At 71.0% G+C, this 53,439-nt stretch carries 60 protein-coding genes (2 of these 60 cut by a window edge); 36 read left to right on the top strand and 24 right to left on the bottom strand.

The genetic code is table 11. The annotated features are described in order from the left end of the window. The 3 genes in view from ACLIME_RS16905 to ACLIME_RS16915 are tightly spaced (at most 4 nt apart) and all read left to right on the top strand, a layout consistent with a single transcriptional unit that may run on beyond the window. A protein-coding gene (locus ACLIME_RS16905; RefSeq protein WP_137242513.1) for an ABC transporter permease crosses the window boundary here: on the top strand, nt 1-911 show its 3' portion. It extends 142 nt beyond the left edge of the window; only the last 911 of its 1,053 coding nucleotides appear in the window; the start codon falls outside the window, past its left edge; it ends in the stop codon at nt 909-911. A gap of 4 nt (nt 912-915) precedes the next feature. After that, on the top strand, nt 916-2,745 hold the full coding sequence (locus tag ACLIME_RS16910; RefSeq protein ID WP_274499228.1) for a dipeptide/oligopeptide/nickel ABC transporter permease/ATP-binding protein: 1,830 nt from the start codon (nt 916-918) through the stop codon (nt 2,743-2,745). Then, the gene (locus ACLIME_RS16915) at nt 2,742-3,530 is read left to right on the top strand and encodes an ABC transporter ATP-binding protein (RefSeq protein WP_079704789.1); all 789 of its coding nucleotides are present in this window, start codon (nt 2,742-2,744) and stop codon (nt 3,528-3,530) included. The genes ACLIME_RS16910 and ACLIME_RS16915 overlap by 4 nt, the downstream gene beginning before the upstream one ends. A 382-nt stretch (nt 3,531-3,912) precedes the next feature. Here ACLIME_RS16915 and ACLIME_RS16920 read toward each other — a convergent pair whose 3' ends face one another. From ACLIME_RS16920 to ACLIME_RS16940, 5 genes are all read right to left on the bottom strand, one after another. Continuing rightward, a complete protein-coding gene (locus ACLIME_RS16920; protein ID WP_411557660.1) occupies nt 3,913-5,277 on the bottom strand; it encodes an MFS transporter in 1,365 nt (454 codons plus the stop codon). Nucleotides 5,278-5,453: 176 nt separating this feature from the next. Beyond that, nucleotides 5,454-6,452, bottom strand: a complete 999-nt coding sequence (locus ACLIME_RS16925; protein WP_411557661.1) for an ABC transporter substrate-binding protein — start codon at nt 6,450-6,452, stop codon at nt 5,454-5,456. A 60-nt stretch (nt 6,453-6,512) separates the two neighbouring features. Next, the gene (locus ACLIME_RS16930) at nt 6,513-7,364 is read right to left on the bottom strand and encodes an ABC transporter ATP-binding protein (protein WP_411557662.1); all 852 of its coding nucleotides are present in this window, start codon (nt 7,362-7,364) and stop codon (nt 6,513-6,515) included. Next, nucleotides 7,361-8,416: a FecCD family ABC transporter permease gene (locus tag ACLIME_RS16935; RefSeq protein ID WP_206428299.1), complete on the bottom strand. Its 1,056-nt coding sequence runs from the start codon at nt 8,414-8,416 to the stop codon at nt 7,361-7,363. Before ACLIME_RS16935 ends, ACLIME_RS16930 begins: the two co-directional genes overlap by 4 nt. Then, nucleotides 8,413-9,423 carry a FecCD family ABC transporter permease gene (locus ACLIME_RS16940; protein ID WP_159877299.1) on the bottom strand — a complete coding sequence of 337 codons (1,011 nt, stop codon included), beginning with the start codon at nt 9,421-9,423 and terminating at the stop codon, nt 8,413-8,415. The genes ACLIME_RS16935 and ACLIME_RS16940 overlap by 4 nt, the downstream gene beginning before the upstream one ends. A gap of 169 nt (nt 9,424-9,592) precedes the next feature. Between ACLIME_RS16940 and ACLIME_RS16945 the strand changes: the two genes are divergently transcribed. Both ACLIME_RS16945 and ACLIME_RS16950 read left to right on the top strand, forming a co-directional pair. Next, nucleotides 9,593-10,867 carry a CaiB/BaiF CoA transferase family protein gene (locus ACLIME_RS16945; protein ID WP_411557663.1) on the top strand — a complete coding sequence of 425 codons (1,275 nt, stop codon included), beginning with the start codon at nt 9,593-9,595 and terminating at the stop codon, nt 10,865-10,867. Between the two features lie 153 nt (nt 10,868-11,020). After that, nucleotides 11,021-11,854 carry a MaoC family dehydratase N-terminal domain-containing protein gene (locus tag ACLIME_RS16950; RefSeq protein WP_411557664.1) on the top strand — a complete coding sequence of 278 codons (834 nt, stop codon included), beginning with the start codon at nt 11,021-11,023 and terminating at the stop codon, nt 11,852-11,854. A gap of 184 nt (nt 11,855-12,038) precedes the next feature. On the opposite strand, the gene ACLIME_RS16955 is transcribed toward ACLIME_RS16950, so the two are convergent. The 3 genes from ACLIME_RS16955 to ACLIME_RS16965 form a co-directional block, all read right to left on the bottom strand. After that, complete coding sequence (locus tag ACLIME_RS16955; protein WP_411557665.1) at nt 12,039-12,983, bottom strand: PDR/VanB family oxidoreductase; 945 nt, start codon at nt 12,981-12,983, stop codon at nt 12,039-12,041. A gap of 123 nt (nt 12,984-13,106) precedes the next feature. After that, entirely contained in the window at nt 13,107-13,733 is a 627-nt protein-coding gene (locus tag ACLIME_RS16960; protein ID WP_411557666.1) for an MSMEG_1061 family FMN-dependent PPOX-type flavoprotein, read from the bottom strand. 125 nt (nt 13,734-13,858) lie between these two features. Beyond that, on the bottom strand, nt 13,859-14,416 hold the full coding sequence (locus ACLIME_RS16965) for a TetR family transcriptional regulator (protein ID WP_411557667.1): 558 nt from the start codon (nt 14,414-14,416) through the stop codon (nt 13,859-13,861). A 171-nt stretch (nt 14,417-14,587) separates the two neighbouring features. On the opposite strand from ACLIME_RS16965, the gene ACLIME_RS16970 reads away from it, so the two are divergent. Then, nucleotides 14,588-15,592 carry an SDR family NAD(P)-dependent oxidoreductase gene (locus ACLIME_RS16970; RefSeq protein WP_411557668.1) on the top strand — a complete coding sequence of 335 codons (1,005 nt, stop codon included), beginning with the start codon at nt 14,588-14,590 and terminating at the stop codon, nt 15,590-15,592. Nucleotides 15,593-15,849: 257 nt separating this feature from the next. Here the strand turns inward: ACLIME_RS16970 and ACLIME_RS16975 are convergent, their stop codons facing one another. Continuing rightward, nucleotides 15,850-17,046 carry an ROK family protein gene (locus ACLIME_RS16975; protein ID WP_411557669.1) on the bottom strand — a complete coding sequence of 399 codons (1,197 nt, stop codon included), beginning with the start codon at nt 17,044-17,046 and terminating at the stop codon, nt 15,850-15,852. Nucleotides 17,047-17,163: 117 nt separating this feature from the next. On the opposite strand from ACLIME_RS16975, the gene ACLIME_RS16980 reads away from it, so the two are divergent. Together ACLIME_RS16980 and ACLIME_RS16985 are read left to right on the top strand one after the other, a co-directional pair. Then, nucleotides 17,164-18,300 carry a Gfo/Idh/MocA family protein gene (locus ACLIME_RS16980; RefSeq protein ID WP_411557670.1) on the top strand — a complete coding sequence of 379 codons (1,137 nt, stop codon included), beginning with the start codon at nt 17,164-17,166 and terminating at the stop codon, nt 18,298-18,300. Further along, nucleotides 18,297-19,043 carry a ThuA domain-containing protein gene (locus ACLIME_RS16985; RefSeq protein ID WP_208612311.1) on the top strand — a complete coding sequence of 249 codons (747 nt, stop codon included), beginning with the start codon at nt 18,297-18,299 and terminating at the stop codon, nt 19,041-19,043. Before ACLIME_RS16980 ends, ACLIME_RS16985 begins: the two co-directional genes overlap by 4 nt. A 57-nt stretch (nt 19,044-19,100) precedes the next feature. Here ACLIME_RS16985 and ACLIME_RS16990 read toward each other — a convergent pair whose 3' ends face one another. Further along, nucleotides 19,101-19,478 (bottom strand): MepB family protein, encoded by a 378-nt coding sequence (locus ACLIME_RS16990; RefSeq protein ID WP_411557671.1) that lies wholly within the window; start codon nt 19,476-19,478, stop codon nt 19,101-19,103. 191 nt (nt 19,479-19,669) lie between these two features. On the opposite strand from ACLIME_RS16990, the gene ACLIME_RS16995 reads away from it, so the two are divergent. After that, entirely contained in the window at nt 19,670-19,936 is a 267-nt protein-coding gene (locus tag ACLIME_RS16995) for a Rho termination factor N-terminal domain-containing protein (RefSeq protein WP_079704801.1), read from the top strand. 33 nt (nt 19,937-19,969) lie between these two features. On the opposite strand, the gene ACLIME_RS17000 is transcribed toward ACLIME_RS16995, so the two are convergent. Then, nucleotides 19,970-20,284, bottom strand: coding sequence for a hypothetical protein (locus tag ACLIME_RS17000; protein ID WP_411557672.1), 315 nt, complete (start codon nt 20,282-20,284; stop codon nt 19,970-19,972). A 255-nt stretch (nt 20,285-20,539) separates the two neighbouring features. Between ACLIME_RS17000 and ACLIME_RS17005 the strand changes: the two genes are divergently transcribed. Together ACLIME_RS17005 and ACLIME_RS17010 are read left to right on the top strand one after the other, a co-directional pair. Next, nucleotides 20,540-20,821 carry a hypothetical protein gene (locus tag ACLIME_RS17005; RefSeq protein ID WP_079704803.1) on the top strand — a complete coding sequence of 94 codons (282 nt, stop codon included), beginning with the start codon at nt 20,540-20,542 and terminating at the stop codon, nt 20,819-20,821. Between the two features lie 58 nt (nt 20,822-20,879). After that, nucleotides 20,880-21,047, top strand: a complete 168-nt coding sequence (locus tag ACLIME_RS17010; protein WP_411557673.1) for a hypothetical protein — start codon at nt 20,880-20,882, stop codon at nt 21,045-21,047. A 91-nt stretch (nt 21,048-21,138) separates the two neighbouring features. Here ACLIME_RS17010 and ACLIME_RS17015 read toward each other — a convergent pair whose 3' ends face one another. Then, nucleotides 21,139-21,339, bottom strand: a complete 201-nt coding sequence (locus ACLIME_RS17015) for a hypothetical protein (RefSeq protein ID WP_079704804.1) — start codon at nt 21,337-21,339, stop codon at nt 21,139-21,141. Nucleotides 21,340-21,442: 103 nt separating this feature from the next. Here ACLIME_RS17015 and ACLIME_RS17020 point away from each other — a divergent pair, with 103 nt between their 5' ends. Further along, nucleotides 21,443-21,784 (top strand): hypothetical protein, encoded by a 342-nt coding sequence (locus ACLIME_RS17020; protein ID WP_139382381.1) that lies wholly within the window; start codon nt 21,443-21,445, stop codon nt 21,782-21,784. Between the two features lie 79 nt (nt 21,785-21,863). On the opposite strand, the gene ACLIME_RS17025 is transcribed toward ACLIME_RS17020, so the two are convergent. Continuing rightward, on the bottom strand, nt 21,864-22,169 hold the full coding sequence (locus tag ACLIME_RS17025) for an ATP-dependent DNA ligase (RefSeq protein WP_079704806.1): 306 nt from the start codon (nt 22,167-22,169) through the stop codon (nt 21,864-21,866). Between the two features lie 319 nt (nt 22,170-22,488). Between ACLIME_RS17025 and ACLIME_RS17030 the strand changes: the two genes are divergently transcribed. Then, nucleotides 22,489-23,493 (top strand): carbohydrate ABC transporter permease, encoded by a 1,005-nt coding sequence (locus tag ACLIME_RS17030; protein ID WP_411557674.1) that lies wholly within the window; start codon nt 22,489-22,491, stop codon nt 23,491-23,493. Further along, a complete protein-coding gene (locus tag ACLIME_RS17035; RefSeq protein ID WP_079704808.1) occupies nt 23,493-24,362 on the top strand; it encodes a carbohydrate ABC transporter permease in 870 nt (289 codons plus the stop codon). The genes ACLIME_RS17030 and ACLIME_RS17035 overlap by 1 nt, the downstream gene beginning before the upstream one ends. 39 nt (nt 24,363-24,401) lie before the next feature. Here ACLIME_RS17035 and ACLIME_RS17040 read toward each other — a convergent pair whose 3' ends face one another. Further along, nucleotides 24,402-25,754, bottom strand: coding sequence for an ABC transporter substrate-binding protein (locus ACLIME_RS17040; protein ID WP_411557675.1), 1,353 nt, complete (start codon nt 25,752-25,754; stop codon nt 24,402-24,404). Nucleotides 25,755-25,917: 163 nt separating this feature from the next. On the opposite strand from ACLIME_RS17040, the gene ACLIME_RS17045 reads away from it, so the two are divergent. Next, the gene (locus ACLIME_RS17045) at nt 25,918-26,760 is read left to right on the top strand and encodes an SDR family oxidoreductase (RefSeq protein ID WP_411557676.1); all 843 of its coding nucleotides are present in this window, start codon (nt 25,918-25,920) and stop codon (nt 26,758-26,760) included. 87 nt (nt 26,761-26,847) lie between these two features. Here the strand turns inward: ACLIME_RS17045 and ACLIME_RS17050 are convergent, their stop codons facing one another. Beyond that, nucleotides 26,848-27,048 (bottom strand): DUF2795 domain-containing protein, encoded by a 201-nt coding sequence (locus ACLIME_RS17050; RefSeq protein ID WP_079704810.1) that lies wholly within the window; start codon nt 27,046-27,048, stop codon nt 26,848-26,850. A gap of 240 nt (nt 27,049-27,288) precedes the next feature. Here ACLIME_RS17050 and ACLIME_RS17055 point away from each other — a divergent pair, with 240 nt between their 5' ends. After that, nucleotides 27,289-28,593: a cytochrome P450 gene (locus ACLIME_RS17055; protein ID WP_411557677.1), complete on the top strand. Its 1,305-nt coding sequence runs from the start codon at nt 27,289-27,291 to the stop codon at nt 28,591-28,593. A 9-nt stretch (nt 28,594-28,602) separates the two neighbouring features. Here ACLIME_RS17055 and ctaD read toward each other — a convergent pair whose 3' ends face one another. Continuing rightward, a complete protein-coding gene (ctaD, locus tag ACLIME_RS17060) occupies nt 28,603-30,276 on the bottom strand; it encodes a cytochrome c oxidase subunit I (protein WP_411558807.1) in 1,674 nt (557 codons plus the stop codon). Nucleotides 30,277-30,348: 72 nt separating this feature from the next. Beyond that, nucleotides 30,349-30,639, bottom strand: coding sequence for a hypothetical protein (locus ACLIME_RS17065; RefSeq protein WP_411557678.1), 291 nt, complete (start codon nt 30,637-30,639; stop codon nt 30,349-30,351). A gap of 205 nt (nt 30,640-30,844) precedes the next feature. Here ACLIME_RS17065 and ACLIME_RS17070 point away from each other — a divergent pair, with 205 nt between their 5' ends. The 4 genes from ACLIME_RS17070 to ACLIME_RS17085 are packed head-to-tail and all read left to right on the top strand — an operon-like array spanning nt 30,845 to nt 33,462. Continuing rightward, the gene (locus tag ACLIME_RS17070) at nt 30,845-31,231 is read left to right on the top strand and encodes a DUF4383 domain-containing protein (protein ID WP_411557679.1); all 387 of its coding nucleotides are present in this window, start codon (nt 30,845-30,847) and stop codon (nt 31,229-31,231) included. After that, a complete protein-coding gene (locus tag ACLIME_RS17075) occupies nt 31,228-31,770 on the top strand; it encodes a DUF2231 domain-containing protein (RefSeq protein ID WP_411557680.1) in 543 nt (180 codons plus the stop codon). The genes ACLIME_RS17070 and ACLIME_RS17075 overlap by 4 nt, the downstream gene beginning before the upstream one ends. 37 nt (nt 31,771-31,807) lie before the next feature. Continuing rightward, nucleotides 31,808-32,755: an SDR family NAD(P)-dependent oxidoreductase gene (locus ACLIME_RS17080; RefSeq protein WP_411557681.1), complete on the top strand. Its 948-nt coding sequence runs from the start codon at nt 31,808-31,810 to the stop codon at nt 32,753-32,755. A 44-nt stretch (nt 32,756-32,799) separates the two neighbouring features. Further along, nucleotides 32,800-33,462, top strand: coding sequence for a dihydrofolate reductase family protein (locus ACLIME_RS17085; protein WP_411557682.1), 663 nt, complete (start codon nt 32,800-32,802; stop codon nt 33,460-33,462). A gap of 38 nt (nt 33,463-33,500) precedes the next feature. Here the strand turns inward: ACLIME_RS17085 and ACLIME_RS17090 are convergent, their stop codons facing one another. From ACLIME_RS17090 to ACLIME_RS17100, 3 genes are read right to left on the bottom strand one after another with little or no spacing between them, the layout of a single operon-like run. Beyond that, nucleotides 33,501-34,076, bottom strand: a complete 576-nt coding sequence (locus ACLIME_RS17090; RefSeq protein ID WP_411557683.1) for a hypothetical protein — start codon at nt 34,074-34,076, stop codon at nt 33,501-33,503. 20 nt (nt 34,077-34,096) lie between these two features. After that, nucleotides 34,097-35,245, bottom strand: a complete 1,149-nt coding sequence (locus ACLIME_RS17095) for a zinc-dependent alcohol dehydrogenase (RefSeq protein ID WP_411557684.1) — start codon at nt 35,243-35,245, stop codon at nt 34,097-34,099. Nucleotides 35,246-35,255: 10 nt separating this feature from the next. Beyond that, nucleotides 35,256-35,381 (bottom strand): hypothetical protein, encoded by a 126-nt coding sequence (locus ACLIME_RS17100; RefSeq protein WP_411557685.1) that lies wholly within the window; start codon nt 35,379-35,381, stop codon nt 35,256-35,258. A gap of 300 nt (nt 35,382-35,681) precedes the next feature. On the opposite strand from ACLIME_RS17100, the gene ACLIME_RS17105 reads away from it, so the two are divergent. From ACLIME_RS17105 to ACLIME_RS17130, 6 genes are all read left to right on the top strand, one after another. Beyond that, complete coding sequence (locus ACLIME_RS17105) at nt 35,682-36,563, top strand: manganese catalase family protein (RefSeq protein ID WP_411557686.1); 882 nt, start codon at nt 35,682-35,684, stop codon at nt 36,561-36,563. A gap of 88 nt (nt 36,564-36,651) precedes the next feature. Continuing rightward, nucleotides 36,652-37,422, top strand: a complete 771-nt coding sequence (locus ACLIME_RS17110) for an MBL fold metallo-hydrolase (protein WP_411557687.1) — start codon at nt 36,652-36,654, stop codon at nt 37,420-37,422. Nucleotides 37,423-37,496: 74 nt separating this feature from the next. Continuing rightward, the gene (locus tag ACLIME_RS17115; RefSeq protein ID WP_167374514.1) at nt 37,497-37,643 is read left to right on the top strand and encodes a hypothetical protein; all 147 of its coding nucleotides are present in this window, start codon (nt 37,497-37,499) and stop codon (nt 37,641-37,643) included. 76 nt (nt 37,644-37,719) lie between these two features. Then, on the top strand, nt 37,720-37,914 hold the full coding sequence (locus tag ACLIME_RS17120; RefSeq protein ID WP_411557688.1) for a DUF2795 domain-containing protein: 195 nt from the start codon (nt 37,720-37,722) through the stop codon (nt 37,912-37,914). Next, nucleotides 37,915-38,772 (top strand): glycosyltransferase family 2 protein, encoded by an 858-nt coding sequence (locus ACLIME_RS17125; protein WP_411557689.1) that lies wholly within the window; start codon nt 37,915-37,917, stop codon nt 38,770-38,772. 98 nt (nt 38,773-38,870) lie between these two features. Continuing rightward, entirely contained in the window at nt 38,871-39,638 is a 768-nt protein-coding gene (locus ACLIME_RS17130) for a sigma-70 family RNA polymerase sigma factor (RefSeq protein WP_411557690.1), read from the top strand. 38 nt (nt 39,639-39,676) lie between these two features. On the opposite strand, the gene ACLIME_RS17135 is transcribed toward ACLIME_RS17130, so the two are convergent. Next, nucleotides 39,677-40,753 carry a glycosyltransferase family 9 protein gene (locus ACLIME_RS17135; protein WP_411557691.1) on the bottom strand — a complete coding sequence of 359 codons (1,077 nt, stop codon included), beginning with the start codon at nt 40,751-40,753 and terminating at the stop codon, nt 39,677-39,679. A gap of 88 nt (nt 40,754-40,841) precedes the next feature. Between ACLIME_RS17135 and ACLIME_RS17140 the strand changes: the two genes are divergently transcribed. The 7 genes from ACLIME_RS17140 to ACLIME_RS17170 all read left to right on the top strand — a co-directional run bounded on the left by ACLIME_RS17140 (nt 40,842) and on the right by ACLIME_RS17170 (nt 47,637). Continuing rightward, nucleotides 40,842-41,420 (top strand): D-glycero-alpha-D-manno-heptose-1,7-bisphosphate 7-phosphatase, encoded by a 579-nt coding sequence (locus ACLIME_RS17140; RefSeq protein ID WP_411557692.1) that lies wholly within the window; start codon nt 40,842-40,844, stop codon nt 41,418-41,420. Then, nucleotides 41,417-42,493 carry a glycosyltransferase family 9 protein gene (locus tag ACLIME_RS17145; RefSeq protein ID WP_411557693.1) on the top strand — a complete coding sequence of 359 codons (1,077 nt, stop codon included), beginning with the start codon at nt 41,417-41,419 and terminating at the stop codon, nt 42,491-42,493. The genes ACLIME_RS17140 and ACLIME_RS17145 overlap by 4 nt, the downstream gene beginning before the upstream one ends. After that, nucleotides 42,490-43,500: a glycosyltransferase gene (locus ACLIME_RS17150; RefSeq protein ID WP_411557694.1), complete on the top strand. Its 1,011-nt coding sequence runs from the start codon at nt 42,490-42,492 to the stop codon at nt 43,498-43,500. The genes ACLIME_RS17145 and ACLIME_RS17150 overlap by 4 nt, the downstream gene beginning before the upstream one ends. Next, the gene (locus ACLIME_RS17155; RefSeq protein ID WP_411557695.1) at nt 43,500-44,753 is read left to right on the top strand and encodes a glycosyltransferase; all 1,254 of its coding nucleotides are present in this window, start codon (nt 43,500-43,502) and stop codon (nt 44,751-44,753) included. The genes ACLIME_RS17150 and ACLIME_RS17155 overlap by 1 nt, the downstream gene beginning before the upstream one ends. Before the next feature lie 5 nt (nt 44,754-44,758). Then, on the top strand, nt 44,759-45,418 hold the full coding sequence (locus tag ACLIME_RS17160) for an SIS domain-containing protein (protein WP_411557696.1): 660 nt from the start codon (nt 44,759-44,761) through the stop codon (nt 45,416-45,418). Continuing rightward, nucleotides 45,418-46,878 carry a PfkB family carbohydrate kinase gene (locus ACLIME_RS17165; protein WP_411557697.1) on the top strand — a complete coding sequence of 487 codons (1,461 nt, stop codon included), beginning with the start codon at nt 45,418-45,420 and terminating at the stop codon, nt 46,876-46,878. The genes ACLIME_RS17160 and ACLIME_RS17165 overlap by 1 nt, the downstream gene beginning before the upstream one ends. 63 nt (nt 46,879-46,941) lie before the next feature. Further along, on the top strand, nt 46,942-47,637 hold the full coding sequence (locus ACLIME_RS17170) for an SDR family oxidoreductase (protein ID WP_411557698.1): 696 nt from the start codon (nt 46,942-46,944) through the stop codon (nt 47,635-47,637). Nucleotides 47,638-47,649: 12 nt separating this feature from the next. On the opposite strand, the gene ACLIME_RS17175 is transcribed toward ACLIME_RS17170, so the two are convergent. Beyond that, entirely contained in the window at nt 47,650-48,729 is a 1,080-nt protein-coding gene (locus ACLIME_RS17175) for a glycosyltransferase family 9 protein (protein WP_411557699.1), read from the bottom strand. Between the two features lie 187 nt (nt 48,730-48,916). Between ACLIME_RS17175 and ACLIME_RS17180 the strand changes: the two genes are divergently transcribed. From ACLIME_RS17180 to ACLIME_RS17190, 3 genes are read left to right on the top strand one after another with little or no spacing between them, the layout of a single operon-like run. Next, nucleotides 48,917-50,320 (top strand): aldehyde dehydrogenase family protein, encoded by a 1,404-nt coding sequence (locus ACLIME_RS17180; protein ID WP_411557700.1) that lies wholly within the window; start codon nt 48,917-48,919, stop codon nt 50,318-50,320. Next, a complete protein-coding gene (gene rfaE2 / locus ACLIME_RS17185) occupies nt 50,317-51,861 on the top strand; it encodes a D-glycero-beta-D-manno-heptose 1-phosphate adenylyltransferase (RefSeq protein WP_411557701.1) in 1,545 nt (514 codons plus the stop codon). Before ACLIME_RS17180 ends, rfaE2 begins: the two co-directional genes overlap by 4 nt. A 48-nt stretch (nt 51,862-51,909) precedes the next feature. Beyond that, a complete protein-coding gene (locus ACLIME_RS17190) occupies nt 51,910-52,230 on the top strand; it encodes a hypothetical protein (RefSeq protein WP_411557702.1) in 321 nt (106 codons plus the stop codon). Nucleotides 52,231-52,326: 96 nt separating this feature from the next. On the opposite strand, the gene ACLIME_RS17195 is transcribed toward ACLIME_RS17190, so the two are convergent. Both ACLIME_RS17195 and ACLIME_RS17200 read right to left on the bottom strand, forming a co-directional pair. Continuing rightward, nucleotides 52,327-53,106, bottom strand: a complete 780-nt coding sequence (locus ACLIME_RS17195; RefSeq protein WP_411557703.1) for an ANTAR domain-containing protein — start codon at nt 53,104-53,106, stop codon at nt 52,327-52,329. Beyond that, a protein-coding gene (locus ACLIME_RS17200; protein ID WP_411557704.1) for a GAF and ANTAR domain-containing protein crosses the window boundary here: on the bottom strand, nt 53,103-53,439 show its 3' portion. 368 nt of this gene lie beyond the right edge of the window; the window shows 337 of its 705 coding nt (coding positions 369-705); its start codon lies beyond the right edge, outside the window; it ends in the stop codon at nt 53,103-53,105. The genes ACLIME_RS17195 and ACLIME_RS17200 overlap by 4 nt, the downstream gene beginning before the upstream one ends.

Below are 53,439 nucleotides of genomic sequence, written 5' to 3' on the forward strand. Positions count from 1 at the left end.
GCAGGGTGCTCGTCTCCCTCGCCATCGTCATCGTCGCGACGTTCCTGATCGTGCAGCTCGTGCCGGGAGACCCGGTGCGGGCTGCGCTCGGGAACAGCGCGACCCCGGAACTCGTCGAGCGGACGCGCGCCGACCTCGGCCTGAACGTGCCGGTGCCGGAGCAGTTCGTCAACTACGTCAGCGGGCTGTTCCGCGGCGACTTCGGCACGGCGATCGGGTCGCAGCGGCCGGTCGCCGACACGATCGCGCAGCGCTTCCCGGTGACGCTCACCCTCGCGGTCGCGTCCTTCCTCCTCGCGGCGATCGGCGCCTTCCCCATCGGTGTCGCGACCGCGGTGTCCTCACGTACCGGCCGCCGCCGCCTCGCGGACCTCGGCGTCTCGGGTCTACTCGGCGTGCTGATCGCCATCCCGAGCCTCCTGCTCGCCGTCGGTCTCATCGCCGTGTTCAGCATCGGGCTCAAGGTGCTCCCGGCCGCCGGCTGGGGAGGCTTCGACCAGGCGATCCTGCCGGTGGTGGCCCTCGCGGTCGGTCCGATGGCGTACCTGGCCCGCATCGTGCACGTGGAGATGCTGGCCGTCCTCGAGATGCCGTACATGACCACGGCACGGAGCAAGCGCCTGCCGACGCACCTGGTCTACCTCCGGCACGCGCTGCCGAACATGGTGACGTCCACGCTCACGATCGGCGGCATCATCCTCACGGGCATGGTCGCCGGCACCGTGCTCATCGAGACGGTCTTCGCCATCCCGGGCCTGGGGACGAGCATCGTCTCGTCGATCACCTCGAAGGACTACCCGATGATCCAGGGCATCGTCCTCGTGTACGCGATCCTCGTCCTCGGCCTCAACCTCCTCATCGACATCGCGCTCGCGACGATCGATCCGCGCTCCTCGATCACGGAGGGCTGAGCTCATGAGCACCCGTCCGACCACCTCCAGTCCCACCCCCTCACGCCGGTCCCCGGTGCTCGACCGTCTCCGCACCCCGCGCGGCCTGACCGGCGCGATCGGAGCGCTCCTCATCATCGTGGTCGCGGTCGTCGGCCCGACCGTCTGGGGGTCCGCCGCCGACACGACGTCCGTGGCCGACCGCCTCGCCGGTGCGAGCCTCGCCCACCCCTTCGGCACCGACGAGCTCGGACGCGACGTCTTCGCCCGGGTCATGGTCGCCACGCGGGTGTCCGTCCTGCTGACCCTCGGCGCCACCGCGATCTCCGTCGTCGGCGGCGTCCTGCTCGGGGCCGTCGCGACGGTCCTGCCTCGCCCGCTGCGTCGACTCGTCACCGCGCTCATCGACATCCTGTTGTCGTTCCCGTGGCTCCTGATGGCCCTGTTCTTCTCGGTGATCTGGGGCGCGAGCGCCACCGGCGCGATGCTCGCCGTCGGGTTCGCCGGCGTGCCGACCTTCGCGCGCCTCACCTACACGCTCGCCTCGTCGCTCATCGGTCGCGACTACGTGAAGGCCGCGCGGATCGCCGGCGTCGGGCAGGCGGAGGTGCTCGTCCGGCACGTCATGCCGAACATGCTGCCGCCCATGCTCGTGAACGCGGCGGTCTCCGCCTCCGGCACGCTGCTCGCCTTCGCCGGCCTGTCCTTCCTCGGTCTCGGCGTGCAGGCGCCCGAGTACGACTGGGGTCGCCTCCTCGGCCTCGGGATCGCCCGCATCTACGGCAATCCGATGGCGGCGATCGGTCCCGGCATCGCGCTCGTCGTGTGCGGCGTCATCTTCACGCAGCTCGGCGAGCTCTGGAACGAGTCGTCGAAGCGGCTCCTCGGCCTGCCCGCGCCCGCGCGTCGTCGCACCGCGGCTCCCGCGACCGCCTCGGCTGCGGCTGCGACGCCCGCCGACCAGGAGCCCGTCGTGCAGGTGCGCGATCTCCGCGTCGCCTTCCCGGACCGCGACGGCCGTCTCGTCGAGCGCGTCCACGGCATCAGCCTCACGATCATGCCCGGCGAGGTCGTCGGTGTCGTCGGCGAGTCCGGATCGGGCAAGTCGGTGAGCGCGATGGCGATCGCCGCCCTCCTCGGGCCGGACTCCTCGGTGCAGGCCTCGGAGCTGAGCTTCCGCGGGATCGACATGACCGCACCGCTGACGAAGGCCGAGCGCAGCCGCCTCGGCCTCGAGCTCGCGATGGTCTTCCAGGACCCGCTCACCTCGCTCAACCCCTCGCTCACGATCGGCAAGCAGCTCCGCGAGACCGTCGAGGTCCACGAGGGGCTGTCGGCGGCAGAGTCGACGAAACGCGCCGAGGCCGCGCTCGAGTCGGTGCGGATCCCGCTCCCGGTGAAGCGCCTGAAGCAGTTCCCACACGAGCTGTCCGGCGGCATGCGGCAACGGGCCATGATCGGTATGGGGCTCATGGGCCGCCCGAAGCTGCTCATCGCCGACGAGCCCACGACGGCGCTCGACGTGACGGTGCAGCGTCAGGTCCTCCGGGTCCTCCACGAGGCGCAGGAGCAGACGGGTGCTGCGATCCTGCTCATCTCGCACGACATCGCCCTCGTCAGCGGGTTCTGCGACCGCATCCTCGTCATGAAGGACGGCCGCATCGTCGAATCGCTCGACGCCGACCGCCTCCACGAGGCGCGGCACCCGTACACGCGTGGGCTCATCGCCTGCGTGCCCGACATGACCTCCGACCGCACCATGCCGCTCCCGGTCATCGGTGCGATCGACGAGGAAGACCTCCCGGTCCCTGAGCTTGTCGAAGGGCCCATCACCACCGAAGGACAGCGCGCATGACCGGTCTCGAGTTCTCCGGCCTCACGGTCCGTTACGGCCACGGCGCGTCCGCGCACACCGCGGTCGACGGCTTCGACCTCACGGTCCGCCCGGGCACGTCCCACGGGCTCGTGGGGGAGTCCGGCTCAGGCAAGTCGACGGTCGCCGCGGCCGCCGTCGGTCTCGTCATCCCGAGCGCCGGCGGCATCCGACTGAACGGCGCCGACATCGTCGGGCGCTCGTCCGCCGCCCGTCGTGCGCGTCGACGCGTGCAACTCGTCTTCCAGGACCCGTACTCCGCGCTCGACCCGCGCATGCCGATCGGGCTGTCGATCGCCGAGGGGTCCCGGGCGACCGGGCGCTCCTGGAGTCGCTCGGAGCAGCGGTCCCGGGTGGGCGAGCTGCTCGAGCGCGTGCACATCGACCCGGACCGGGCGGGCGACCTGCCGTCGGCGTTCTCGGGTGGTCAGCGGCAGCGCATCACGATCGCGCGGGCGCTCGCGGCCGAACCGGAGGTCCTGATCGCCGACGAGATCACCTCGGCGCTCGACGTGTCGGTGCAGGGCGTCGTCCTCAACCTGCTGCGCGAGCTGCAGCGTGAGCTCGAACTCACGGTGCTGTTCATCTCCCACAACCTCGCCGTCGTGAACTACATGTGCGACACGGTGAGCGTCATGCAGGCCGGCCGGGTCGTCGAGGCGGGCCCCACGGCCACCGTCCTGGCCGCTCCCGAGGACGCCTACACCCGTGAGCTCCTGGCCTCCGTGCCCGTGATGGGCCGTCGCATGACCTGGGACGAGGAGTAAGCGGCCCAGGCTGCTCGGCCGGGCCGCGCCCGGTCGCTGAGCTCACCGCCGCCGGTCACTGAGCTCACCTCCGCCGGGCGCTGAGCTTGTCGAAGTGCACACGGGTGACGTCACCCTTCGACAGGCTCAGGGACCGGGTCCTGCCGGGTAGGCCTTTTCCGGGCGCTGAGCTCACTTTTTCCGGTCGCTGACCTCACCCTTTCCGGTCACTGAGCTTGTCGAAGTGCCCACGGGTGACGTCGCCCTTCGACACGCGGATCCTGAGCCTGTCGAAGGGCAGGGACCGGGATCACCGGGTTGGCCTTCTTCCGGTCACTGAGCTTGTCGAAGTGCCCACGGGCTGTCGTCGCCCTTCGACAGGCTCAGGGACCGGGAGGGGAGGTCAGCCGCGCTGCTTGCGCGGCAGGGTCTCCGGGAGGAACGCGATTCCGACGACGCCGATCGCGCTGAGCACCAGCAGGTACGCCGCCACCAACCATGGTGCGCCACCGCTCGCGGCGACGAGCGCGGTCGCGACGAGCGGGACCGTCCCGCCGACGAGGGCGGCCGGGATCTCACGCGAGAGCGCGATGCCGCTCCAGCGCATCGAGGTCGGGAAGATCTCGGCGAGCAGTGCTCCCGAGGTGCCGATCGTGGCGCCCTGGATGACGGCGAGGCCCAGGATGAGGCCCAGGGCGACGAGGGCCGACTGCTCCGTGTCGTAGAGCAGGAACATCGGGAACGCGTAGACCACGCCGAAGATCGCGGCGCCCATGAGGACGGGCTTCCGACCGATGCGGTCGGCGAGGCGACCGAACAGCAGCGCCGTCGGGATGGTCAGGACCTCGGCGACGATGAGGCCGATGAGCGCCTCCGTCGGGTTCACGCTCAGCGTGCCCGTCACGTACGACAGCGAGAACACCTGCACGACGTAGACCCACGGCAGTGCGAACGCGAAGAGCCCCATGCCGCAGAGGATCACCCGCCAGTGCGAGCGGATGGCGCCGACCAGCGGTGCCGAGGTGACCGCGCCGCGCTCCTCTGCGCTCTCGAACGCCTTCGTCTCCTTGACCCGCAGCCGGAAGTACAGCGCGAACGCGACGATGACGACGCTCGCGAGGAACGGGATCCGCCAACCCCAGCTCTGGAACTGCTCGATCGGCAGGGTGCTCACCACGGCGAAGACGGTGGTCGCGAGCGCCATGCCCACGTACACGGAGGCGCCGGGGAACGACGCGGCGAACGCACGGTGCTTCACGTCGGCGGACTCGCTCGCCATCGTGATCGCGCCGGCGAATTCGGCACCCGAGCCCATGCCCTGGAAGATCCGCAGCACGATGAGCAGGATCGGAGCCCAGATCCCGATGGTCTCGGCGGTGGGGAGGAGACCGATGAACGTGGTCGCGACGCCCATGAAGAGGAGCGTGATGAGCAACGTCGGTTTGCGCCCGAGCTTGTCGCCGTAATGGGCGAAGATCAGGCCGCCGATCGGGCGGGCACCGAAGCCGACCGCGAAGCCGGCGAACGCGCCGAGCAGGCCGGCGAGGTCACCGGCGCCAGGGAAGAACAGCGGTGCGAACACGAGCGCGGAGGCCAGCCCGTAGAGGGTGAAGTCGTACCACTCGATGACGGTGCCGACCGAGCTGGCGAGGATGGCGCGGCGGCGCTGCACCCGGGAGTCGAGGCCGTCGCGATCGATGTCGCTCTGGCCGACGGCGGTGGTGTCGGATCCGCGTGGGTCGCTCTCGCGCGCGCTCTGGATGGCCATGGCACTCCTTCGTGTTGGGCGCACCCGGACGGCCGGGACGCCTGACGAGGCTACCGGCCGTCTGGAGGCTCAGCCCATGTGCGGTCGGCACACTCCGAAGCCGATCCGGTGCGTCGGGAGCACACGGGGTGGGGTGCGCATGAGCGGCGCGCCCCACCCCACCCGACCCCGTCTCGCTACAGCGCCTTCGACTCGCGGAGGATCCCGGCGAGCGTCTCCATCTGCTTCGCCTGCGACGTGTAGTCGAGGGCGGCGGTGTTCCAGGAGTGGATCTGACCGGCGACGAGTGCCGGGTGCGAGGCGAAGGTCGCCTGAGCCTCGAGGTCGCTCTGCTGGAAGCCCTCGACGTTCACGAGCAGGACGTCACCGGTCATCGCCTGGCCAGCGTTCTCCCAGCTGTAGATGTCCCAGTAGTAGTAGCCGTCCGGGTTCGCGTTCGTGTACTTCACGCCGAGTTCGCTGTACAGCTCGGTCTCCGGCTCGTCCTGCGGCTTGACGACGTAGACCCCGCTCGCGTCCGCGTACATCTGCGTGACCTCGAGGTCGGTCTCCTTCGCTGCGGCGGTCAGGTCTGCCGCTGCGGCGTCGTACTTCTCCTTCGCGGCGGCGATGGTGTCGTCGTCGGCTCCGAGCGCCTTGGACAGCTTGTTGAGCGAGGCGATGACGTCGGCACCCTTGCCGCCGACCTTGATGGCGACGACCGGAGCGATCTTCTCCAGCTGCTCCTGCTGCTCGACGTCGGCGACGCCGTAGTAGGGACCCTTGAGGTCGAGCGTGCCGTCGCGGTCGGTCGGGTAGATCCCGGTCACGATGAGGTCGGGTGCCGCCTCGGCGAGTGCCTCGAGGTCGATCTCGCCGTAGCTGTTGCCGACGATGGCCGTGTCGCCGAGGTCGTAGTCCGCGAAGCGCTTGTCGGTGGCGACGTCGACGCGACCGAAGACCGCGACGGGGTCGATGCCGTTGCCGTGCAGGCCGAGCGCGTAGTCGGCGAAGCTCGCGACGCGCTTCGGCTGCTGGTCGAGCTTGACCGTGGTGCCGGTGTCGTCGGTGTAGCTCCAGGCGCCGCTGCTGTCGGCGTCGGATGCGGCGGTGGGGGAGCAGCCGGCGAGGCCGACCAGGGCGAGCGCCGGCACGAGAACGAGTGCGGCGCGGCGGAGGCGTGAAGAGATCGTCATGGTACTTAGGGTAGCCGAACCTAAGTCACGAAACGATATCGGAATGCCCGATCGCCCGGATCACTCCGCGTCGAGGGCGATCGCGTCGTCGGGGTCGACGGGCACGATGAGCGGCGAGCCGCTGCTCGGGTCGGGGATGACGATGGCGTCGAGGTCGAACGCCTCCCGGAGCACGGCCGGGGTGAGGACCTCCCAGGGTGTCCCGTCGGCGATGACCCGGCCGCCGCCCACGACGACGAGCCGGTCGGAGTATCGGCCGGCGAGGGTGAGGTCGTGCAGGACCATGACGACTGTCGCTCCGCGCTCGCGGTTGATCGACCGCACGAGTCGGAGGACGTCGAGCTGGTGGCTGAGGTCGAGGAAGGTCGTCGGCTCGTCGAGCAGGATCGTGGGGGCACGCTGCGCGAGCACCAGGGCGATCCAAGCGCGCTGCAGCTGCCCGCCCGACAGGGAGGCCGTGTCGCGGTCGGCGAGCGTCTCGAGACCGGTGGCGGCGAGGGCCTCGTCGACGGCGATCGTGTCGGCGGGCGTCCACGGCTTGAGGAGGCTCTGGTGCGGGTGCCGTCCCCGCGAGACGAGGTCGCGGACGGTCGTCGCCGACGGCGTCAGTGGCTTCTGCGGCAGGATAGCCAGGCGGCGCGCGACCTCGCGGGTCGGGATCGAGCGCACACCGCGACCGTCGAGTTCGACCGTGCCGGCGGTCGGGGTGAGCAGGCGGCCGAACGCCTTCAGCAGGGTCGACTTGCCGCAGCCGTTGGCGCCGATGAGCGTCGTGACCTCGCCCGTCTCGATGCGGAGGTCCAGTCCCTCGAAGACCATTGTCTGGTCGTAGGCCAGGGAGACGCCCCGCGCCTCGAGGGCGGGCGTCGGGCGTTCCTTCACGAGCGAGGGGGTCGTGGCGGGGTCGGTCATGCGGAGGTCTCCCGTTCCTTGCGGCGCGTCAGCAACCAGATGAGATAGGGCGCGCCGACGATCGCGGTGATGATGCCCACCGGGATCTCGCCCGGCAGGACGCCACGGACGAGTGCGTCGCCGCCCGTCACGATGACGGCGCCGAGCAGCGCGGAGGCGAGCAGCGGCGGGCGACCGGTGCGGGCGAGGCGGCGGGCGATCTGCGGTGCGACGAAGGCGACGAACTCGATCGGCCCCGCGGCGGACACGGCTGCGGCGACGAGCAGGACCGCGCACGCGATGACGACGATCCGATGCCGCTGGACGGCGACGCCGAGGCCGGCCGACAACTCGTCACCGAGCTGGCTGATGTCGAGGCTGCTCGTCTGCAGGACCGCGATCGGCGTCAGGATCACCAGCGCGACGAGCACCGGCCACACGCTCGACCAGGAGATGCCCGAGAGGCTGCCGACGAGCCACTGCGCAGCCGCTGCCGCCTCGGTGATCTGCGCCCGGGCGATGAGGTAGCTCGTGATGCCGCCGAGGGTCGCGGTGGCACCGATGCCGATGAGGATGAGTCGGAAGCTGTCGACCCCGCCGCGCCAGGACAACGCGTAGACGGCGGCCGAGGTGACGAGCGCGCCGATCGCCGCCATGGCGGGCAGGCCGAGACTGAGCGCGCCGGCACCGACCGAGTAGCTGCCGCCGACGAGCACGATCGCGGCCACGGCCCCGAGCGCGGCACCCGAGGTGACGCCGAGGATGTCCGGGGTGGCGAGCGGGTTGCGGGCGAAGGTCTGGGTGAGGGCCCCGGCGAGTCCGAGGGACGCACCGACGAGGAGACCGCCGACGACCCGGGGGAGGCGGAGCTCGAACACGATGAGTTCCTGACCGCCGGTCCCGCCGCCGAGCAGGGTGGTGATGACGTCGGGGATCGTCAGGGATGACGAGCCGGCGACGATCCCGAGCAGGGCGAACGCCAGGGCAACGACGAGGCAGGCGATCGTGACGCCGACGACCCGACCTCGCCACAGACGGCCGAAGAAGCGGCTGCCCTCCCGCACGGCGCTCACAGCTCCGCCATCCGTCCGCGGCGCACGATCGCGATGAAGGCGACCCCACCCACGACGGTGAGGACGACACCCACGGGCACCTCGGCGGTGCCACCGATGAGGCGACCGATCACGTCGCACGCGAGCAGCACGCTCCCGCCGACGAGTCCCGAGGCGGGGAGCAGCCAGCCGTGATGCCCGCCCACGAGCGTGCGGGCGATGTGCGGCGCGGTGAGTCCGACGAAGGCGATCGGGCCGGTCAAGGCGACGGCGGCGGCCGTGAGCAGGGTGATCGCGGCGAGCCCCACGAGTCGCGCGCGGATGAGGTTCTCGCCGAGCCCGTTCGCCAGCTCGGTCCCGAGCGCCAGGGCGTTCAACGAGCGGATGTTGGCCACCGCGAACACGAGGCCGAGCCCGGCGAAGACGAGCGCCGCGTCGACGCCCGTGAGCGATCGGCCGGACAGTGAACCGACCACCCAGATGCGATAGGCGGCGAGGGTCGTCTCGTCGGACAGCACGAGGTACGAGGTCAGGGCGACGAGGAGGGCCGAGACGGCGGTGCCGGCGATCGCGAGCGGGACGGGACTCGAGAGTCCGCGGCCGAGTGCGGCGACGGAGAACACGATGACGCTGGCGACGGTGGCGCCGAGCAGAGCGAGCCAGAGCGTCGTGACCACCGAGCTCGTGCCGAGCACGTAGACCCCGACGACGACCGCGAGACTCGCGCCGGCGGAGACGCCGAACAGGCCGGGGTCGGCGAGCGGGTTGCGGGTCTGCCCCTGCATGACGGCACCGGCGATCCCGAGGCAGACGCCGACGAGGACGCCGAGCACCGTGCGCGGCACCCGCGACCCCCACACGACGGCGCCGGTGTCCTGGGTGGGGTCGAACAGTGCGGTGAGGACGGCCACGGGGCTGATGAGGTTGCTGCCGAGCATCAGACTCGCGAGGGCGACGACGAGGAGCGCGGCGGCCAGTGTGCCGACGGCGAGCGCGCGTCTCGATCGGAGGAGGGTCGCGCTGCGCATGGAGTTAGCCTAGCCTCACCTATCCCGGTCGCGATGCACACCCGACGTCGTCGGTGACGGACGGGCGGTCCATGGATCGGCGCGGGAGGTGTGGGGTTCACCCATGGATGGAGCCTCCATCGCCCGATACCGTTGACCGGTACGGAGTACAGCGATCAGGAGGACACGCATGGCCGAGCAGCCGTCGACCGGAGCCGACACCGAAGCGGTCCTCGCCGCCACGGAACGACTCGCCGTCCCGCCGGGCTCGCTCGAGGGCGTGGTGGTCCTCGACCTCTCCCGCGTCCTCGCCGGCCCCTACGCGGCGTCGATGCTCGCCGACCTCGGCGCGACCGTCATCAAGATCGAGAACCCGAACGACCCCGACGTCTCCCGGGGCTTCCCGCCCTACCTGCGTGACGGCGACGAGGAGTTCAGCGGCTACTACGGCCAGTACAACCGCGGCAAGTTCGGTCTGGCGCTCGACCTTGCGAGCGACGCCGGCAAGGAGGTGCTGCGCGACCTCGTCGCGAGCGCCGACATCCTCGTCGAGAACTTCCGACCAGGGACGATGGCGAAGCTCGGCCTGCCGTACGAGGCGCTCGCCGCCATCAACCCGAAGCTCGTGTACACCGCGATCTCCGGCTACGGGCAGACGGGTTCCCGGAGCCGCCGTCCGGCGTTCGACAACACGGCCCAGGCCGCCGGCGGGCTCTGGTCCATGAACGGCTACGCGGACCAGCCGCCCGTGCGCGTCGGCGTCACGATCGGGGACCTCTCCGCCACGATGTTCGGCGTCATCGGCACCCTCGCCGCGCTCCGGCACGCCGAGCGCACCGGCGTCGGGCAGCTCGTCGACGTCGCCCAGGTCGACAGCATCATCGCGATGACCGAGACCGCCGTCGTCGACTACACCGTCGACGGGACGGTCGCCTCGCCGTCCGGCAATGAACACGCCTGGGTCCGGCCCTACGAGCTGTTCCCCTGTGCCGACGGACAGGTGTTCTTCGGCGCGTACACCGACAAGCTCTGGAAGGCGAGCTGCGAGCTGTTCGGCACGCCCGAGGCGATCGCCGACCCCGAGATCGACACCATGCGCAAGCGCTTCGACGAGGAGGTCTACGCCCGACGCGTCAAGCCGCTCGTCATCTCCTGGTTCGCAGACCGCACCCGCGCCGAGCTCGAGGAACTGGCCGGCGACGTCGTCCCGCTCACCGCCGTCAAGACGATCGGCGAGGTCGTCGAGGACCCCGGGACGGCAGAACGCGACATGGTCGTCGAGACCGACTACGGTTCCTTCGGCACCCTCCGCTCCTTCGGCCAACCGATCAAACTGAGCGCGACCCCCGCGACCACCGACCGCCCCGCGAACCACATGGGCGAACACGCGGACGACGTGCTCACGGCGCTCGCCGGGTACGACGCCGACCGCATTGCGGCGTTGCGTTCCGGCGGGGTGATCTGAGTGGGAGCCGTGGACCGGACAGAGCAGCCTGCCGACCGCATTGCGGCGTTGCGTTCCGACGGGGTGATCTGAGTGGGAGCCGTGGAGCGGACGGAGCAGCCTGCCGAGCGCTTCGCCGCGTTGCGTTCCGAGTGGGTGATCTGAGTGGGAGCCGTGGACCGGACAGAGCAGCTCGATCTCCGTCCCGCATCCTGGTACCGCAGCACGTTCGCGACCACGGCACCGGAGCCGGTCCTCGGCGAGGAGCTCCCCGCTGGCTGGGAGGGTGTCCACTTCCCGTTCGAGACGCCGTTCGCGCAGCTCCGCGAGGACGGCTCACCCGCGGAGGACGGCGTGCTGCCCGTCATCGACCTCCCGCGCCGCATGTACGCGGGGGAGGACACCGCGTTCCTGTCGCCCCTCCGCTACGGCGACGTGGTGACGCAGCGCACGAGCCTCGGTTCGCTCGTCGAGAAGCAGGGGCGGGCCGGACGGCTCGTCTTCGCCGACCTCGTGCGGGAGTACCTCGTCGACGGCGAGGTCGCCGTCCGCAGCAACTGGCACGACGTGTTCCTCGAGGCGCAGCCCGCGGTGCCCTCCCCGCGGACGGCGGCGCCCGAGGTGGCCGCCGAGGACGCGGTCGATCCCGACGCCGGAGCCGACTGGACCGTGACCCGGTCACTCGACTCCCGCCAGTTATTCCGCTTCTCGGCCGTGACGGGCAACACGCACCGCATCCACTACGACCGGCAGTGGGCGCATGAGGTCGAGGGGCTCGACGACCTCCTCGTGCACGGTCCGCTCACCCGCATCCTGGTGCTCGACGCCCTCACCGCGAACGCCGGTGGTCGTCGACTCGCGTCGGTCCGTTTCCGCGCGAAGGCGCCCGTGCTCGTCGACACTTCGTTCGGCATCGCGGGAACGGACGGCCCGGAGGGCACCTCGGCCGTCGTGCGCGCCACCGACGGCACGGTCCTGGCCTCCGCCGACGCCACCTGGCGCCCCTGACTATCGCGGTGCCTTCCTCCGGTCACTGAGCCCTCTTCCATCGGTCACTGAGCTTGTCGAAGTGCTCACGGGGTGCACTGCCCTTCGACAGGCTCAGGGACCGGGATGGGGTGCTCAGGGACCGGGATGGGGTGCCCCGGGGCCAGGGTGGGGGCGCTCAGGGGCCGGGGGTGCGCCGCGCCGCCTAGGCGTCGATCACGAGCGTCGACGTCAGCGACCGCGACACGCACGGGTACATGATCATCGACGCGTCGTCGGTCGTCAGGGAGTCGCGATGCTCCGGCGTCCCGTCCACCACCTGCACCGCACAGGAGCCGCAGACGCCGCGCATGCACGACCCGGCGACACCGACCCGCGCGGCCTGCATCGCCTGCAGCATCGTCTGCCCGGCGGGAACCTCGACGGTCCGCTCCGACCTCGCGCACTCGACGGTGAACGCCGTGTTCGGCAGGTAGGAGCGGGGCTTGGGCTCGAACCGCTCGAGGTGCAACCGGCAGTCCTCGGGCAGTGTCTCGGCCAGGTTCGTGAGGGTGTCGGTGAACCCGCGCGGCCCGCAGGCCGACACGTCGGTGCCCGGCTCGAGTCCCGCGAGGAGGCCGGCCAGGTCGAGTCGGCCGCTCTCCGCGCTGACGTGGATCCGCACGTGGTCGCCCAGGGCTTCGAGCTCCGGCGCGAACGCGATGTCCTCCCGCGTGCGCACCGCGTAGACGAGGGTCCAGTCGGCGTCGCCCGCGGCCAACCGCCGCGCCATCGAGAGCAGCGGCGTGATCCCGATGCCTGCAGCGAGGAGCAGGTGCCGCTTGGCGTCCGAGAGCGGGAACAGGTTCCGTGGTGGCCGGATGAACACCTTCCGACCGACCTTGAGGAAGTTGTGGATGTAGTGCGACGCACCCCGCGAGTGCTGCTCCCGCAGAACGGCGATCCGGTACCGGAACTCGTCCGCCGGATCACCGCAGAGCGAGTACTGCCGTTCGTGGCGGGTGATGAGCTGCAGGTCGATGTGCGCTCCGGGGTCCCACGGCGGGAGCCGGCGACCCTCCGGATCGGCGAGCACGACGCTGACGATCGTCGGCGTCTCGCGCACGATCTCCTGGACGATGAGCGGGGTCATGCCCGCGCGGTTGCGCATCAGGAATCCCTCATATCGATAGCATCGCCGATCTGGAGATCAGGACCGGTCATGCCCGCGCGGTTGCGCATCAGGAATCCCTCGTGCTTCCAGTCATCAGTACAGGCTCGTTGCTTCCAGCCATCAGTACAGGCTCTGGTTCCCGACGGCGACCGCCTCGTCGATGGCGTCGCCGACCTCGGTGCTGAGGCCCGACATGCTCGCCCAGATCCGACCCGCGCTCGGCACCTCGGCCGCGAGCTCCTGCATCTCGGCGTCCCACAGCCCGCCGCGGAGGAGTGCCCGCCCGCAGTGCAGGTAGACCTCCTCGGTGCGTATGACGATCGCGAGCTGCGGGGTCACGTGGTCCTGCTCGAGCATCGCCATCAGCGCCGGGTCGTCGGTGACGGTGGCCGTGCCGTTGATCCGGAGGGTCTCGCTCATGCCGGGGACGAAGCACAGCATGCCGATGTGGCCGTTCTGGACGATGTTCTGCAGGGAGTCGGCCAGGCGGTTGCCGAGGCGCTCCGGGATCACGAGTGTGCGGGTGTCGAGCGCCCGGACGAACCCCGGGTAGTCCCCGCGCGGGGAGCTGTCGCACCGGCCGTCGGCGTCGGACGTCGCGATGGTGCAGAACGGTGAGTGGGCGAGGAAGGCGAGGCAGTTCTCGTCGAGCTCGTCCATGATCTTGGCCGTCGCGGCGGGATCCGGTTCGCCGAGCGACCGACGGATGGTGTAGACGTCGATCGACGCGAACGCGCTGGCCTGCATGGCGGACCCCTTCTCTGTCCCTCCGACCCTACGGTCGTCCCACGCGCGCCTCAATGGGCTGTCGGCACACGGTTCGCCCGCGTCCTGTGCCACCGACCCAGCCGCGGCGATCGTCCCGCCCCGGTTCATCGGCCGAACGAGCGTCGGAACATCGCCTTCGCGCGCGCCGCGGTGTCGGCTCGATGGGAATCGGGGATGCGGGTGAGGGTCGCTCCCACCATCGAGATCGCCATGAGGATGTCGTCGGGCTCGACGTGGTCGGCGATGCGATGCGCAGCCAGTTCCTTGGCATGCAGGGCGTGGGCGAGGCGGTCGAGGCGGGTGCCGAGTGCGATCACACGGGGGTCGTCGCCCTCGCCGAGGATCGCCTCGACGAAGGGCGAGGTGACGAGTGCCTGGTCGATCACGACGTCGAGCAGGGTGTCGAGGGTCGCATCGGGTCGCCCGGTGTGCTCCTCCAGCTCGCCGACGTTCTCGTCGAGCACTGCGAGCGCGAGGGAGAGTCGGTCGGGGAAGTGCCGGTACAGGCTTCCTTGTCCGACGCCCGCCCGCTTCGCGACCGCGCTGAGGGGAGCACTGAAGCCGTCCGCGGCGAAGACCTGACGCGCTGCGGCGATGAGCGCACGGCGGTTCTCGGGTCCCGCGCTCGGGCCTCGGTTCGGCTTCGGGGGCGTGGACGACATCCCGGTAGCGTAACGCCGCGCGACCGGTCCGGTGGACCCGGCTGGGAGCCGACCGTGAGGGCTGGCGGCCGCGCCATGGACGGCGTAACGTGTACCGGACAATGATGTCCGGTATGGATCGAAGCCCATACGATCCGCCGCTCATCGTCCTCCCGAGACCGAAGGAACCCCATGAGCGCCCTCACCGCCAACACCCCGATCGCCGCGTGGCTCGCCGACCCCACCGGTGGACCGCTCATCCGCGGTCTCCTCACCCAGCTGGGCACCGAGGAGTCGCAGCTCGCCCCGATCTCGGGCCTCCCGCTCCAGCAGCTCGTCGCCCTGAGCCAGGGCAAGCTGCCCCAGTCGCTCATCGACGAGCTCGTCCTCGCCGCGAACGACGGTGTCGCACCCGTCGACGACGCGCCTCAGGGGTGGCAGGAGCGCATCACCGTCGGTCGGTTCGCCGGCAAGACCGTGATCGTCACCGGCGCCGCATCCGGTATCGGCCGTGCCACGGCGTCGCGCGTCGCCCGCGAAGGGGGTCGGGTCATCGCCGTCGACCTGTTCGAGGACAAGCTCGCCGACCTCGCCTCGAGCCTCCCGGACGCCGACCTCGTCACGGTCGCGGGCGACATCACGAAGCAGGAGGACATCGACGCGATCGTCGCAGCGGCGGGGGAGCGGATCGACGCGCTCGCCAACGTCGCCGGCATCAACGACGACTTCTCCCCGCTTCACGAGACCTCCGACGCGACCTGGGAGCGGGTGATGGGCGTGAACGTCACCGGCGCCTTCAAGCTGACCCGCGCGGTCCTGCCGTCGATGGTCGCGGCCGGATCCGGTTCGGTCGTCAACATCGCGTCCGAGGCAGGGCTTCGCGGCAACGCCTCGGGGAACGCCTACACGACCTCGAAGCACGCGGTCGTCGGCATGACCAAGAGCGCCGCCTTCATGTACGGACCGCACGGTGTCCGGGTCAACGCCGTCGCTCCTGGCGGCGTCGCCACGGGGATCCCCTTCCCGCCGAACGTCTCCGAGGCGGGTTCGGCGCGGCTCGGGCCGTTCCAGGCGGCGATCCCGACGATCGCGACCGCGGAGCAGCTCGCGGCGTCCATCACTTTCCTGCTGAGCGACGACGGCGTGAACGTCAACGGCGTCGTCCTGCCGTCCGACGGCGGATGGTCGGTGCAGTAGCCGCCGACGTGCAGAACTTCAGCAATCGGTAAGAACGGCGTTTTTTAACGACTATTCGGTGCCGGATGAACGCGTTTCTGCTGCGAATCTTGAAGCACACGGGCCGCTCTGCGTCGCCCGTCCCCTGCGAACGGTCTGAACGAGTACGGCCGGAACGATCGTTCGCACTGCGGTGACACCGCTCACAGGGCCCCACCGATCTTGGCGGAAGGTGGGGCCCTGCGCCGTGTCCGGGCCGCCCTGCGCCGGGTGTGGTCTCAGCGCGGGATAGCGGCGGCGAAGCGCCACGGCTGGGAGCGGATCGTCGCGACGGCCCGGGTGATCGCACCGAGGGCGACGACGTCCGCGCCGAGTCGCGAGGCCCGCACGATCGGCGTCGGGGCGTAGGTCCCCTCGTCGAGCCAGGTCTGAGCAGCGACGATGACGGGGGAGGCGACGCGGGCCACGCCTCCGGCGACGACGACCTCGTCCACGTCGAGCAGGCTGCCGAGCAGGACGCACACCCGCCCGAGGCGCTCCCCGAGACGTTCGACGAGTCTGCCGGCGTAGGCGTCGCCCGAGGCTGCGGCGTCGATGATGCGGCCGACGTCGAGGGTACCGATCGGCATCCGGGCGAGCGGGGAGGCTGCCGGCACCGCACCGGATCGCTGATCCTCCTCCAGCCACGACCGTGCCGCACCGTCGAGGCCCTCAGGCGAACCGACGCCCTCGACCATGCCGAGCACGCGGAGTTCGCCTGCGCCGCCGGCCCCGCCGTGCAGCAGCACGCCGTCGACGATGAGTCCCGCGCCGAAGCTCGCCTCGGCCAGGAGGACGGCGATGGACTCGCGTGCCACCTCCCCGAGGGCGCGCTCGGCCGTGGCTGCGAGGTTGGCATCGTTCTCGAGCACGACGTCGCCCCAGGGGCCGAGGCGGCTCGCGAAGTCGGGGTTCATCCGGGCCCAGTAGTCGTGATCGCCGCGCGGGGAGCGGCCGTGCGCGTCCACCGGTGCCGGGACGCCGACAGCGGTCACGAGCACCTGTCCCGGGGTCGCGCCGGCCTGCGCGGTCGCCTCCTCGACGACGGTCCGTGCGGTCGCGAGGCGGAGGTCTGGGTCTTCGTCGCCGCCCACGATGGGGCGTTCGGCCCGGCCGACGACCTCACCACGGAGCGTCGCGACGAGCGCTGCGACCCGATGCTGGCCCACGTCGAGTCCGACCACGAACGCGGTGTCCGCGGCGAGTTCGTAGCGCCTGGCGGGTCGTCCCCGCCGGTAGTCACCGGCGGCCCGGGCGTCGTCGAGCTCACGGATCCAGCCGCGGTCGGCGAGTGCATCGCAGGCGTTCAGCACGGTGGCACGGGTCAAACCGGTCCCGTCCATGACGTCACTCGCCGTGAATGCACCATGGTCGAAGGCGTAGCCGGCGACGAGTTCGACACTCGCCCTGCCCGTCTCGATCCCCGGTTCCGCCATGGGGCGACTGTAGCAGGGTTGCATTACTAGATATGGCCGCTATATTTAGTGGCGAAGGTCGACCACCGCCGGTCACGACAGTGCTCGGCTCCGCACCCCGAAAGGAACCGTCCGAGCATGAGCACCAGTACCGCCCCGACATCATCAGACGCTCCGGACCTCCGGGTCGGCGTCATCGGCCTCGGCTTCGCCGGGACCACGCACCTGGACGCCTTCACCGCGCTCCCCGGTGCCACCGTCGTCGCCCTGTCCGGCCAGGAACCGGCGCGCCTCGCCGAGCTGGCCGAGAGCCGTGGGGTCCCCGAGACCTACGCCGACTGGGAGGACCTCGTCGCCCGCGACGACCTCGACATCGTCTCGATCGGCGTGCCGAACGCCCTGCACCACCCGATCGCCGTGGCCGCGCTCCGCAGCGGCAAGCACGTCTTCTGCGAGAAGCCGCTCGCCACGACCGCCGACCTCGCCGCCGAGATGGTCGAGGCCGCGACCGCCGCCGACCGCGTCCTCGAGGTCGCGTACAACCACCGCCGTCGTGCTGACGTCGCCTACCTCGCGCGCTACCTCGCCGAGGAGCCGATCGGTCGCGTCTACCACTCGCGTGCCTCCTGGCTCCGTCGACAGGGCGTGCCCGGCATCGACTCCTGGTTCACGAACAAGGCTGCTGCCGGTGGCGGGCCGCTCATCGACCTCGGCTCCCACGTGCTCGACATCGCGCTGTCGCTCCTCGGCGAGCCGCGCGTGACGCACGTCTCGGCCGTCGCGTACAACGAGCTCGGCCGCGTCGGTCGCGGTGGCTCCTCCGGCGGTGGTCCGGTCTCGAGCCGGTCCACGCACGCCTTCGACGTCGAGGACTTCGCGTCCGCCCTCCTGCGTTTCGAGGACGGCGGCAGCCTGCACCTCGAGGCGTCCTGGGCGTCCTACTCGAAGGCCCACGAGGACATCTCGGTCGAGCTCCTCGGCTCGGAGGGCGGCGTCCGCCTCCACGTCGACAACTACAACACCGAGGGGACCGTCACGATCTACCGCGACGTCGCCGGTGCGCCGACGATCGAACGACCCGCAGTCCAGGTCCCGGCCGGCCACCACCAGTCGGTCATCGCGGAGTTCCTCGACACCATCCGCGCGGGCGAGACCGCCGGCGGTGAGCTCCGGTTCGCCGGTCACCACGGCGAGTACGCCCTGCACCGCAGCCGCGTCATCGACGCCGCCTACGCCTCGGCCGCCGCCGGGCACGAACTGGAGGTCCCCGCATGAGCACCACGACACCGATCCGCATCCGCGTCTGGAACGAGTTCGTCCACGAGTCCCGCGGTGACGCCGTGGTGCTCGGCCACTACCCCGACGGCATCCACGCCGTGATCGCGGCGGGCCTCGAGGAGTCGCTCGGCGACGCCGTGTCCGTCTCGACCGCGACCCTCCAGGATCCCGAGCACGGTCTCACCGAGGAGGTCCTCGCGAACACCGACGTCCTCTTCTGGTGGGGGCACATCGCCCACGACCAGGTCTCCGACGAGGTCGTCGAGCGGGTCGTGCGCCACGTCCACGCCGGTATGGGCATCGTCGTGCTGCACTCCGGGCACTACTCGCGGGTCTTCCAGCGGCTGATGGGCACGAGCTGCGCCCTCAAGTGGCGGAACGACGGCGAGCGAGAGCTCGTCTGGACGGTGCTCCCGGACCATCCCATCGCGCAGGGTGTGCCGCACCCGATCGTCATCGACCGCCAGGAGATGTACGGCGAGCAGTTCGACATCCCGCGTCCCGACGAGGAGGTGTTCCTCTCCACCTTCGCCGGCGGCGAGGTGTTCCGGTCAGGTGTCGCCTACCACCGCGGTCGCGGGCGCGTGTTCTACTTCTCGCCGGGCGACCAGGAGTACCCGGTCTACCACCACCCCGACATCCGTCGAGTGCTGGCGAACGCGGCCGAGTGGGCGCGCCCGACGATCGAGCGCACACCGCCGACCGCGGACCAGCACCCGAGGGACTGGTTCCTGGCCTGACGCCTCCAGCCTGACGCCGCAATCGAGAGCGGCGACCCAGAGCGACGACCAGCGCGCTCAGTACTCCTGGAACGCAGGGGCCTGAGCGCGCTGGGTCGCCGTGGCCTGCCCGTTCAGTCCTGAACACCAGCTCGGGTACACCCGGAACCCGCGTTTGCCCGCGCGTCGTCCTGACGTGATGCCGAGCGCGGCGAGGTGGGCTGCGGGGAAGCGGAACACGCCTCGCCGGCCGGATTGCTCCACGAACACCAGCAGCCCTGCGGCGGGGTCGTCCTCGGTGAACGGAGCCGTTTCACCGGTCGTCGTGCGTCGCCAGAATGCGACGAACGCACCCGGTTTGGTCGGGGTGTTCCGTGCCGTCCGGAGGTGCCAGGCTTCATCGCCGATCTGCGCGATCCCGGACTCGTAGTCGCTGCCCTGCGTCGCCGGGGTCACCGAGACAGTCAGGCGGCACTCGGCCGCATAGTCCCTGAACGCCGCGAACTCCACCCCGCCACGCTAGCCGACCGGCACCGACGCTAGCGCGTCGCCGGGGAATCCACCAGCCCGTGCGCGAGAACGTCGGCGGCGGGACAGTGGAACGAGGTCGGCGACCGCCGACCGGATCGACCACCGAGGGAGGACCGATGCCCGAGCGGCAGAACCCAGCGATCAAGGACCCTGAACTCTACGAGAAGCTCCGCGATGACGGAGCGTCGAAGGGCAAGGCCGCCCGGATCTCGAACGCCGCCGCGAAGCAGGGGCGCTCGAAGATCGGGGAGAAGGGCGGTGAGTCCGGCTCCTACGACGACTGGACCGTCGCCGAATTGCGCGGCCGGGCGAAGGAGATCGGGCTGAGCGGCTACTCCGACAAGCGGAAGAGCGAACTCATCTCGATGCTTCGGAACAGCTGACGCAGCGACTCCGGTGCGGGACCGGCGGGCGCCTCAGTCTGCGGACGGGGTGTCGTCGCCCTTCGACGTGTGCACGACGATCTCGCCGGTGTTGGCCTCGTGCATCAGCTCCTCGAGCAGCGCGCGATCCACCTCGCCGACCTGATCGGAGTCGAAGGAGAACTGCAGGGCGATGGAAGGGTGCAACCAGAACGTGGTGCGCCCCTCGGAGTCGTTGTCGCGTCGCACGGTGAGCGCGAAGGACTCGTTGCGCCGCAGCTTCATGAGCGCGATCGTCTTGACGTGCGCGAGGGTCCGATCGTCGAGTCGCACCCGTGCGCCGCCCATGCCGTACACCAGTTGTCCCATGCGAGCCCTCGACCTCCAGACCCCGACAGGTTCGCCGACACGCTCAACCGGTGGCGGTGCGCATTCCGACGGGGTCCAGGTCGGAGAGGCGCACGTCCAGGATACGAAACCTGCGCGACGGCCGCAGGGTTATCCACAAAACGAGAAGACGACACACGTCCACCGTGCATTGTCCGCTGCCGAGGCCCCGGGCGCAATGGCCCTCCGGACTCAGCCGGGCGGACTAGCGTGGCTGACCTGAGGAAGGAGCTGACCATGGGATTTCTTCGCCTCGGTGCGCTCCGATCGCAGGTCGACGATCAGACGCTGGCGCAATTGGAGCACGTGATCCTCCACCGGATGCTCGACGAGCGGTCCTTCCGCCTCCAGCTCCACCGTGGACGATTCCAGTCCTCGGAAGCGGTGACCGTCACACCCGAGCAGCCGATCGTCTTCGCCTTCGATGCCGAGTTCGAGCCACCGATCGACGAGCGGATGGCCGCCGAGATGCTCGAGGAGATCGAGATCACCGGCGGGCTCCACGTCGTCGTCGCCTGACGGCCGGGATCACACCGACACCACCATGACCACCACCACGACAGGAAGCAGGAGCGACATGAGTGACTTCACCGGAGCAGACGCATGGGGAACCGACCCCGACATGGTGGTCGGTACCCCGCCCACCGAGATCCCGGACGAGCCGGCCGGTGAGGACACGGAGGACGAGCCGGACGTGCTCGAGCAGCCGGACACGGCGCCGACGGGTGATCCCGAAGCGAGCTGACCGCGGTCCGGACGCCGGACAGCACGACGCGCCGCAGACCCTCCGGTCTGCGGCGCGTCCGTGTCTGCGGTCGGGACAGTCTGCTTCCGGGTCAGGCCTCGTCCGTGTCCTCCGGGTCCGCGCCCGGACGCACGGCTGCGTCGTCGCGGATGTCGATCCGGGTGACGCCGTCGCCCTGATCGGTGACGTCGATCCGGGGAGCCGCGTCGGCCTCGGTCGCGTGCGGCGCCGTGGTCAGCTGGTCGTGGCGGTTCTCGTCGTGCGTGTGCTGCGTGTCGTCGCTGTCGGTCATGCCCAGACGATAGCGCACGGAACACCGACACCTCCCGGTATACCTTTCCGGCCCGCGATTCAACCTCTGCCGCCCGGTCCGTCCCGTTTTCGACAATGGAGGCATGAGAAAGCTGTACTACGCGAGCGGCCATCTCCTGATGGCCGACCAGACCTGCAAAGCGCTCCTCCGGTACGCACGCGCGCTCGCCCAGACAGGCGAGTCCGACATCGTGACCGTGCCGACGATCAACGAAGGCGGGAGTATCGGCCTCGCGCACCTCCTCATCGGACCGGCGAGCCAGTTGTTCTCCACGCCGGTGGAGAACGCCTCCGACGAACCGTTCGACGAGGCGACCATCGTCGAACTGGAGCAGCGGACCGCCGAGCTCCAACCGGCACGCCCGGAGTGGGCGACCGAGCTCACCGACATCGACGACCTGGAGTTCGACGAACGCTCGATGTGACATCCGGACAGACAGCGAGTCCGGAGAGACAGTGAGAGGGCCGACGGTGATCCGTCGGCCCTCTCTCCGTGTCAGCGATTCAGACGCGGGGCCCGGGCTCCGGGACGAGCACGAGTCCGTGCGTCGAGTCCGCACTCACCGCGAGGGCTTCGAGCCAGGAGCGGTTCAGATCGACCGGGACGCTCCCGGCGTACTTGAAGCGCAGCGACATCGCCGGGTGCAGCCAGATCGTGGTCCGGCCGTCGCCCGCGCGCGGGTCGTCCTTCCAGCCGAAGTAGAAGCCTTCGCCCCGGCGGAGCTTCGAACCGATCACGTGCTGCAGATGCGCGAGCACCCGGTCGTCGAACGTCACCGTCACGTCTGCGTCGTAGATCATCTTGCCCATGGGTCCTCCTGTCCGCTCTGCGTCCGGACATGATCGTCCTGCTCCTTCCAACGGTAGGCGCGTGTCGGGCGGAGCGCCACGATGACCCTGGGGGTTGCGATTCCGTCGTCGAGCAGGACGGCTTCCGCGCTCGGCGGGAGACCGCGAAGTGCCTGGGCACCTTCCGAGAAGCGCTTCTCCACCTTCCGCGGGCGCTTCTCCACCCGGGGCGGGAGTCCGAGAAGCGCTTACACCTTCCGCGGGCGCATCTCCACCCGGGGCGGGAGTCCGAGAAGCGTCCTAACGTGTTCGGCAGCACATTCGCAGAAAGGACTGGGAGATGGTCGTCACGGATCCCGCTTCGATCACGGGGGCGGCGGACAGCGGCCCCTCCGCCCCGGGCACGGCCCACGAGAAGACGCCTCGTCCACCGGTGAAGCGCCGCCGCTCGTCGGCCGCCCGCCGCGAAGCGATCACGGGGTACCTCTTCATAGCCCCATGGATCATCGGCTTCCTCGTCTTCACCGCCGGCGCCATGATCTTCAGCCTGGTGATCTCGTTCAGCGACTACAACGTGGCGACGAACGCCTCGCGTCCCGCCGGGGTCGAGAACTACGCCAGGCTCTTCGACGATCCGAAGGTCGCCGTGTCCCTCGGCAACACCCTCTTCTACGCGGTGATGGCGGTGCCGCTCGAGATCGTCTTCGCGCTCCTCCTCGCGGTGCTGCTCGCCCGCCTGGGGCGCGGTGCCGGCTTCTTCCGGACGCTGTACTACCTGCCGAAGATGACCCCGGCCGTCGCCACGGCGTCCGTGTTCCTCCTCCTGCTCAACGGCAACACCGGCGCGATCAACCGCGGCCTCGCCGCGATCGGGATCGAGGGGCCGCAGTGGCTCATCGACCCGGCCTGGGTCAAGCCGTCCATCGTGCTCATGACCCTGTGGGGCGTGAGCGGCACGATGGTGATCTTCCTCGCCGCGCTCAAGAACGTGCCCGTGGAGCTGTACGAGGTCGCCGCCCTCGACGGCGCCGGCCCGATCCGGCGGTTCTTCGCCATCACCGTGCCGATGATCTCCGGAGCCATCTTCTTCAACGTCATCGTGTTGACCATCGCGGCGCTCCAGGTGTTCGACCAGGCGTACCTCTTGTTCTGGCGAGATCAGACGAACGCGTCGCCGGAGTCCTCGCTCTTCTACGGCGTCTACCTCTTCCAGCAGGCGTTCCGCCAGTTCGACTTCGGGTTCGCCTCCGCCATGGCGTGGCTGCTCTTCGTCATCATCATGCTGATCACGCTCGTGCAGGTGCGCTTCAGCAGACGGTTCGTGTTCTACGGAGGGGAGCGCTGATGGGCGTCGGAGTCAGCGGGAAGAGCGTGGGGGCCAGGGTCGGTCGCGGCACGCTGTGGGTGGTGCTCATCGGGTTCGGGCTGCTGTTCCTCTACCCGTTCGTCTGGTTGCTCTCGGCCAGCCTGAAACCGCGTGAGCAGGTGTTCGACAACCTGCTCATCCCGCGGACGATCCGGTGGGAGAACTACGCCGAGGTCTGGGAACAGCTGCCGTTGCTGTCGTGGATGGTCAACAGCGTCCTCATCGCGATCCTCGCGGCCGGACTCGTCGCCGTCTCCAGTTCGCTCGTCGCGTTCGGGTTCGCGCAGTTCCGGTTCCCGGGCCGGGGGCTGCTGTTCGGCATCGTCCTCGCGACGATGATGCTCCCGGGAGCCGTGACGATGGTTCCCCAGTACCTCATCTGGAAGAACCTCGGCGTGCTCGGCACCTGGATCCCGTTGTTCGGCGCGAACCTCTTCGGCTCCGCGTTCTACATCTTCTTACAGCGGCAGTTCTTCCTGAGCCTCCCGCGCGACCTGTTCGAGGCGGCACGGCTCGACGGCGCGAGCGCCTGGGGTCTGTTCTGGCGGATCGCGATGCCGCTGTCGATCCCGTCGTTCGTCATCGTGTTCCTGTTCGAGTTCCAGGCGAGTTGGAACAACCTCCAGCAGGGACTCATCTACTTGAACGCCGGCAGCGTCGAAGGGTTCACCGTGCCGCTCGGGATCTCCTACGCGATGAGCACCTTCAGCCCGACGGGCGGGGGTCACGGCGACTACCAGTTCGTCATGGTGGCCGCCCTCATCGTGACCCTGCCGATGCTCCTGCTGTTCTCCATCGGTCAGCGGTCCTTCATCGACGGCGTCGCCACCCAGGGCTTGAAGGGCTGAGCCCCAGCCCCGGGTGGCGGGCCGCCGACCGGAGCGGTCTCAGTCCTTCGCCGCCTCGTAGGCGCGCATCGCCGCCGCCTGTGCGTCCGCGAGCGCCTGTTCGGTCGTCTTGTCGCCGAGGAAGACGGACGCCAGGGCGTTCTGCAGTTCCGTCTGGATCTGCTGACCGGCGGGGGAGGCGCCGAGCGAGGTGCCGTTCGGGACGACGTCGTAGAACGTCGCGATGGCCTCGTCGAACCCCGTGTTCCCGCTGGGCACCACGTGGGCGTCGCGGATGGCCTGGTCGGCCTCGGGCGACCCGGTGAAGAGGCCCGTGTTGATCGCTCCCGGCGTCTCGTCGATGGTCGCAGCGCGCGCGTCGCCGGCGGCGAGCCACGCGTCCTGCGAGGTCAGCGCGAGCGCCCAGGCGCAGGCCGCGTCACGGTTCTTCGCGGCGCTCGGGATGACGAAGGAGGTGCCGCTCGCCACGGTGAACGGCTGCCCGTCCGGTCCTCGGAACGGGACCGCGGAGATCTGCACCTGGTCGACGTACGGGGTGAGGACGTTCACGTACCACTGGGCGTCGACCTGCGCCGCGACCTGGTCGGTGACGAACTGGTTGCCGTCGCCGAAGGTGTCAAAGGAGTCGGTGAAGCTCTTCACCTTCGCGTACCCGCCCTGGGCGTCGAGGAGCTGCTTGAGGAAGTCGACCGCCACGCGGTTGGACTCGTCGTCGAGCGTCGGCTCGCCGTCGTCGCCGATGACCTGTCCACCCATGCCGAGCAACCAGAGCCCCGCCTGGCTCGGAGCCACGGGGTCGAGCCCGAGGAGGGCCGGGGTGTTGCCGTTCGCCTGGTACAGCTTCGTGACGGCGGCGAGCAGGGCGTCGGGCTTGGAGGTGTCGATCTGGTCGGCGGTCACGCCGGCTGCGGCCATGACCCGGGTGTTCAGCATGATCGCCGGCGGCTGGTAGAACTGCGGCACCGCCCACACGTGGTCGTCGTAGGTGATGTCGTCGACCACCGACGGGTAGTAGCGCTCAGCGGGATCGACGTCGTGGACGGCGAAGCACTGGTCGAGCGGGGTGATGAGTCCTTGGGCGGCGTAGGTCGCGACGAAGTTGCGGTCCATCTGGACGACGTCGGGGATGACGCCGCTGGCCGCGCGCGTGGTGAACTTCTGCGCGTCGAACGCGGTCTGGTCGATCGTGATCTCCACGTCGGAGAGCTGGCCCTCGGCGTAGTCGAGGCGGGAGGTGCCCACCTCGTCGGCGTTGTCGAAGCCCCAGGCCTTGAGCTCACCGGTCGCGTCGTCGGTGAACGCGCCGTCGGCGTCGGCATCGGGGCCGGACGTGCATCCGCTCAGCAGTAGGAGGGCGGCGGTGCCCAGGGCCGGCAGCAACAGTCGTCGCATCATGTTCCTTTCTCCCCACCGGGTACCGTCCCGGCAGTGCTCGTGAGCGTAATGCGACCGGCGAACCGACTCAGAGCTCTTGACTTGCGCGCGAATGGTGCAACACCGGGAGCCGGATCGCAAGCCTTCCACGCGGGGACGCGTGCCGATCTACCGTGTCGGCATGACTGACACTCCGACCCCGCCCAACCGGCTCGACACTGTTTTCTCGCCCAGCCGGGCCATCGTCACCGCCTCCGATTCCGGCATCGGCAGGGCCACCGCCGTCGCGCTCGCCGAAGCGGGGATGGACGTCGGCATCACCTGGCACACCGACGAGGCCGGCGCCCAGGCCACGGCCGAGGAGGTGCGGGCCCTCGGGCGTCGCGCCGCCGTCGCGCAGCTCGACACCACCGACCTCGTCGCGTGCGGCGGTGTCGTCGACCGGCTGTGCGAGGAGCTCGGAGGCCTCGACGTCTTCGTGAACAACGCCGGGACTGGTGCCTCCACGCCATTCCTCGAGATCGGACTCGAGGAATGGCGACAGGTGGTCGCCGCCGACCTCGACGGCGCGTTCGTCTGCATCCAGCGTGCGGCCCGTCATCTCGCCCAGGGCGGTGCCGGCGGGCGGATCATCGCGGTCACGAGCGTGCACGAGCACCAGCCGCGGGTCGGGTCCACGGCCTACGACGCCGCGAAGCACGGGCTCGGCGGACTGGTGAAGACCGCTGCGATCGAACTCGCCCCCTTCGGCATCACGGTCAACTCCGTGGCACCGGGCGAGATCGCGACCCCGATGACGGGGCAGACCGACGAGGACCCGCACGAGACGGAGCGCCCCGGGATCCCCGTCGGCCGACCGGGCGACGCGCGGGAGATCGCGTCCGTCATCGCGTTCCTCGCCTCCCCGGGTGCGAGCTACCTGACGGGCGCGTCCATCCCCGTCGACGGCGGCATGCTGCTCATGGGTCCGCAGGCGGGTTCGCACATCACCGCCCAGGACTGGCGGTCGGCCGACAGCCAGTAGCGGCGGCGAGCTGGACCCGCGCGCAGCAGAGCGGCACCGGAGGATGTCCGGTGCCGCTCTGCTGCGTGGTCGGGGTGCGTTCGCCGATCAGGCGCTGATCGGCAGCACCTCGGTGATCGAGGTGCGGTGCAGGACGTCCCACCGGCTCGTGTAGCTGCGCTCGGGGAGCGAGCCCAGCGCCTCCACGAGGTTTGTCGGCAGCAGGTCGCGGCGGGCCTCGCGCACGAGGTCGCCCGGACGGCACGGGTATTCCATGCTGCGCAGGAAGTGATCGAGCTCAGTGAACATCGTTGCTCCTCTCTCTGGACGCGGCGAAGCGCCCCCAATGTCGTGCGGGTCGGATCGGTCGACAGTTCGTCCGGTCGTGCCGTTCCCCCTCTTCGAGTGTCGTACGTCCACGCTGAGGTCGCCGTTCTCTTGCGGATCTGCGATCGACGTGTTACGCACGGAGACCGGGCGCCTCTAGCACGTCGGCGGCCCGCGCGCGAAGCCCTGGGGAAGGTCCGTGGGGCTTGCCAGCATGGAGGCATGTCCAAGCTCGGTGCACTCCTGAAAGACGAATCCCTGACCCTCCTCACCCGTGGCTACGGGTTCGGCGCCCATCTCTGGCGGCGCCGGCCGGGCGGGGCGAGGGCGGTCCCGTTGCGGCTCCTCGGCGACGAGGCGCTGCTCGTCCGCGGGGAGGACGCCGTGTCCCTCTTCTACGACGAGGAACGCATCGCGAGGCACGGGGCGATGCCGGCCATCGTGCAGGAGACACTCTTCGGGCACGGCTCGGTGCACAGCCTCGACGGCGACGAGCACCGGCACCGCAAGGCGACCTTCGTGGACGTCGCCTACGAGGACCAGCAGGTCGAGCGGCTGCGCCCGTACCTGGAGGAGGAGTGGGGCCGCGAGCTCGACGCCTGGATCGCCGGGGGCGACCGCTCGGCGTACGACGCGGCCGTCGGCGCCCTCGGCCGCGCGGTGATGGGCTGGGCCGGACTCCCCGGGACGGCAGTCGCGAAGACGCGGTGGGCGTCCCGTCTCGCGCAGATCGTGGACGGCTTCGGCGCGCCCTACTCGCCGGCCTACCTCCTGGCGGTCGGCAACCGCGTCTGGTCGGACCGGCACGCGCAGCGCCTCATCTCGGCGGTGCGCGACGGCTCGCTGCGACCCGCAGCGGGGACGGCGCTGCATGAATGGGCGTGGCACCGCGATCCTGCGGGACGGCTGCTCGAACCGCGGCTCGCCGGTGTCGAACTGCAGAACGTCCTGCGACCGATGATCGCGGTCGCACGCTTCGTCGCCTTCGCGGCGAAGGCGCTCCATGAGCACCCGGATTCCCGGGAGCGGATCGCGGCCGAGACCGCCGATCGTGGCGCCCTCGTCGGCGGGATGTTCGCCACGGCGTTCGCCCAGGAGATCCGGCGGACGTCGCCCTTCGTCCCGATGCTCCCCGGCTGGGCGCGTGCCGACATCGAGTTCGACGGCGAACGGGTGCAGGCGGGCGGTCGGGTGCTGCTCGACATCCTCGGCACCGACACCGACACGCGCTCGTGGGGCCCCGGAGCGGGTGTCTTCGCCCCCGGCCGGTTCGTGGGAATCGAGGACTACGAAGCCGTCACGACGTTCATCCCGCACGGTGGCGCGCAGGTGGCCACCGGTCACCGGTGCCCGGGGGAGAAGCTCGCGATCGCCGGGCTGAGCGCCGCGGTCGCGGTGCTGAGCGACCCGAGGGTCACGATCCTCGGCGAGGGCCTCGAGGTGAACCGGCGCCGGCTGCCGACCATGCCGTCGTCCGGCGGGCGCGTGCGGAAGAGCGGTGGCGCCTCGCGCTGTCCGTTCCACTGAGCCGTCTCCTCACTTCGGGAGGCCCTCCGGCCGCGAGCCCTTCGAGGTGCCCGCATCGGGTGCGTCGATCCCCGGACCACGGCCCTCGGGCGGCGGTGCCTCCGGGTGGTGCAGATCCCAGGCCGGCGCCTCGGAACGGATGCGCGGGATCGACGTGAAGTTGTGGCGCGGCGGCGGACAGGACGTCGCCCACTCCAGGGACCTGGCGGTACCCCAGGGGTCGTCCTCGGTGACCACCGCGCCGTGCCGGGCCGTCTTCACGACGTTCCAGAAGAACGGCAGCATCGAGAGCGCCAGCAGCGCCGAGCCGACGGTCGACAGCTGGTGCATCCACGTGAACCCGTCCTGCGGACTGTAGGTCGCGTACCGGCGGGGCATCCCGACGACGCCCAGCCAGTGGTGGATGAGGAACGTCGTGTGGAAACCGATGAAGAGCAACCAGAAGTGCCAGTACCCGAGTCGTTCGTCGAGCATCCGACCCGTCCACTTCGGCCACCAGAAGTAAAAACCGGCGAACATCGCGAACACGACCGTGCCGAACACCACGTAATGGAAGTGCGCGACGACGAAGTACGTGTCGTGGGTGTGGAAGTCGAGTGGTGGTGACGCCAGGATGACGCCGGTGAGTCCACCGAACACGAAGGTGACGAGGAACCCGATCGCCCACAGCATGGGCGTCTCGAAGGTGACCGATCCGCGCCACATCGTGCCCACCCAGTTGAAGATCTTCACCCCGGTCGGCACCGCGATGAGCATCGTCATGAGGGCGAAGAACGGGAGCAGGACGGACCCGGTCGCGTACATGTGGTGCGCCCAGACGGTCACGGAGAGCGCGGCGATGGCGATGGTCGCGTAGATGATCGTCTTGTACCCGAACAGCGGCTTCCGGCTGAACGCCGGGAAGACCTCGCTCACGATGCCGAAGAACGGCAGGGCGATGACGTACACCTCCGGGTGTCCGAAGAACCAGAACAGGTGCTGCCAGAGGATGGCGCCGCCGAACCCCGCGTCGAAGATGTGGCTGCCGAAGATGCGGTCGGCGGCGAGACCCGCGAGCGCCGCGGCCAGCACGGGGAACGCCATGAGTACGAGGATGGACGTGACGAGCGTGTTCCAGGTGAAGATCGGCATGCGGAACATGGTCATCCCCGGTGCGCGCATGGTGATGATCGTGGTGATGAAGTTGACGGCACCGAGGATCGTCGAGAACCCCGTGAGGAACAGGCCCATCGTCCACAGGGTGCCGCCGATCTCCGGGCTGAACGTCTCCGTGGACAGCGGGGTGTAGGCGGTCCAGCCGAACGCCGCCGCGCCGCCCGGTGTCAGGTACCCGCTGACCGCGATCGCCGATCCGACGAAGAAGAGCCAGAACGAGAACGCGTTGAGGCGTGGGAAGGCGACGTCCGGTGCGCCGATCTGCAGGGGCATCAGTGCGTTCGCGAAGCCGGCGAACAGCGGCGTCGCGAACATCAGCATCATGATCGTGCCGTGCATCGTGAAGAGCTGGTTGTACTGCTCCTTCGTCTGGATGACCTGCATCCCTGGCGCGAAGAGTTCCGCCCGGATGAGGAGTGCGAGGACGCCACCGAAGCAGAAGTAGAGGAACGCGGTGGCGATGTAGAGGTAGCCGATGGTCTTGTGGTCGGTGGAGGTCACCGCCTCGAGCAGTCGGCTGCGTCGCATCGCGGCACGCGGGCTCCCCTCGGTGGGCACTCCGACCGGTGTCCTCTTCTCCGTGACGCTCATGCCGTCCCCTCAGCCCCTCGTCCGTGCGTGCAGTCCGGCGAGCAGCGCCTGAGCGGTCGCCTCCCAGTCGTGCGAGCGACCTGGGAGGATCACGCGCCGGTCGTCCTCGATGGTGTAGCTCCAGCCCCAGCCGATCGGTGTCAGTCGGCGGAAGCTCAGCATGCCGACGGCCGCGCCGACATGGACGATCCACTCCGTGTGCGGAGGGACGTCGGTGAAGAAGTGGGCGGTGCCGTCGGGGAGCCGATAGCAGAACCACTCACCTCGGCACGGCGGCTTCGCGGACTGTTCTGGTTGCACACCGGCACGCTATGTCGGCGGTTTTCAGCACGCGCGGCGCTTGCGATCCATGACGTCACCTGGTAAAAACCGGGCGCTGTTCCGGGGCCCGTGACGCGCGTTCTAACCCGCGCTCCACGGGGAAGTCAAGTGATCCGAGCGACCGACGGCGCCGACCTAGCGTGGATGCCGAGCCGATCGGCTCCCATGTCAACGAGGAGGATCCATGCTTCGGAACATCGCCCGCATACTCGGGATCATCGTCGCCGTCCTGGCCGTCGCCGGCTTCTTCGTCGAGGGGGAACACCTCTTCGGCCTCATGAACGTCGACCTGACGCTCGACATCGTCCGCGTCGTGCTCGCCGTCGCCCTGTTGGTCGTCGGGTTCGGTCGCGTGCCGCTCAGCGCCGTGCGCGCGGTGGTCGCCGTCGGCGGTGCCCTGTACGTCGTGATGGGCCTGCTCGCCTTCGCCGACCCGACCATGTTCGGTCTGCTGCCCACCGGTTTCACCGGCTTCGACATCGGGTTCCACCTCGTCGTCGGCCTCGGCTCGCTCATCGTCGCGTTCGTCCCGGCCAAGCGGGAGCAGCCGGCGACCACGGCCCGCCGATGAGCACCGGCCCCGGTCCGAACGGCAGGGACGACCTCGTCCGGTCGAAGCACCCGGCCACCGTCCTCGCGGGGCCCTACGGACATCCGTTCCACGCCACCGTGGTGATGATCCCGATCGGTGCGTGGACGGCGAGCGTCATCTTCGACATCGCGTCACTGTTCACCGACGACCGCGAGCTGTTCGTCGTCGGCGCCCAGTGGCTCATCGCCATCGGCGTCGTCGGCGCGGTCGTGGCCGCCGTCCTCGGCCTGCTCGACCTCCGGGTCATCGCCCCGGCGACGAAGGCCCGACGGACCGCGCTCACCCACCTGGGGTTCAACCTCGCGGCCGTCGTCCTCTTCGCCCTGAGTTGGATCGTCCGGGTCGCCGGGCCGGAGGGCGACCTGAGCGTCCTCGGCATCATCCTCGCCTGGGTCGCGTTCCTGCTCGTCGGGGTGTCCGGCTTCCTCGGAGGAGAGCTGGCCTACCGGTACGGCGTGCGCGTGGCCGAGGAACAGACGCAGCGCAACGGATTCCTGGCGCCTGCCGATCGCCGATAGCGAGGTGGACCAGGAGCGAGTGAGGGAGGACTCGACCATGACCGAGCGTCATCCGGTGGCCGAGCAGGTCATCGTCATCACCGGCGCGTCGAGCGGCATCGGCCGGGGCACCGCGCTCCGGCTGGCCGAGCTCGGCGCGCGGGTCGTCGTCGCCGCCAGACGCGGCGAGGTGCTCGACGGGCTCGTCGGCGAGATCGCCGCGGCCGGGGGAACGGCGCTCGCCGTCCCGATGGACGTGAGCAGACCCGACGACGTCCTCCTGCTCCGCGATGCCGCACTCGACCGCTTCGAGCGGATCGACGTGTGGATCAACAACGTGGGGATCGGAGCCCTCGGGTACTTCTGGGACATCCCCGTGGAGGACCACCTCCGCACCGTCGACGTGAACCTCTCGGGTCTCATCCTCGGTGCGCACGCGGCGCTCCGGGTGTTCCGCGAGCAGGGACACGGCACCCTCGTGAACGTCGGATCGGTCGACAGCGAGGTCCCGTTGGCCTACCAGGCCGTGTACGCGGCGACGAAGGCGGCCGTCCTCAGCCTCTCGCGGTCCCTCAACGAGGAGTTGCGGCTGGCCGGTGAGGCGGAGCGCATCAGGGTCGGTACGGTCCTGCCCTGGGCGGTCGACACACCCTGGTGGACGCACGCCGCCAACTACACGGGGAAGGCCCCGCGGATGGCGGCGCTCGACGACCCGTCCGTCGTGGTCGACGCGCTCGTGGCCGCCTGCACGCATCCGAAGGAGCAGCAGGCCGCGGGGATGAAGGCGCGTGCCGCGACGATCTCGCACCAGCTCATGCCGGATGTGACGGAACGCGTGTCGGCGAAGATCATCGACGGCGAGCTCTCCCGGGCCTCCGCGTCCCGGCCGACCGCCGGCACCATCCACGCCCCGGGGCCCGCCGGCATCACCGTCGACGGCGGGGTGCGGGAACGCATGCGGTCCGAGGAGCCGGCGGACCCGGATCCGCGGTCGCCGGCGGCGTGATCGCGACCGTTGCCGATGGACGTGCCCGTCACTAGCGTGAGGGCATGACGCAGCTCAGGGTCCACAATCTCGCCGTCTCACTCGACGGCTTCGCGACGGGCGAGGGGCAGTCCTTCGAGACGCCGTTCGGTCACGCGCAGCACCGACTCATGCAGTGGTTCTTCCCGACCCGCACCTTCGTCGCGATGAGCGGTCACGAGGACGAAGCGGTCGGCGCGGGGACGCGAGGCGTGGACGACGCGTTTGCCGCGGCGACGGGCGACGGCATCGGCGTCGAGATCATGGGACGTCGTAAGTTCGGGCCGCAACTCGGACCATGGGAGGACGAGACGTGGCGCGGCTGGTGGGGCGAGGAACCGCCCTTCCACAGCCCGGTCGTGGTCCTGACGCACCACGAGCGGCCTGACCTCGTCGTCGGGGAGACGACCTTCCTCTTCCGGGAGCTGTCGCCGGTGGACGCGCTGGCACTCGCCACCTCACTGGCGGGCGGGCTGGACGTCCGGCTCGGCGGTGGTGCGACGACCGTCCGCGAGTTCCTCGAAGCCGACCTCGTCGACCACCTCCACGTGGTCGTCGTCCCGATCCTGCTGGGCCGGGGCGTGCGCCTGTGGGACGGGCTCGAGGGCCTGGAGGACCGCTTCACGGTGGAGACGACGGCCTCGCCGAGCGGCGTGGTCCACCACGTCTTCAGGAGGAAGGCACGCTGAAGCGCCGGCCTCGGTGAGGCCGGCGCTCAGGCCACGGTTCAGTGGCGCAGCATCCGGAGGACGCGGCGCCCGCCGAGGAACCCGACGACGAGCGCGACCAGCCACGGGCCGCCGACGATGATCGGGTCGAGCCACTGGTGCTTCACGTCGACGCGACGACGCCGGAACCGTGAACTCCAGCCGGAGTACATCGTCTCGGCGAGGATCCCGGTCTCGGTGATCGGGTTGTCGGGCCGGGTCGTCAGGAACGACCGCGCATGGCTCCCGACGGCGTCCACACGGTCGCCGAGCAGCAGGAGCAGCCAGTGGGCCGCGCGACCCTCGCTGTAGCGACGGTAGGCGAGCCGCTTGATCGCTCCTGACACCCCGCGGAGCGGCACACTGGTGCCGAAGACCGGTGGGAGCTCGAGATGCTCGATCGAGCGCTCGCGCGACCCGTGCTGTTCCTGTCGCTCGGGCTTCACCCAGTGCGATCCGGGTGCCGGTGTCGGCGGCCATTCGCGGGGGACGGACGGGCGGTCGGCCGGGTCGAGGTCCGCGCCCCAGCCCGGGATCCTCGCGCGGAGTTCCTCGCTGCTCGGCGTCGGTCGTCCTCCGTCGGCGGTGTACGGCATGTGGGTTCCTTCCGTCCGCGTCAGGCCGCGCTCGGCACGATGACGGGCTTGATGCAGTCGTCGAGCTTCGCGGAGAACAGGTGGTACCCCTCCGCGATGTGCTCGAGCGGGATGCGATGGGTGATGATGTCGCTCGGCTTCAGGTGCCCGGCCCGGATGTGTTTGAACAGCCGGGGCCACTGCCGTTTGGCCGGACACTGGTTCATGCGGAGGGTGAGGCCCTTGTTCATCGCGTCACCGAACTTCACGGCGCTGAACATCGGCCCGTAGGCGCCCATGACCGAGACGACCCCGCCCTTGCGGACGGCGTCGATCGCCCAGTTGAGCGCGACGGGTGAGCCGCCCTGGAGCTTGAGCTTCGCCGAGGTGATGTGCTGCAGCAGGTTGCCGTCCGCCTCCGCGCCGACCGCGTCGATCACCGTGTCGGCACCGAGTCCGTCGGTCTCGAGTTTGAGTCGGAGGACGATGTCGTCCACCTCACCGAAGTTGATCGTCTCGGCGTAGGCGAACTCGCGGGCCTTCGCGAGCCGGTACTCGAGGTGGTCGACGACGATGACGCGACCGGCGCCCATGAGCCAGGCGGACCGCGCGGCGAACAAGCCGACCGGTCCCGCACCGAACACGACCACGGTCTGCCCCTCGGTGATGTCCGCGAGCTGCGCTCCGAAGTACCCGGTCGCGAGGGCGTCGGTCATGAGCAGCGCGTCGTCCTCGTCGATGTCGTCGGGGATGCGCTGCGGGCCGACGTCCGCGAACGGGACGCGGACGAGCTCGGCCTGGCCACCGTCGAAACCGCCGCACGTGTGCGAGTAGCCGAATATCCCGCCGACGGCCGTCGCGTTCGGGTTGACGTTGTGGCAGTTGGAGAACAGGCCGCGGGCGCAGAAGTAGCAGGTGCCGCACGAGATGTGGAACGGCACCATCACCCGGTCGCCCACGGCGAGGTGCTCGACGCTGGAACCGACGGACTCGACCACCCCGACGAACTCGTGGCCGAAGGTGGAGCCGACGCGGGTGTCCGGCATCATGCCGTGGTACAGGTGCAGATCGGACCCGCAGATGGCTGCCCTGGTCACTCGGATGATCGCGTCGTTCGGGTGCTCCAGCCGCGGGTCGGCCTTCTCCTCGGCGCGGACCTTGTACGGCCCGCGGTAGCTCATCGCTCGCATGCGGCGCCCGTCACTCCGAGATCCCGGCGACGGTCTCGCCGGTCTCCGTGGCGCTCAGGCTGCGGGCGACGTCGGCCTGGCTGAGCATGCCGACGCACTCGGCGCCGGGCGTCATGATGTCTCGTGCGGTCGTCATGGTCGTGCTCCGTCCTGATCGGCCACCCCCGACGGGCGGCAGGTGATCCGAGGCTAGACAGCCCCACGGGATGCGGATCGGGCATTGCGATTCCGCGGCGGGTGGCGCACACTTCGCGCCCGCGGACGACGACCGCGGTGCTGACCGGCCCGGCGACGCGCGCGCGTATTGTCCACACGCCGGACCAGGAAGTCCAGTGCCGCAGACGGGTCGCGCAGGAAGCGTTGACTGGCCGTTCCGCCGAGCCGAGTCGACGAGGGACGCCGGCCCGAATCCGCACGGCGGTGCAGGAGGTGAACGATGTTCTTCCATCGACAGGAACTACAGCACACGGCCACACCCGACAAGCCCGACGCCGTCTACGCGAGGAAGCTGCAGGAGGTGCTCGGCGGCCAGTACGGCGAGATCACCGTGGCGTTGCAGTACCAGTTCCAGGGGTGGAACATGCACCTCCCCGGCAAATACCGCGACCTCGTGTTCGGGATCGGCGCGGAGGAGATGGGGCACGTCGAGATGCTGGCGGTCATGATCGCCCAACTCCTCGAGAAGTCGCCCCTCGGCATCACCGAGGACGCCATCCAGGACGACCCGACGGTCGCCGCGATCATCGGCGGGACCGACGTCCAGCACGCGATCGTCGCCGGCGCCGGAGCGCGACCGGTCGACAGCAACGGCAACCCGTGGCAGGGGAGTTTCATCACCGGCAGCGGCAACCTGCTCGCCGACTTCACGGCGAACGCCAACGCCGAGATGCAGGGCCGGGTGCAGGTCGCACGGCTCTACCACATGACCGACGACTCGGGCGTGCGCGATCTGCTCTCGTTCCTGCTCGCCCGCGACACCATGCACCAGAACCAGTGGATGGCCGCCGCGGCCGAACTGCGCGAGGAGGGACTCGAGGACCTGCCGGTGCCGAGCAACTTCCCGATCGAGAAGGAGGAACGCGAGGTGTCGTACCAGTACATCAACTTCTCGGACGGACAGGCGGCCGCGGACGGTAGCTGGGCGAGCGGGCCGACACCGGACGGCAAGGGCGAGTTCAGCTACGTGCCGGAACCGCCGGCGGGCGTCCCGATGCCGCCGCCGACGCACCCGGACTCGCGGCTGTACGGCACCACGGAGCTGCCGAACCCCGTGGAGAAGCTCGCAGGACGAGTGCAGGACAAGCTCCACAAGGAGTGAGCCTCCGTGCGACGGCGGTCGGTTCGAGCGCCCGGATCGACCGCTGCCGCACCACCTCCGCACCGCCCAGCCGACCGGAAGGACCACCATGCCCCGAGTCCGCAGACCCCGTGCGACCCTCCATCGCTCGGTCGCGCCCGGTATCCACCGACTCGAGCACGCGTACACGAACAGCTACCTCGTGGAGGACGGGACCGGCCTCACCCTCGTGGACGCCGGGCTGCCCGCGACCCACGGGTACCTGCTCCAGGCGATCGCAGCGATCGGGCGGGAACCCGAGGACCTCGTCGCCCTCGTGATCACCCACGCGCACTTCGACCACCTCGGGGTCGCCGCGCGCCTCCGCGCGGCGACCGGCTGCCAGGTGCTCGTCCACGACGAGGACGCGGAGCTCGCCGAGCACCCCTACCGGTACCTCCACGAGCGACCTCGGACGAGCTACCCGTTGCGCTACCCGGCGGCACTCCCGGCGCTCGCGTCGATGACCGCGGCCGGGGCGTTGTGGGTGCGTGGGACGTCGAGGACCGAGCCGTTGCCGGGTTCGGGGACCGTCGACGTGCCGGGCTCGCCCACGGTCGTCTTCACGCCGGGTCACACCTTCGGCCACTGCTCCCTCGACTTCCCCGATCGCGGTGCCGTCATCGGCGGCGACGCCCTCGTGAACCTCGACCCGTACACCGGCGAGACCGGCCCACGCGTCGTCGCGGGGGCGGCCACCGCCAACGCGCGGCTCGCCCTCGAATCGCTCGACGCACTCGCCGCCCTCGGCACGAGGACCCTTCTGCCCGGACACGGCCGGCCCTGGCGCGGCGACCTCCGCGAGGCCGTCCAGGCGGCCCACCGGGCCGGTGTCGCCTGAGGGCCTCCACGTTTCAGACCACCCATCACCCTGGTCGGCGACCGTCGCCGACCGACACCGGAAAGGAGCGGACCATGACGACCACCGGACCGCAGGACAACCCGCAGAACCACGACCTGATCGACGACGACGCCGGCGTCGACAAGCCCTCGCAGGCGGAGGGTTCCGAGGACCAGGTGCCCGACGCCGCCGAACCCGATGGGGACGACGCCGTCGGCTGACCGCGGCAGGAACCACCGACCACCCACGTGGACTCCACCCACGTGGACACCGCATCGACACCGAAGAGGAGACACCATGGCTGAGAACCCCACCCCCATCGAACTGCAGAAGTACCTGTCGGGGGTCGACTACCCCGCGAGCCGCGACGAGCTCGTCCGCACCGCCCATGATCAGGGCGCGCCGGACGACGTGATCGAGGCGCTCGAACAGGCCGACCAGGACGAGTTCGACGGCCCCACCGCCGTGTCGAGCGCCGTCTCGGGAGACTGAATGACGAGCCGGCGACCATCCGAGCGGTGGGCGGCCGGCGAGGTCGACGACGAGGTCGCGATCGACGTCCTCGTGCCGACGGCCGGGCGTGGTGGCGAGCTGGCGGTGACGCTGGCGGGACTCGCCGCTCAGGACGATCCGACGTTCCGGGTGATCGTGAGCGATCAGTCCGACGACGGCTCGGGGGTGCTCCAACCGAGCACGCAGGCCATGGTGCGGGTGCTCCGCGCGCAGGGGCGGGAGGTCCGGCTGGTCCGGCACCTCCCGCGCCGCGGGCTCGCGGAGCACCGCCAGTCGCTGCTCGACCGGGCCACGGCCCCCGCGGTCCTGTTCCTCGACGACGACGTCTGGCTCGAGCCGGGCCAGCTGCAGCGCCTGCACGACGCCCTGAGCACCCTCGGCTGCGGCTTCGTCGGCGCGGCGGTGCAGGGGCTGTCCTACCTGCCCGACGAACGGCCCGAGCAGCAGCGGACGTTCGAACCCTGGACCGGCGAGGTCGTCCCGGAGCTGATCCGGCGGGGCACGCCTGCGTTCGACCGGTGGCCGCTCCACAACGCCGCGAACCTCGCGCACCTCGCGAGGGACGTGCCGATCCCGGAGCGGGGTTGGCTGGCCTACAAGGTCGCCTGGGTGGGCGGCTGCGTGCTGTACCGGCGCGACGCGCTCCTGGCGGCCGGCGGTTTCACGTTCTGGGACGAGCTGCCGCCGCTGCATTCGGGGGAGGATGTGCTCGCGCAGTGGCGCGTGATGGAGCGGTTCGGCGGAGCGGGCGTCCTGCCGAGCGGGGCCGTGCACCTGGAGGCCCCGACGACGATCCCCGAGCGCCCGGTGGACGCGTTCGACGTCGTGCGCGCGTGACTCGGGCGCCCACGCGGACGGGTGCGCGATTGTGCCCGAGCCGCCGGCAGAACGCAAGCGATGATCGTGCCCTCCTCGCTTCTCGGAACCTGGAGCACATGACGACGGATCGAACGGACACACGGCTCCCGGGGGAGCTGCTCGGACGCCAGGAGGCCGAAGCCCTCGTGCTCGAGCACCTGCCGCTCGCCGAGGCGATCGCGCGCCGGTACTTCCGGCGGGACCCCGCCCGCGACGAGGACCTCGTGCAGGTCGCCTACATCGGGCTGGTGAAGGCGGCACGCCGGTTCGACGCCGATCGTGGCGGCCCGTTCGCGGCGTTCGCCTCACCGACCATCTCCGGGGAGATCAAGCGCCACCTCCGCGACCACGGGTGGTTCGTCCGGCCACCGAGGCCCGTCCAGGAGCTCCGTGCACGGGTCGCCGAGGCGGTGCCGCGGCTCGCCCAGGAGCTGGGCCACGGCCCCTCGGTACCCGAGCTGACCGCGGACCTCGGCGAGAGCGACGAGCTCGTGCGGGAGGCCATCGCCTGTCAGAACCACCTGCGTCCGGCGTCGCTCGACGCCCTCGTCGGCGGCGACCACGAGACGTGCCTCGGGGACCTCATCCCCGCCGAGGACGGGTCGTTGGAGCGCGCCGAGTCGGCCGCGATCCTGTCGACGGCGCTGCGGGTCCTGACGCCGCGCGACCGCCGGGTGCTGCAGTTGCGCTTCGGGGAGGACCTCACCCAGCAGGAGATCGCCGAGGAGGTCGGCGTCACCCAGATGCAGGTGTCACGCATCCTCAAGCGCTCGCTGGAGCTCCTGCGGGACCGCATCGTCCACGGCGAGCCGGCGCCGGAGCGCGCCGGGCGGCGGATCGCTTGACGGACTGAGCGGGTCGAGCGGGTCGAGCGCCCGAGGGGTCAGGTGACCGGGGTGTCCCCGGCAGCGGCTCGTTCGGCGCGGACCACCGCGTCGAGCACGTCGTCGACGCCGACCGCGAGGATGGCCGGGTCCGGGGTGTCGGCGAAGGCGTCGCCCCGACGGACGCTCGCGTCGGTGAGCACGACGTGCGGGCCGGGTGGCGGACCCCAGTGCTCGGGTGCCGCCGGACCGAACAGGACCACCGAGGGCCGACGGTAGGCCGACGCCAGATGCGCCGCGCCGGTGTCCGCCGACACCACCACCGACGCGTCCTCGACCACGCCGGCGAACTCGGCCAGGTCGATCCGCCCCGCCAGGACCTCGGACTCGTCGAGCCGTGCGAGGTGCGCCACCCGCAGTGCGCGATCGCGTTCGCCGGCGCTGCCGGTGAACACCACCCGGCGCCCCTCGTCCGCCAAGGACCTCGCGACGGCGGCGAACCGCTCCACCGGCCAGCGCCGTGACTCGTAGAACGCGCCGACGTGGACGACCGCCGCGCCGACGACGTCCACGCGCCGTGTCGAGGACCGCAGCCCGACGTCGTCCGGGTCGGCGTCCACACCGTAGGCCGCGAGGAGCCGCACCCAGCGTGCGCGCTCGCCGAGATGCGGTGACCACGCGGGCGGGGTCGGTCCGTCCGTCCGGGCACCGTCACTTCGGGCGGGGTCACTCCGGGCACCGCCGCTCCGGGCACCGTCGCTCCGGGCACCGTCGATCTCCGGCACGTGGTGGACCATGGCGACCCTCGCCTCCAACGCGTCGATGAGCCGTCGGCTCTCCGGACCGCTCCCGTGGAGGTTCACGGCCACGTCGATCCGGCCGGGGGCGAGGGGCAGGAGGTGGTCCAGTCCGGGCGTCGGCAGGACGGCGTCCACGCCGTCGATGAGCTCGACGACGGGTTCGAGCCACCCGGGTGTCGCCAGCACGATGCGGTGCTCGGGGAACGCCCGTCGCAGGCCGTGGAGCGCCGGGACCGCGACGAGCAGGTCGCCGAGTTTCAGAGTGCGGAGGGCGAGCAGCTCCGGTCGGTCGTCGGTGGTGTCGGAGGGGACGTCGTCGGGGTCGAGGTGCAGCATGCGCCTCACCATCGCACGAGGAGCGGCCCGGGGTCGAGCCCGCCGAGAGGACGTTTACACCTCAGGAGAAGTGGGGAAGAGCAGAAGCATGACCGATCTGCCCGCTCCGATCGACGCGGTCCTCTTCGACCGCGACGGCACCCTCGTCGTCGACGAGCCCTACAACGGCGACCCGACGCTCGTGGTGCCCATGCCGACCGCGCTCGCCGCCGTGGAAGTGCTCCGTCGCAGCGGGCTGCCGCTCGGAGTCGTGTCGAACCAGTCCGGGATCGGGCGGGGCATCGTCACCCGCGAGCAGGTCGACGCCGTGAACGCTCGGCTCGACGAGTTGCTCGGCCCGTTCGACGTCTGGTGCGTCTGCCCGCACGCCCCTGCCGACCGCTGCGACTGCCGGAAGCCGGCACCCGGGCTCATCCTGGAGGCCGCGGAGCGACTCGGCGTGGAGCCCGGCCACTGCGTCGTCATCGGCGACATCGGTGCCGACGTCGGCGCAGCCCGGGCGGCCGGGGCGATGTCGATCCTCGTGCCGACCGCCGTGACCCTCCCCGAGGAGGTCGACGCCGCGCCCCGCCGAGCCCTGGACCTCCTCGCCGCCGCCGAGCTCGTGCTCACCGCGGTGGTGGCCGGTCGCGATGCGGCGTATGACGACGCCCGAGGCGACCGATGACCCGGCGCGCGCTCGTCGCGCGGCTCGACAGTGTGGGCGACGTCCTGCTCAGCGGACCCGCGGTCCGTGCGGTCGCGGCGTCACCCGACGTCGACGAGGTGTGGTTCCTGTGCAGTTCCATCGGCGCCTCCGCGGCCCGGCTCCTCCCGGGTGTCGACCGCGTCGTGGTGTGGGACTGCCCCTGGATCACCCGGCTCGCCCCGCCCGCGACGCCCGAGCACCTCGCCGTCCTCGCCGCGATCATCGACGACTGCAGCCCGGAGACCGCGGTGATCCTCACGTCCTTCCATCAGTCCCCGCTCCCGCTCGCGCTCCTGCTCCGCGCCCGGGCGGTCCGACGCATCGTCGGTGCCTCCGTCGACTTCGCCGGCTCGCTCCTCGACGTCCGGCTGCGGCCGGGGGAAGACCTCGAGGAGGACCAGCCGGAGGCCGAGCGCGCCCTCGCGATCGCCGCCGCCGGCGGGTTCACGCTCCCGAGCGAAGACGACGGCCGGCTGCGCATCGACGAGGCTCGGTTCGCGGAGACCGTCCCGGACACGCTCCCCGAACGCTTCGTCGTGGTGCATCCGGGGGCCTCGGTCGCCTCGAGGCGCTGGCCGGAGGAGCTCCATGCCGAGACCGTCCGCCTGCTGCAGGGCGAGGGTGTCGAGGTCGTCGTCACCGGTGGCCCCGACGAGACCTCGCTGACCGGCCGGGTCGCCGGTACGGCGGGTCGCGACCTCGGCGGTGGCACCGGTCTCGGGTCGCTCGCCGCCATCCTCGCCCGTGCCGACGTCGTGATCACCGGCAACACCGGTCCGGCCCACCTCGCGGCTGCGGTCGGGACCCCGGTCGTCAGCCTGTTCTCGCCGGTGGTGCCCGCCGTGCGCTGGGCGCCCTACGGCGTGCCGACCGTGCTGCTGGGCGACCAGCGGGCCGCGTGCGCGGACTCCAGGGCGACCGACTGTCCCGTCCCCGGGCACCCGTGTCTGACGGGCGTCCGGCCGGACGAGGTCGTCGACGCCTGCCGACGACTCGCACCCGCGCTGTTCGCCGATGGGCCGAAGGTGACGCTGCAGGAGGTGCTCCGATGAGGATCCTCCTCTGGCACGTGCACGGTGGTTGGACGGACGCCTTCGTCCGCGGTCAGCACGAGTACCTCCTCCCCGTGAACGACGCCCGCGACGGCTGGGGCCTCGGCCGTGCGGGTCGCGACTGGCCCGCCTCGGTCGTCGAGATCCCCGTCGGAGCGCTCCGCGAGACGGACGTCGACGTGGTCGTCCTCCAACGCCCGGCCGAGATCGAAGCGGTCGAGCGTCTCACCGGGCGCCGGCCCGGGCGCGATCTGCCCGCGGTGTTCGTCGAGCACAACACGCCGAAGACCTCGATCACCGACGCGGTGCACCCCCTGGCCCACCGCGGCGACGTCCCGATCGTGCACGTCACCCACTTCAACCGGATGTTCTGGGACACCGGACGCGCGCCGACGACGGTCGTCGAACACGGTGTCGTCGATCCCGGTCACCGCTACTCCGGCACCCTCGAACGGCTCGGGGTCGTCATCAACGAACCCGTCCGCCGCTGGCGGGTAACCGGGACCGACCTCCTGCCGGCGTTCGCCGAGGTGGCACCGATCGACGTCTTCGGGATGGGTGGTGGGGACCTCCCCGCCGCACTCGGGGTCGGCCGGGACCGCGTCGAACCGGCCGGTGACCTGCAGACCGCGGAGCTGCACCGGGAACTGGCGCGTCGACGCGTGTACCTGCACCCCTTGCGATGGACCTCGCTCGGGCTCGCGCTCCTCGAGGCCATGCACCTCGGGATGCCCGTCCTGGCGCTCGCGACGACCGAGGCCCACCGGGCCGTCCCGCCCGAAGCGGGCCTCGTCTCCAACGACCTCGACGCCCTGCGTGAGGCCGCCCGGCGGTACCTCGACGACCCCGACCTCGCTCGGGCGACCGGTGACGCCGCCCGCGCCCACGTGCTCACCCACTACGGGTTGCCCGCCTTCCTGCGCACCTGGGACCTGGTCCTCGCCGAGGTGCGGGCGACCGGGACCGTCCGACCGACCCCGCTGTCGGCTCTCGAAAGGAGACTGTGATGAAGATCTCGATGGTGTCGGAGCACGCCAGTCCACTCGCCGTGCTCGGCGGTGTCGACGCCGGCGGCCAGAACGTGCACGTCGCCGAGTTGTCGTCGGCGCTCGCCGCCCGCGGCCACGAGGTGACCGTGTACACCCGACGGGAGGACCGTGTCGCCGACGAGCGCGTGCGGCTCTGCGACGGCATCGAGGTCGTGCACGTCGACGCCGGCCTGCCGGAGCGTCTGCCGAAGGACGAGCTCCTCCCGTATATGGACGCGTTCGGCGACCGCCTGGCCCGCGAGTGGAGCCGGGAGACACCCGACGTCGTGCACAGCCACTTCTGGATGTCGGGACTCGCCGCCCTGCGGGGTGCGGAGCGGACCACGGGCGGGAGGCCGCCCGTCGTCCACACCTTCCATGCGCTCGGGACGGTCAAGCGCCGGCACCAGGGCGCCGAGGACACGAGTCCGGCCGAACGGGTCGACCTCGAACCGATGGTCGGCCGGTCGGTCGACCAGGTCATCGCGACGTGCTCGGATGAGGCGTTCGAGTTGAAGGCACTCGGGGTCCCCGGCTCACGCATCACCGTGGTCCCATGCGGCGTGGACACGGGACTGTTCACCCCGAACGGCCCCTCGGAGTCGTCCGACCGACCCTTCCGCATCATGACGGTGGGTCGGTTGGTACCGCGCAAGGGCGTCGGCCTCACGATCTCCGCGCTGGCGTCGCTCGTCGCCGCCGGCCGGGACGACATCGAACTCGTCGTCCTCGGTGGCTCGACCGGGCCCGATCGCGTCCAGGAGGACCCGGACGTCCGGCGACTCCTGGCCCACGCCCGATCGCTCGGTGTCGAGGACCGCGTGGTGTTCCGAGGACAGGTCAAGCAGGAGGAGCTGCCCGCCGCCCTGCGCTCGGCCCACCTCGTCGTGTGCGCGCCATGGTACGAGCCGTTCGGCATCGTCCCGCTCGAAGCGATGGCGACCGGCACACCGGTGGTCGCCGCCGCCGTGGGAGGGCTCATCGACAGCGTCGTGCACGGCCGGACCGGCCTGCACGTGCCGCCGCGCGACGCCGGAGCCATCGCGGACGCCGTCACCGCACTCCTCGACGACCCGCCGTTGCTCGCCTCCTACGGTGCGGCCGGCATCGAGCGCACCAGGTCGCGCTACACCTGGGCACGGGTCGCCGCAGACACCGAACGCGGCTATCAGCGGGTGCTCGGTCGCGCGAGACGGTCCGCCAGCGCGAGTGCGGCGGCGGTGACCCGATGAGCGGCATGACGACCGCCGCGGCGCCGACCCCGGCGACCACGCCGCGGACCGTGGACGCCACCGCGCCGTCCATCGACCGCATCCTGCACGGACACCTCGACGACCACCTCGGCGCGATCGAGGCGTTGCGCGATCAGCTGCCGCGGATCACCGCCTGGGGCGATGAACTCGCTGACCGGCTCATGCACGGCCAACGGCTCCTGGCCGCGGGCAACGGCGGATCGGCGGCCGAGGCGCAGCACCTGACCGCGGAGCTCGTCGGGCGCTTCGACGGGGAGCGGCGTCCGTTCTCCGCGGTGTCGCTCCACGCGGAGACCTCGAGTGTCACCGCCATCGCCAACGACTACGGCTACGACGAGGTGTTCGCACGGCAGGTGCTCGCACACGCGCGGGCCGGGGACATCGTCATGCTCTTCTCCACGAGCGGACGGAGCCGCAACCTCCTCCGCGCCGCCGAGGCCGCGCTGCGGGTGGGTGCGAGGAGCTGGGCCGTGACCGGAGCGGGACCGAACCCGCTGTGCGACGCGTGCGACGAACACCTCGCGTTGCCGGGACCGTCGGCCGGCGCCCAGGAGGCGCACCTCGTGGCCCTGCACCTGCTGTGCCGGGTCTTCGACGACCGCATCGCGCAGCGCGAAGCCGCTGGGAACGGGAGGACCCCATGATGGACGGGATGCGCCCGACGGGCGATCGCCGACACGGGCGGCGGATCGCCGTCGTCGGGGACGTCCTCCTCGACGTCGACCTGCTCGGCCGGGCCGACCGGCTGAGTCCCGACGCCCCGGTGCCGGTCGTGTCGGTCGAACGGTCGGTCGGCCGTGCCGGTGGCGCCGGGCTCGTCGCCACCCTCCTCGCGCGGGACGGCGTCGACGTCGTCCTCGTGACCGCACTCGGCGACGACGATCGGGTGGGTGAGCTGCGCGCCGCGCTCGACGCCGTCGCGGCACTGCCGGGTGCCGGGTCCATCAGCGTCGTCGCCGGGCCTGCAGGGGCACCCACTCCGGTGAAGACGCGGGTCCGCGGTGACGGTCACGCGATCGTGCGGATCGACGAAGGCTGCGAACCCCCCGGTGCACCGACGATCACGGCGGACATGCTCGACGCACTCGACGAGGTGGACGCCGTCGTCGTCGCCGACTACGGGCGCGGCGTCGCAGCCGACCCCCGGCTCCGGGACGCGCTCGACCGTGTCGGCGGGAGGATCCCCGTCGTCTGGGATCCCCACAGGAACGGTTCACCGCCGGTGCGCGCGGCTGCGGTCGTCACCCCGAACCGAAGCGAGGCGTTCGCGCTCGCCGACGGTCTCGTCGACGACGGGGCCTCCGTCTTTGACGACCTCGCCGGTGTCGACACCGTCGCGGCCGCACTCCTCGAATCGTGGGGGTGCGAGGCCGTCCTGGTGACCCTCGGCGCGAAGGGGGCGCTCCTGCGCAGCCGGGACCGTGTCGCAGCCCAGGTCCCGCACCTCGTGTCGGCCACGCCGTCGGACGGCACCGACCCCTGTGGAGCCGGCGACCGTCTGGCCGCGACCGTCGCGTCGGAGCTCGCCGCCGGTGAACCCCTCGGTGACGCTGTCGCCGCCGGGGTCGCCGCCGCGGCGCGGTTCGTCGCGAGCGGTGGTGTCGCCTCGCTCGACCGACCCGCGAACACGAGTCCGCTGCGCGGGGACTCCGCGGACGCGCTCGCCGTCGCCCACGCCACCCGGGAACGCGGTGGTGTCGTCGTCGCGACCGGTGGCTGCTTCGACCTCCTCCACGCCGGACACGCGCGGACGCTCGCCGCTGCCCGGGCCCTCGGCGACTGCCTCATCGTGTGCGTCAACAGTGACGACTCGGTGCGGCGGCTCAAGGGGCCGGAGCGACCGATCATGGCCGAGGACGACCGCTCCGACCTCCTTCAGGCGCTCGAGTGCGTCGACGCCGTCGTCGTGTTCGAGGAGGACACCCCGGAGGCGGTCCTCCGGAGGATCCGGCCGGACGTGTGGGTCAAGGGCGGCGACTACGTCGCAGCGGACCTGCCCGAGACCGGCGTCATCGCGGCGTGGGGTGGCCGGACCGTGACCGTCCCGTACCACCCCGGCCGTTCCAGCACCCGCCTCGCAGGTGCTCTCGCGCGCGTCGGCTGACCGTCCGGTCACCGACCATCCCTGCACCGACCACCCCCAGCATCCCGAACCCGAAAGGACCCCATGACCTCCTCCCGCCCCCTCGGCAACGTCCTCATCAGCGGTGGCTCCGCCGGCCTCGGTGCCGCGGTCGCCGCCGCCGTCCGCGAGCACGGTGGCCGACCGATCGTGCTCGACCTCCAGGTCGCCCCGGACGCGGAGGACGCGTACGCCGTCGACGTCTCCGACACCAGGGCGACGGAGGACCTGGTCGGCCGCATCGCCGCGGAGGTCGGTAGCCTCGACTCGGTGGTGACCGCCGCGGGCATCGACCGTCCGGCGCCCTTCGGCGCGCTGCCCGGCGTCGACTGGGAACGCATCGTCGCCGTGAACCTCCTCGGCACCGCGGCCGTCGTCCGCGGTGCGCTCCCCGCGCTCGAGGCGGCGCACGGCCGGGTGGTCACCATCGCCTCATCGCTCGCGCTCCGTGCGCTCGGCGACGCCACCGCCTACTGTGCGTCGAAGTTCGCCGTCCTCGGGTTCTCGCGGTCCCTCGCGGCGGAGTCGAAGGGCCGGCTCGGGGTCACGACCGTGATCCCGGCGGGCATGGACACGCGCTTCTTCGAGGGTCGCGACGAGCAGTACAAGCCGGAACCCGACGCGAAGCTCATCGACCCGGCCGAGGTCGCTGCAGCCATCGTCTTCGCGCTCCAGCGCCCGCGCGGTGTCGAACTGCGCGAACTCGTCGTCTGCCCCGAGGAGGAGCCGTCCTGGCCGTGAGGGTGGAGCGGCTCACGCCACGCTGCGGAGGCTCCGGGCGTTGAGGAGGGACTCGACGTCGGCGTCCACGTCGTCGACGCCGACCTCGGCGACGAAGGAGTCGTCGTGCTCGCAGCGCTCGGCGGTCCACCCGACCTGGGTGACGTCGCGGTCGCACACCGGGCACCTGGTGGTCCACGACAGGTGCACCCGCTGGGTGGCGCGACTGAGCGGGCCGCCGTTGATGAGGTTCCCCACCCAGTAGATGCCGACGGTCGAGGTGCCGACCGCCTGCGCGAGGTGGCGGGGTCCGCTGTCGTTCCCGACGAACACGTCGGCGCGGGCGAGCACGCCGACAAGGTCGGACAGGGAGAGTCTGCCCGCGAGCGACACGACCTCGGTCCGGCCGTCGGAGGCCGCCTGCCGCACGATGCGGTCCGCGAGTTCCGCGTCGCCGGCGTCACCGACGCACACCACGGTGTTGCCCCGGGTGGCGGCGCGTCGGGCGAGTTCCGCGAACCGTTCCGTCGGCCAGCGTCGCCGCGGATCGGTCGCGCCCGGGTGGATGACGACGACGCCTGAGCCGCGTCGCCCGAGCAGCGACCGACCACGCGCACGTTCGGCCCGACTCGCCACCACGCGCGGTTCGCCCGTCACCGGGAGCGCGCCGGCGAGCGCCACGGTCTCCAGCCAGCGGACGACCTCGTGCTGGTAGTAGACGTAGGGCAGCATGCGGTCGAGCGCTGCGGCGTCGGGGGTCGCGGTGCCGACGGTGTGCCTGGCGCCGAGGCCGAGGAGGAAGGGATTGGAGTTGCGGCCGCCGCCGTGCAGCTGGCAGGCGAGGTCGAAGCCCTCCGCCCGCATGCGCTCGAGGAACCGTCGCGTGCCGTCCTCGTCGGTCGACCCGTCCGCGCTGGAGACGCCGGCGGTCGTCGGCAGCACCTCGACGCGCGACACCGGACCGGGCCGCTGATCGAGCAACTGCTGGTGCAGCGGTGTGCCGAGCAGCACGATCTCGGCCTCGGGATACGCCTCGGCCAGCGCGTCGAGCGCCGGCATCGCGAACAGCAGGTCGCCGAGGCCGCCGCCACGCAGGACGGCGATCTTCAGCACCCCCCTGAACCGAGCATCCTCCTGCAGCCCTGTCCGTCGCACCTGCTCACATCCTCTCCGTCGTGGTGTCGTCTGCGGCCATGCCGACCGTCGGCTTCACCGTTCCCCGCATCGCGCCGTCCGAAACCCATTGCAGGCTTCCGATCCGGCAGGTGTAAACGGTCGCCCTGCTGGGTACGAGGCCTCTATGTCCGCTCATCTGCTGGCCGCCGCCGAGTCCGATCGGTTCGAGCAGCCCGACCTCCTCCCCATCACCGACCCGCGCACGGGCGAATCCGTCGGATCGGTCCGCATCGCGACCGCGCACGAGGTCGCCGACGCCGTCGTGGTGGCCGCAGCCTCCTTCGGCGAGTGGGCCGCGCGGACACCGGCCGAACGTGGTGCGGCGCTCCACGCGGTCGCCGATGCCCTCGCCGCCCGCGAGGAGGAGCTGGCCGATCTCAACCACCGGGAGACGGGGAAGTCGATCGCTGACGCCCTCGGCGGTGTCCGAGCCGCGATCGGGACCGCACGGCAGTACGCCGAACTCGGGCCGCTGCACGCCGGGCGGGCGCTGCGGGGTGCGGCGACAGCCGTGGACTTCACGGTCGCAGAGCCGCGCGGCGTCGTCGCCGTGATCACCCCCTGGAACGACCCGGTCGCGGTCGCCGTCGGCCTCATCGCCGCCGCTGTGGTGACGGGCAACACGGTCGTGCACAAACCGAGTGAGCGCTGCCCGCACGTCGGGGAGATGCTCGGAGCGGTGTTCGCGGACGTCCTGCCGCCGGGCGTGGTCGTGACGATCTCGGGAGACGGACGCACCGGGGCCGCCCTCACCTCCACGGTCGGCGTCGCGATGGTCGCGCACGTCGGGTCGTCGGCGACCGGAGCGCGGATCGCCCGTGCCGCCGTGCTGACGGGGGCCCACGTCATCCGCGAGAACGGCGGGAACGACGCCATCCTCGTCGATGCCGACGTCGATCCGTCCTGGGCGGCGGCCCAGACGGCGCTCGGCGCCTTCGCGAACGCCGGCCAGATCTGCACCTCTGTCGAGCGGGTCCTGGTGCACTCCGACATCGCCGGACCGTTCCTCGACGCCCTCGTCGCGGAGGCGGTGCGGTGGACCGCCGACGCGGAGTCCGGCCCGCTCGTGGACGGGGAGTTGCGGAGGATCGTGCACGAGCACGTCGTCGACGCGGTCGAGGACGGCGCCAGGCTCCTCACGGGCGGCACCGTCCCCGAAGGGCCCGGCTCGTTCTACCCGGCGACGGTCCTCGCCGACTGCCGACCCGGCATGCGGGTGATGCGGGAGGAGACCTTCGGGCCCGTCGCGCCAGTGATGGTGGTCGCGGACTTCGACGAGGCCGTCCGCCTCGCGGCCGCAGACCCGCACGGGCTCGCCGCGACGGTGCTCACCGGGTCGATGGCGAACGCGCACCGGGCGATCGCCGCGCTCCCCGTCGGGACCGTCAAGGTCAACGCCGTGTTCGGTGGTGCGCCGGGAGGCTCCGCGGAACCCCGGGGCGAGAGCGGTTCCGGTTTCGGGTACGGACCCGGCCTGTTGGACGAGATGACCCTGACGAAGGTCGTCCACCTCGAGGCGGCGCCGTGAGTGACGTCGGGCTGCGGGCGGAGCGTGATGCGATGCACGACGCGCTCCGGGACATCGCAGCGCGGATCCGGTCCGCAGCACCCCGGGTCGTGGTCGCCGGCGACGCGATCCTCGATCGCTGGTTGCGGGGCGACGTCACCCGGGTCAGTCGGGAGGCGCCGGTGCCGGTCGTCGAGGTCGACGAGCCGGAGCTGTGCGCCGGCGGGGCCGCGAACACGGCGGTGAACCTCGCGGCGCTCGGCGCCTCCGTCTCGCTCATCGCCACCGTCGGCGACGACGAGGACGGTCGTGCGCTCGACGCCCTGCTGCGGCGGGCCGGCGTCGACACCGCCCGGGTCGTGGTCCGGGACGGTGCGTGCACCGCGTCCAAGACCCGCGTGGTCGGTGCCGATCAGATCGTGGTCCGGGTCGACCACCTGCCGAAGGGCGAGCCGTCCGACGTGGATCGCGCGGCGCTGCGGCGGGCGCTCTCCACCGTGACCCCGGACGACGTCCTCGTCCTCTGCGACTACGGCACCGGTTGCTTCGACGACGACACCGTCGCCTGGCTCGCCACCGAGCGGCCGGTCGCCCGCACGATCGTCGTGGACGCGCACGACGGGCGCCGGTGGGCGCCGATGCGGCCGGACCTCGTGACACCGAACGCCCTGGAGGCCGGCCTGCTCCTCGGGCGTCCGCTCGGCCACGGCATCGATCGCGCCGTCGCCGTCGAAGCTGCCCGGGACGAGCTCCTGGCGGCGTCCGGTTCCTCGGCCGTCGTCGTCACCCTCGACCGCGACGGCACCGTCGCCCTCGACCCGGGACGTGCGCCGTCGCGGACCCGCGCGAGGAGCGCGCCCGAGCACCAGGCCTCCGGAGCGGGGGACACCTTCGTCGCGGCGCTCGCGACCGCGGTCGCCGTCGGGGCACCCCTCGGCGTCGGGGCGGGCTTCGCCCAGGCCGCAGCTGACGTCGTCACCGCGCGACCGGGCACCGCGGTGGCGCGACTCGCCGACGTCGAACGGGAACTCCGAGGCTCGGACGGTGATCCGGTCGGCACGCGGTTCCTCGCGGCATCGGAGCTCGTCGATGCACTCGCCGCCCGCCGGGTCGCTGGAGCGCGCGTCGTCTTCACGAACGGGTGCTTCGACGTCATCCATCGTGGCCACACGACGCACCTCCGGCAGGCGAAAGCGCTCGGAGACGTGCTCGTCGTCGCGCTCAACGACGACGCGTCCGTCCGGCGTCTGAAGGGCCCGGAGCGACCGGTGAACCCGCTCGGGGACCGCATCGCGGTGCTCGAGGCGCTCGACTGCATCGACTACCTGACGGCCTTCGACGAGGACACCCCCATCGCCCTGCTGGAGGCTCTCCGGCCGGACGTCTACGCGAAGGGTGGCGACTACACCCCCGAGATGCTCGCCGAGACACCGGTCGTGCGAGCGGCCGGGGGCGAGGTGCGCATCCTCGACTACCTGCCCGACCACTCCACCACCCGGGTCGTGGACCGCATCCGGTCCGTGACGGCGACCCCTGAGACATCCACCATGCGCCACCCGTGAGTGTCAAGGTCGGATCGCCCACGACCTCCTACGCCTAGCGTCGGGGTGATGGACGACTCGAATCGGATGCGGGACCAGCCGGCGCTCACGACCACACGAGGGGACTCGTGGATCGTCATCGGAGGGATCACCGCCGCGCTCCTCGTGGGGATGTTCGCGCTGCTCGGCACCGTGCAACCGGTGATCGCGTGGGGGAGCGCGGCGGCCGTACTGCTCGTGTACGCGGCGATGGTGGTCGTGCGGACGCGAGGCACCTCCGGTCGTCGTCGCCTGCGCACGCTCGCGGCGCTCTACGGAGCGATGGTCGCCCTGAGCCTCATCGCCGTGCTCGTGCTCGTCGGCACCGCGTGGACGGACGTCGGCGCATGACCCCGAGGACACGTCAGAGGCGTGGTGAGGCCGGCAGCGTGGTGAGACCGGCGGCTTGGTGAGGCCGGCGCGCTGAAGCCGCCGTCGGGGTGGACGCTACAGCTCCAGGCGGCGCTCCACGACGTCCCTGGCCACGTCCGCGAGCGACCGGCGCGAGCTGCGGGCGTGTGTGCGGAGCCGCTCGAAGGCGTCCTCCACTGAGATCGAGGCGGTGAAGGCGACGACGCCCTTCGCCTGCTCGATGGTGACGCGCGACTGGAGCGCGCGCTCCAGCTGCTCGCGTGCGGCATCGCTCGCGCGCAGGGTGCGTTCGTGCAGGATGCCGATGGTCGCGACGTCGGCCATCGCCTGTGCGGCTCGGGTCTCGAGCTCGTCGAGGTCCTCGGACGCCGTCCGGAACAGGTTGAGCGTGCCGATGGTGGTCCGTCGGAGCCGGAGCGGCACCGCGTACACCGAGGCGAACCCCGCGTCGGCCGCCGCCTGGGCAAACCTCGGCCATTCGCCGGCGACCGCGCTGATCTCGGGCACGGCCACGGCCATCCCGCCGCGGAAGCTCTCGATGCAGGGACCCTCGTCGGCGCTCAACTGGATCAGCTCGACGAGCCGACTCGACTCGCTCGTCGACGCGATGAGGTCGAGGTCGCCGTGCTGGTCGGCGAGCAGGATCCCGGACGCGTCGACGTCGAGGAGGTCGACGCTGGCGTCGACGAGCGTCTGGAGGAGGTCGACGACGTCGTAGTCGTCGATGAGGGTGTCCGCCAGGGTGGCGAAGACCTCGAGGAGTTCGGCACCGTGTCCGAGTCCCGTGCCGTGCCCGAGTCCCGCGCCGTGATCGAGTCCCTGTCCGGCGTCTCTGCCGCTGCCGTCCCCGCTCATCGGTCGTCTTCGATCGAATCGTCCCGGAGCACGTAGCCGGTGCGCCGCTCGAGGATGTCCTCGGCGACCTCGGCCATGGAGCGGTTCTGCGCGAAGGCCTGGGCCTGGATGAACAGGTGGGCGTCGTCGGGGGTGAGTCCGAGCTGGGCGATCACGAACCCCGTCGCCTGGTGGATCCGGCGTCGCGCGTGCGGCTTCAGTTGCTCGGTGTCCGGCAGGCTCGCGAGTTCCAGGGTCCGGCGGAGCACATAGCGGCTGAGCGGGCGCGTGAGTGACATCATCTCCTCGACCGCCTGCTCGCCGAGGGTGCGTTCCTCGGTGTCGTAGAGCTCG

This window comes from Plantibacter sp. MPB07 (assembly GCF_046619465.1).
GTDB lineage: Bacteria > Actinomycetota > Actinomycetes > Actinomycetales > Microbacteriaceae > Plantibacter > Plantibacter auratus.

Coding starts and splice junctions, on each gene's coding strand:
- ACLIME_RS17075 (WP_411557680.1), top strand. CDS start 31,228: ATGAGCACCGGCCCCGGTCCGAACGGCAGGGACGACCTCGTCCGGTCG.
- ACLIME_RS16995 (WP_079704801.1), top strand. CDS start 19,670: ATGCCCGAGCGGCAGAACCCAGCGATCAAGGACCCTGAACTCTACGAG.
- ACLIME_RS17000 (WP_411557672.1), bottom strand. CDS start 20,284: ATGGGACAACTGGTGTACGGCATGGGCGGCGCACGGGTGCGACTCGAC.
- ACLIME_RS17130 (WP_411557690.1), top strand. CDS start 38,871: ATGACGACGGATCGAACGGACACACGGCTCCCGGGGGAGCTGCTCGGA.
- ACLIME_RS17045 (WP_411557676.1), top strand. CDS start 25,918: ATGACTGACACTCCGACCCCGCCCAACCGGCTCGACACTGTTTTCTCG.
- ACLIME_RS17095 (WP_411557684.1), bottom strand. CDS start 35,245: ATGCGAGCGATGAGCTACCGCGGGCCGTACAAGGTCCGCGCCGAGGAG.
- ACLIME_RS16955 (WP_411557665.1), bottom strand. CDS start 12,983: ATGCGCAACCGCGCGGGCATGACCCCGCTCATCGTCCAGGAGATCGTG.
- ACLIME_RS16945 (WP_411557663.1), top strand. CDS start 9,593: ATGGCCGAGCAGCCGTCGACCGGAGCCGACACCGAAGCGGTCCTCGCC.
- ACLIME_RS17150 (WP_411557694.1), top strand. CDS start 42,490: ATGAGGATCCTCCTCTGGCACGTGCACGGTGGTTGGACGGACGCCTTC.
- ACLIME_RS16910 (WP_274499228.1), top strand. CDS start 916: ATGAGCACCCGTCCGACCACCTCCAGTCCCACCCCCTCACGCCGGTCC.
- ACLIME_RS17070 (WP_411557679.1), top strand. CDS start 30,845: ATGCTTCGGAACATCGCCCGCATACTCGGGATCATCGTCGCCGTCCTG.
- ACLIME_RS17100 (WP_411557685.1), bottom strand. CDS start 35,381: ATGACGACCGCACGAGACATCATGACGCCCGGCGCCGAGTGCGTCGGC.
- ACLIME_RS17035 (WP_079704808.1), top strand. CDS start 23,493: ATGGGCGTCGGAGTCAGCGGGAAGAGCGTGGGGGCCAGGGTCGGTCGC.
- ACLIME_RS16965 (WP_411557667.1), bottom strand. CDS start 14,416: ATGTCGTCCACGCCCCCGAAGCCGAACCGAGGCCCGAGCGCGGGACCC.
- ACLIME_RS17015 (WP_079704804.1), bottom strand. CDS start 21,339: ATGACCGACAGCGACGACACGCAGCACACGCACGACGAGAACCGCCAC.
- ACLIME_RS17040 (WP_411557675.1), bottom strand. CDS start 25,754: ATGCGACGACTGTTGCTGCCGGCCCTGGGCACCGCCGCCCTCCTACTG.
- ACLIME_RS16915 (WP_079704789.1), top strand. CDS start 2,742: ATGACCGGTCTCGAGTTCTCCGGCCTCACGGTCCGTTACGGCCACGGC.
- ACLIME_RS17025 (WP_079704806.1), bottom strand. CDS start 22,169: ATGGGCAAGATGATCTACGACGCAGACGTGACGGTGACGTTCGACGAC.
- ACLIME_RS17030 (WP_411557674.1), top strand. CDS start 22,489: ATGGTCGTCACGGATCCCGCTTCGATCACGGGGGCGGCGGACAGCGGC.
- ACLIME_RS16980 (WP_411557670.1), top strand. CDS start 17,164: ATGAGCACCAGTACCGCCCCGACATCATCAGACGCTCCGGACCTCCGG.
- ACLIME_RS16960 (WP_411557666.1), bottom strand. CDS start 13,733: ATGCAGGCCAGCGCGTTCGCGTCGATCGACGTCTACACCATCCGTCGG.
- ACLIME_RS17170 (WP_411557698.1), top strand. CDS start 46,942: ATGACCTCCTCCCGCCCCCTCGGCAACGTCCTCATCAGCGGTGGCTCC.
- ACLIME_RS16920 (WP_411557660.1), bottom strand. CDS start 5,277: ATGGCCATCCAGAGCGCGCGCGAGAGCGACCCACGCGGATCCGACACC.
- ACLIME_RS17145 (WP_411557693.1), top strand. CDS start 41,417: ATGACCCGGCGCGCGCTCGTCGCGCGGCTCGACAGTGTGGGCGACGTC.
- ACLIME_RS16985 (WP_208612311.1), top strand. CDS start 18,297: ATGAGCACCACGACACCGATCCGCATCCGCGTCTGGAACGAGTTCGTC.
- ACLIME_RS17085 (WP_411557682.1), top strand. CDS start 32,800: ATGACGCAGCTCAGGGTCCACAATCTCGCCGTCTCACTCGACGGCTTC.
- ACLIME_RS17190 (WP_411557702.1), top strand. CDS start 51,910: ATGGACGACTCGAATCGGATGCGGGACCAGCCGGCGCTCACGACCACA.
- ACLIME_RS17010 (WP_411557673.1), top strand. CDS start 20,880: ATGAGTGACTTCACCGGAGCAGACGCATGGGGAACCGACCCCGACATG.
- ACLIME_RS17115 (WP_167374514.1), top strand. CDS start 37,497: ATGACGACCACCGGACCGCAGGACAACCCGCAGAACCACGACCTGATC.
- ACLIME_RS17020 (WP_139382381.1), top strand. CDS start 21,443: ATGAGAAAGCTGTACTACGCGAGCGGCCATCTCCTGATGGCCGACCAG.
- ACLIME_RS17165 (WP_411557697.1), top strand. CDS start 45,418: ATGGACGGGATGCGCCCGACGGGCGATCGCCGACACGGGCGGCGGATC.
- ACLIME_RS17110 (WP_411557687.1), top strand. CDS start 36,652: ATGCCCCGAGTCCGCAGACCCCGTGCGACCCTCCATCGCTCGGTCGCG.
- ACLIME_RS17160 (WP_411557696.1), top strand. CDS start 44,759: ATGACGACCGCCGCGGCGCCGACCCCGGCGACCACGCCGCGGACCGTG.
- ACLIME_RS17005 (WP_079704803.1), top strand. CDS start 20,540: ATGGGATTTCTTCGCCTCGGTGCGCTCCGATCGCAGGTCGACGATCAG.
- ACLIME_RS16930 (WP_411557662.1), bottom strand. CDS start 7,364: ATGACCGACCCCGCCACGACCCCCTCGCTCGTGAAGGAACGCCCGACG.
- ACLIME_RS17195 (WP_411557703.1), bottom strand. CDS start 53,106: ATGAGCGGGGACGGCAGCGGCAGAGACGCCGGACAGGGACTCGATCAC.
- ACLIME_RS16970 (WP_411557668.1), top strand. CDS start 14,588: ATGAGCGCCCTCACCGCCAACACCCCGATCGCCGCGTGGCTCGCCGAC.
- ACLIME_RS16925 (WP_411557661.1), bottom strand. CDS start 6,452: ATGACGATCTCTTCACGCCTCCGCCGCGCCGCACTCGTTCTCGTGCCG.
- ctaD (WP_411558807.1), bottom strand. CDS start 30,276: ATGCGACGCAGCCGACTGCTCGAGGCGGTGACCTCCACCGACCACAAG.
- ACLIME_RS17050 (WP_079704810.1), bottom strand. CDS start 27,048: ATGTTCACTGAGCTCGATCACTTCCTGCGCAGCATGGAATACCCGTGC.
- ACLIME_RS17105 (WP_411557686.1), top strand. CDS start 35,682: ATGTTCTTCCATCGACAGGAACTACAGCACACGGCCACACCCGACAAG.
- ACLIME_RS16940 (WP_159877299.1), bottom strand. CDS start 9,423: ATGCGCAGCGCGACCCTCCTCCGATCGAGACGCGCGCTCGCCGTCGGC.
- ACLIME_RS17120 (WP_411557688.1), top strand. CDS start 37,720: ATGGCTGAGAACCCCACCCCCATCGAACTGCAGAAGTACCTGTCGGGG.
- ACLIME_RS16975 (WP_411557669.1), bottom strand. CDS start 17,046: ATGGCGGAACCGGGGATCGAGACGGGCAGGGCGAGTGTCGAACTCGTC.
- ACLIME_RS17135 (WP_411557691.1), bottom strand. CDS start 40,753: ATGCTGCACCTCGACCCCGACGACGTCCCCTCCGACACCACCGACGAC.
- ACLIME_RS17055 (WP_411557677.1), top strand. CDS start 27,289: ATGTCCAAGCTCGGTGCACTCCTGAAAGACGAATCCCTGACCCTCCTC.
- ACLIME_RS17140 (WP_411557692.1), top strand. CDS start 40,842: ATGACCGATCTGCCCGCTCCGATCGACGCGGTCCTCTTCGACCGCGAC.
- ACLIME_RS17090 (WP_411557683.1), bottom strand. CDS start 34,076: ATGCCGTACACCGCCGACGGAGGACGACCGACGCCGAGCAGCGAGGAA.
- ACLIME_RS17125 (WP_411557689.1), top strand. CDS start 37,915: ATGACGAGCCGGCGACCATCCGAGCGGTGGGCGGCCGGCGAGGTCGAC.
- ACLIME_RS17180 (WP_411557700.1), top strand. CDS start 48,917: ATGTCCGCTCATCTGCTGGCCGCCGCCGAGTCCGATCGGTTCGAGCAG.
- ACLIME_RS17155 (WP_411557695.1), top strand. CDS start 43,500: ATGAAGATCTCGATGGTGTCGGAGCACGCCAGTCCACTCGCCGTGCTC.
- ACLIME_RS17080 (WP_411557681.1), top strand. CDS start 31,808: ATGACCGAGCGTCATCCGGTGGCCGAGCAGGTCATCGTCATCACCGGC.